Here is a 57,671-nt window from a genome sequence, read left to right on the forward strand (position 1 = left end):
GAGGCGTCGCGTCCCGGGGGCCACCCGCCCGCGCCGCCCGGTGACCTGTTCGCCTGGGCGGCCGTCATGGTGTTCGCCGTCACCGGGCGGCACGTCTTCGAGCGGGACTCCCCCGCCGCCACCCTGAACGCCGTCCTGCACGACGACCCCGACCTCGACGGTGTGCCCGAGGGCCTCGCGGGGGTCGTCGCGGCCTGCCTGGCGAAGGATCCCGGGCAGCGGCCGACCGCGCGGGAGGCGCTCGAACGGCTGGTCGGCGAGACGCGGCTCACCCTCGGCCGGGCCGTCCCCGACGTGGTGGACCGGCCCGAACCGGAGGAGCGGGAGACCGAGCCCGCCGTCCCGGCTCCCCCGGCCCGCCGCGGCTCCCGCCGGGGCGCGCTCATCGCCGCCGCCGTCGCGATCGTGCTGGTCGCGGGCGTGGGCGGCTACGTGCTCGGCGGCAACCGGACGGTCGCCGCGACCACCGCCGCCGACGCCGGCGGCACCCCGTCGACCTCGGTCAGCACGCTGGCCGCGGCCGACGAGCCCGCCCCGCCGCCCCCGGCCGCCGGCGACGTGACCACGCCCGGCCCCGCCATCACGCTGAAGGAGAACCCGGCCGACCCGGCCCGGCTCACCGGCTATCGCACGGGCGCCGGCACCTGGGTCCGCACCGAGGGCGACGCCTTCACCCGGCTGCCGGGCGAGGACGTCGAACCGGCCCGCTCCCCCGGCGGGAAGTGGCTCGCCGCGGTCGGCCCGGAGACCATCACGTTCACCGGCGCCGGGGAGCCGTTCACCGTCACGTCGGGGGTCGCGTACACGCGGCCGACCTGGTCGCGCGACGGCGCGAAGCTGATGCTCACGACGACCTCCGGCGAGGAGGGCCGCCCGTCGGGGTTCGTCGTCGTCGACGTCGCCACCCGGGAGGTCGCCACCGTCGACACCGACGACGAGACGACCGGCGGCGAAGGCCACTTCGCCTGGACGCCCGACGGTTCCGGAGTCGTCGTCGGCTACCGGACCCAGACCGAGCACGGGGTCAGGTTCCGCGACCTGACCGGCGACCGGACCAAGGCCTACCACTGGGTGGGCGAGACCTACGGGCGGCGGATGTTCTCGCCGTCCGGGAAGACGTTCGTGACGTTCTGCCCGAGCGGCGGCACCTACTGCGTCTGGGACACCGCCACCGGGGTGCGGCAGGCGTCGATCGTGCTGTTCTACCCCGACGCCCTGCTGTACGGCTGGTACGACGACGCCCACCTGATCGTCGCCGACCCGCGCGGGGACCCGCACCGGATCGTGGCCATGGACCTGCGCGGACGGCCGCAGCGGGTGCTGGCCGAGATCCGGCCGAAGGACGACACGACCGACCTGCTCCTCTACTACACGGGGAACTGATGCCTCCCGTCGAGCCGCTCACCCCGCACGACCCGGCCTCGCTCGGCCCCTATCCCCTGGTGGGCCGGCTGGGCGGGGACGTCTATCTGGCCACCGCGCCCGGCGGCGAACAGGTGGCCGCGCGCAGGCTGGCCCGGCCGCTCGACGCCCCCGGACGTGCGGCGCTGGCCCGTGTCTGGGAGGCCGCGGCCGTCGGCACGCCGCACATACTGGACACCGGGCGGGACTACATCGTGTCCGAGTACGTGCCGGGGCCGAGCCTGGCCGAGGAGGTCGCCGAGCGGGGCGCCCTGGCCGGGCCCGCGCTGCACCGGCTCGCCGTCGCCACGGCGACCGCCCTGGCCTCCCTTCACCGGGCCGGGCTCACCCACGACGCCGTCGCGCCCGAACGGGTGCTGCTCGGGCCCGACGGCCCCCGGCTGATCGGGGCCGAACGGCCGGTCACGCCCGCCTGGCGGGCCGAGGAGTCGCGGGAGCTCTGGCAGGACCCGGACGAACCCGCGAGCGCCGCCGCCGACGTGTTCGCCTGGGCGGCCGTGATCGCGTTCGCCGCCACCGCGCGCCCGCCGTTCGGGGAGAACCCGACGCGCGTGTCGTACGGGGCGGCGGATCTCGGGCCGCTCTCCGGGGCGCTGCGGGATCTCGTCGCCGACTGCCTGGCCGACGAGCCCGAGGCCCGGCCGGGGGCCGAGGAGACGCTGCTCCGGCTGCTCGGTCACGCGGGGGCGCTCGACACGCTGCTGCCGGCCGCCGCGCCCCCGGTGGTCGTGGCGCCGCAGGCGGGCGTGAGCCGTACCGCCCCCGGGAAGCGGAGGAAGGGCGGCGCGGTCGCCCTCGCGGCGGGCGGGCTGGCGCTGGCGCTGGTGTCCGGCGCGGGAGGGTACCTGCTCGCGCCCGCTCCGGCCCCGCAGGCGCGGAAGGCGGCGCCGAGCCCCACTCCCACCCCGCGCCCGGCGGCGTTCCCCACGCCGGGGCCTTCGCCGCTGCCCCTGGCCGGCGGGGTGCTGAACGAGAAGCCCGGCGATCCGGTGCGGCTGGCCTCCTACCGGGCCAGCGTCTCGGCCGGCGCGACGGCGGCGTTCGCGCGCAGCCGCGACGGCGCGGGCTTCGACCGGACCGGCGGCGACGACCACGTCTCGGTCATCTCGCCCGACGGCCGCTGGACGGCGACGATCGACGAGTCGTCCGTGGCGTCCGAGGAGCGGCTCGACGTCGAGTTCACCGACCGGGGCAGCGGCCGGCGGTTCACCGTGCCGACCATCGCCGCGCCGCTCAGCGCGCACCATCCGGCCTGGTCACCTGACGGGACGCGGCTGCTGCTCTCGTTGTGGACCACCGAGGGCGCGGCGGCCGCGCCCTTCGGGTTCGTGGTGGTCGACCCGGCCACCCGCGCGGCGACCGTCGTGGAGACCGCCAACGACGCCGACCGCGAGTCCTTCCTGGCCGCCGACTCCGGCGAGCGGCTCGGCGCGCTGCCCGCGTTCCGGTGGACGCCCGACGGGCGGGAGGTCGCCACCGCCTACCTGACCCCCGAGGGCCGGTTCGGGGTGCGGTTCCACGACCTCACCGGGCGTGCCCTGCGCGGCTTCCACTGGGTCGGGCTCCCGGCGGGAACGGCCTGGTTCTCCCCCGACGGGCAGTCGTTCGTGACGACCCGGTGCGAGAAACGGCACGTCTTCTGCGTCTGGGACACCGCCACCGGCGCGCGGCGGGGCGGCGTGCCCTCGGCCGAGGGCGACGGCCTGCTCGGCTGGTTCGACGCCACCCACCTGCTCCTGTCGCGGGAGAAGAAGGGCGAATACCGCGCCGACGTGATCGACTTCTCCGGCGAGACGACCCGGACCCTGGTCGAGCTCGACCTGCCCGGCGACGACCCCCTCGTGCAGCTCTTCTTCCTGCGGAGCTGACCTCCGTGGATCGCCGGGTCCCGAGCGATCACCACCGGTGATCGCCCGGGCCTTCGGTCACGCCATCACGCGGTCGACGATCTCCGACGCGCCCATCGAGCGGGCGCAGTGGGCGCCGCAGAACCACCTGCGGTCGGCCTCCACGCCGTGGCCGATGATGCGGCAGCCGCAGTGTTCGCAGATCGGCGCCATCCTGGTGATCGCGCACTCGAAGCTGTCGAAGGTGTGCACGGCGCCCTGGGCGTGCACCTCGAACGTCATGTCGTAGTCGTTTCCGCATACTTCGCAAGCGGCCATGATTCCCCCCGGATAGGTCGTTAGCGCATACCTACCCAGGGGGAACCCGGCTCACAGCGTGGCGAGCAGGCCGGCCGCCATCTCCTTGGCCCCGGCGGCGGCCTCCGGCAGCGGCATGAGCGTCGCCCCGGTGTTGTTGATCTCGGTCCCGGCCGGGCGGTCGGCGCCGCCGAACAGGACCGTCACGACGTACTCGTCCTGCATGACCTTGACCTCGTACGCGCCGCTGTAGGCGGTCTCGGTCTGCTGCCTGATCGCCTGGCCGTAGTTGTCGGTGCCCAGGCCCGGGACCTTCTGGATCTTGCTCCACTGGATCCCGCCGATCTTGGAACCGGCCGTGCCGCGGCTCTTGCCGCGCTCGTCGACCAGGTAGAACCGGGCCATCTCGGCGTTCGGGAACTCCCGGATGCCGATCCGCAGGTTCCGCCAGCGGACCTTGCCGCCCTCGACCGGCATGGCGTCGTTCCACCACTGACACTCGGTCAGCTTCGCCTTGCCCTCCGTGAGCGACTGCGCCAGGCCCTCGGTCTTCGGGACCAGCTTCGCGGCCGTCGGGTTCACCGCCACACAGCTCGGCGGCAGGGCGATCTTGACCGGCGACGGGCTCGGCGTCGGGGCGGGGGTCGGACGGGCCTTGCCGGCGAACGGCAGCGGCTTCTTGGCATACCAGGCCTCGGCCGACTGGGCGAGCTGGGTCAGCAGCGCCTTGACCTCACGGATCGCGTTCTCCTCGGTGATCGACTGCTTGGTGTCGTTCGTGAGGACGTCGGCCTCCTTGTGCTGCTGGCTGGCCTCGTACTTGACGTCGAAGGTGATGTTGCCGACCCGGCCCATGCCGGTGCCGAAGGCGTAGCGGTAGTCGTCCTCGCGCGTCCACTGGTACTGGGCGACCGCCGCGTCGCCGATGCCCGTGAAGACCTCGGGCTTGGAGTAGTAGCGCTCCTCGTCGGAGACCGAGGCGGTGTAGTCGTACTGGCGCTTCTCGCCGTCGAACTGGATCGAGGCGGCCTTGTCGGCGGTGGTGTCGCCGATCGCCTCGTAGCGGGCCACGTTGACGGTGATCTGCCGCTGGCGGTTGTACTCCCCGAACGAGATGTTGCGGTTGGTCCACTCGCAGGTCCACCTGACGTAGCTGACCAGGGTCGAGTCACGCTCGTCGGACATCCGCATGTCGATCTTGGCGGCCGGGACCAGCCGCTCGGTCTGCTCCGGGTCGAGCATCGCGCAGACGTCGAAGTCGGTGCCCTTCGGGTCGTCGCCCGCCGCCGGGGGCGCCGCGCCCGACGCCTCGGGAGACGCCCCCGTCTTCGGCGGAGGCGCGGTCTGCGGGGTGTCCTCTCCCCCGGTCGTCTGGAAGAAGACGAACGTGCCGCCCGCCACGACCAGGACCACCACGGCCGCGATCAGCGGCCAGAGCCACTTGTTCCGGGTCGGCGGGCCGGGGGGCTGCGCCCAGCCGGGCTGGGTGGTGCCCTGCCACGGACCGGAGTTCTGCTGCCAGCCGCTCTGCGCCTGCCAGGGCTCGCCGCCCCCGCTCGGGGCGCCGTTGGCGCTCGGCTGGAACAACACCGCCGTGCCCTCCGGCCCCTCCTGTGCCTGGGGGGCCTGGGGGGCCTGCGGGTTCCAGGGACCCTGCGGGGGCCGGCCGGCCTCCGCCGGGCCGCGCCACCGTTCGCTGCCCCGGGGGACGTGACCGTGCGGGCCGGGCGGTTCCGGCGTGTTCGGGGTGTTCGGCGTGTTCGGCGTGTTCGGGGTGTTCGGCGGCCACGCGGTGCCCTCGGACGGGGTGGACCAGGCCGAACCCGGGGCCGTCAGGCCCGAGGACTCCTGGCGGGCTTCGGACGCGGGCGGCTGACCCTCCGTACCGGGCCACTTTGCCGTGGGAGACGCCTCCGCCCCCGGCCAGGGGGCCTCGCTCTTGGACTCGGCGCCGGGCCACTGCGGGCCGCCGGGAGACTCGGAACCGGACCGCTGGGCACCTTCCGCACCGGGCCACTGGGGACCGGTCGACGACTCAGCACCCGGCCACTGCGGGCCGCTCGGGGGTTCCGCGCCGGGCCGCTGCGGGCCCGACGGCGATTCCACGCCAGGCCACTGCGAACCGCTCGGAGGCTCCGCACCCAGCCGCTGAGGACCCGACGACTCCACGCCAGGCCACTGCGGACCCGACGGCGACTCAGCACCCGGCCACTGCGGGCCGCTCGGGGGCTCCGCACCCGGCCACTGCGGGCCGGTCGACGACTCCGCGCCGGGCCGCTGCGCGCCTGATGACTCCACGCCAGGCCACTGCGGGCCACTCGGAGGCTCCGCACCCAGCCGCTGAGGACCCGACGACTCCACGCCAGGCCACTGCGGACCCGACGGCGACTCAGCACCCGGCCACTGCGGGCCGCTCGGGGGCTCCCCGCCGGGCCGCTGCGGGCCCGACGGCGATTCCACGCCAGGCCACTGCGAGCCGGGGCCGCCGAAGGCGGGTGGCTGGGGGGCCGGGGAAGACGGGCGCGGGTCGGCGGGTGGTTCGGGCATGCCGGGCCATTCCGGACCGGCCGACGGCCACGACGGGCCCGGGTTCGCCGGGGGCTGCGCGGGGCGGTGCGCGCCGAAGGCGTCGAAACCCTGACCGGCGCCCTGGTTGGAGGCCTGGCCGGGGCGGTCGGCGATCGGGGAGACGCCGTTGGCGCCCGGCGCGTGCCGGTCGGAGGGGGCGTGGGGCACGGGGCCGCCGCCGCGTCCGGGGGCGTCCGGGCGGCTGAAGTCGCGGAAATCGGACCGGCCCTCCGGCGGGGCCTCCGGGGCGGGCGCGCCGAACATCGCGGGCGGGCGGAGCCCTGGCGGGCCCTCGGGGGGCTGCGGCTTGCGGGACTGGCTGGCCGGGGTGTCGAACCAGCCCGGCCGGTCGGAGGGCGGAGACGACGGGGTGGCCGACTGCCGGGTGGACGATCTGGGGATCCGGCGCGGCAACTCGGAGGCGGTCTCGGGTGACTTCGTGGTCGCCGGGTCGCCGTCGTTACCGGCGGGCTCGGCGGGTGCCGGGTTGTCCAGGTCGCGGAGCATCGCACCGAACGGGTCGGGTTCGTCCGGGGGCGGGCCGGAGTCGCCGGCAGCCGGGGGTTGCGGGGCCGCGGGCGGGGTGGCCTCCTGGCGCCAGGAGGCGACCCTGGTCGGGTCGCCGATCATGGGGGCGCCCGATTCGGCCGTCCGGCGCACGAACGGCAGGCTCGTGCCGGTCGCCTTGGGGATCTCGCCCGTGGCCGGGTCGTCCTCGTCGTAGGCGTGGGGGCGCGAATCCCGTACAGGAGAACCGAAGGCCTCGCCCGGCGGGTCCGCTGGCGGCGTGTCCTCCGGGGGCGGGGGGACCGCACGCAGGTGGTTCCGGGGCTTCTGGGGGTCTTCGGGCATGGGGGAACTCCTTGGTCAGCCGATTCCGGCCGCGACAAGCTGGGCGGCCTGGCGGGCGCGCTCCCTGGTGTCGTCGCCGGGCGACTTGTAGGTGACCTGGGCGGACAGGTTGCTTCTCCGGAACCAGACGGTGGCGCCGCCGTCGGCGGGCGCCACGTATGCCTCGTCGGCGACGCCGGTGAGGTTCTCGGCGCCGTCGGGGCGGGCGGGGGCGGCTCCGGTGGTCAGGCGGTAACCCACGACGACCTCGGCGCCGCCGGAGCGGTTGATCCAGCGGCAGCCGCCATCGGGAGTGGGTTCGGCGTTGGCCTGGGTGCCGAGCAGGCGGGTGATCTGCGCGGTGGTCAGGGACGTGCAGGCGTCGGGGGCCGCGGTGAAGCGGGCCGGGACGTCGGCCGGGCCGGCCGCGAACCGGGAGGCGGCCCAGCCGGCGCCGACGCCGAGGACGATCGTGAGGGCGGCGCCGATCGCCCAGCGGCCGGTCCGGCGCGAGCGCGGGGGCACCGCGGCGACGGCGTCCCGCAGCAGGTGGCGAGTGGTCGCGGCCGGAGGGCGGTGGGCGGGGTCCTTGGCGAGCAGCGCGCCGACCGCGCGGGCCAGCGCGGGGGTCGCCTGCGTCATCGGGGGCGGGTCGTGCATGACGACGGCCGCCACGACGGCGGCGGGCAGGTTGCGGTGGAAGGGGCCCCGGCCCTCCACGGCCGCGTAGAGGGTCGCGCCGAGCGACCACAGGTCCGACGGCGGGCCGGCGGGCAGGCCGCGGAACCGCTCGGGGGCCATGTACGCCGGCGACCCCGAGCTGTCGGCCGGGTCGGCCCCGAACGGGGCGGCGATGCCGAAGTCGGCCAGCATGGCCCGGCCGTCGTCGCCGACCAGCACGTTGGCCGGTTTCACGTCCCGGTGCAGGATGCCGTGGGCGTGCGCGAGTTCGAGGGCGTCGAGGATCGACAGGCCGATCTCGGCGACCCGGGCGCTCGGCAGCGGCAGCAGCTTGTCGAGGGAGGTGCCCGGCACGAGGTCCATCACGATCCAGGGCGCGCCGTCGTGGGGCACCACGTCGTGGATCTTGACGATCGACGGGTGGTTGAGCCGCCCGGCCGCCCGCGCCTCGCCGATCGCCCGGGAGGTGTATTCGGCCAGCTCACCAGGGGCGAGATCGCTGGGCGTGCGCATCTGCTTGACGGCGACCTCGCGCCGCAGCAACTCGTCGTGGGCACGCCAGACGGTGCCCGCGCCGCCCTTCCCCAGGGGTTCGGCGAGCCGGTAGCGGCCGGCGAGCAGGGTCACGCGTGACCCCACAGCGTGTCGGCCGCGGCGCGGGCGGCGGTCTCCGCGCCCGAGCGCATCTGGTCGGCGGTGCGGTCGCCCAGGTCGGCGTACTCGATCCGGCCGACGAAGTCGCCGACGCGGAAGTAGACGTCGACGGCGATGATCCGGCCTTCGGCGGAGGTGACGTCCCAGGTGAACGCCTCCTCGCCTACGCCGGTGAGCGGGCGGATCGCCGAGATCACGGTGGGGATGCGGCGTTTGGTGCCGATCTCGTACCAGATGAGGGACGAGTCACGCGGCTGGTTGGCGACGTGGCGCTTGATGCCGCCGTACAGGGAGCGGGCCGCTTCGGGGTCGAGGTCCCACCAGTTCGGGGTGTCGGAGTCGGTGGTGGGTTCGAGGCGCAGGCCGGTGCCTTCGACCGTCCACTGGCAACCGCCCTCGATCTCCGTCGGCCGGGCGTTCTGGCCGAGCAGCGCCTTGACCTGGTCGGCGGAGACGACCCTGCATAAGTCGACGTCCTGCGCGAACACCGGCGCGGGCGGGCGCCGCGCCGCCGGGGCGCCCGCGCCGCCGGACTCCCACGGCGCGAGGAGCACCACGGCCGCCGCGACCACGGCGGCGGCCCCGGCCGCCACGGCGACCCACGGGCCGTTCTTCTTCCGCCCGGCCGGCGCGATGTCCGGGTTCCCGCCCCGGACGATCTCCTGGAACAGCCGCCCGGCGGTCGCCGCGTCGGGCCGGTCGGCCGGGTCGCGCGCCATCAGCCAGGTGACCAGGGTGCCCAGCGGCCCGCCGACCCTCGGCGCGGGCACCGGCGCGGTCAGCGTCGCGTGGATGACCTGCACGTGGCTTCCCCGGTAGGGCGGCGCGCCCTCCAGCGCGGTGTACAGGGTCGCGCCCAGCGACCACAGGTCGGCGGCCGGCCCGCCGGGGTGGCCTTCCAGCCGCTCCGGCGCGATGAAGCCCGGGGAGCCGATCAGCATGCCGTCGCCGGTCAGGTTGGTCGTGTCGGCCTGCCGGGCGATGCCGAAGTCGGTGAGCACCACCCGCCCGTCGACGGTGAGGAACACGTTCCCGGGCTTGACGTCGCGGTGCTGCACGCCGTGGGCGTGCGCGGCCGACAACGCGTCGACCATGCGGGCGCCGATCTCGGCCACCGCGCCCGGCTGCAGCCCGCCGTGGGCGGAGATCTCCGCGGACAGCGGGCGCCCGTTGAGACGCTCCATGACGATCCAGGGACGGCCGTCCTCGACCAGGACGTCGTGCACGCTGACGACGGCCGGGTGCCGCAGCCGTGCGGTCACCTCGGCCTCGCGCATCACCCGGGTGACGAGCTCCGCCCGCTCCCGCTCCCCCATCCCGTCGGGAACCCGCAGTTCCTTGACGGCGACCTCGCGGTCGAGCATCTCGTCACGGGCGAGCCAGACGGTGCCCATGCCACCGGAGCCGAGGGGATGCAGCAGGAGGTACCGGGAGGCCAGTCGTTCCCCGATCGATTCGGCCATACCGGGAGAATAGCGAACCCCAACCGACCCGATTTGACCATTCGTCAACCCCGGGCCCTAGCCCACGACGATCTCCGCCGATCCTCCCACGATCTCGGCCGCCACGACCGTCTTCGGCCCGGTCGACCGCACGACCAGCCTGCCTTCCTCGTGGACGGCCGTCACGACCGTCTCCCCGTCGGCGTCGCGCACCACGGTCCGGGATTCGCCGTCGGGCAGGCCGTACACGAGAAGGGAGATCTCCGGCGTCTCGGTGACGGTGTCGCCGGGGGTCGTCGTGGGGACGAGCGCGCCGAGGCGTCCGTAGAGGGGGATCCGGTCGAGCGGCGGGGAGACCCGGATGTACCGGCCGCCCTCGTGGTGCTCGCCGGTCCAGTGGTCGACCCAGGTCCCGGCCGGGAGGTAGACGTCGCGGGTCCCGTCGGCCGAGGTCATCGGGGCGACGAGCAGGTCGGGGCCGAGGAGGTACTGGAGGTCGGCCTGCCAGCCCACCGGGTCGCCGGGCTGGTCGACGCACAGGGCGCGCATGATCGGCAGCCCGGTCTCGACCGCCTCGACGGCGGTCGAGTAGAGGTAGGGCATCAGCCGGTAGCGCAGGCGCAGCGCCTCGACCGCGCCGCGTTCGGCGTGCTCCGGGAACTCCCACGGCTCGCGGCTGGTGGTGCCGTGGAAGCGCACCAGCGGCGACAGCGCCCCGAACTGCGCCCAGCGGACGAAGAGATCGGGTGTGGGCGTCCCGGTGAAGCCTCCGGCGTCGTGGCTCCAGAAGGGGATGCCGGACAGGCCGTGCGAGAGGCCGCCCCGGATGGTGCTGCCCATCGCCGGGTAGGTCGCGTCGACGTCGCCGCTCCACTGCGCCGGATGCCGCTGCCCGCCCAGATACGACGACCGCGCCCAGACCAGGCCGTGCCCGGCGACCTCGCGGGTCACGTCGGCGACCAGGTCGTTGAACAGCAGCGAGTAGACGTTGTGCAGTTCGGCGCCGCTCATCCCGTTGTAGGCCACCGCCCTGGCCGGCACCCCCTCGGCGAAGTCGGTCTTGAACACCTGCACGCCCTGCTCCAGCAGCCCCTTGAGCAGCCCGCGGAACCAGGTGCGGGCGGCGGGGTTGGTGAAGTCGACGATTCCGCAGGCCGGGTAGGAGCCGTGCCAGGCGTCGGCCACGTAGGGCTCGCCGTCACGGGTCAGCAGCAGGTATCCGCTGCTCGCCGCCTCCTCGAAGGCCGGGCTCAGGTGGGAGATGTACGGGTTCATCCACAGACAGACCTTGAAGCCCTGCTCCGCGAGCTCCGCCAGCATGCCCTCGGGGTCGGGGAAGGCCTGCCGGTCCCACCGCAGGTCCGACCAGTGCCCGTCGATCTGCCAGAACGTGTCGAGATGCAGCACGTCACACGGGATGCCCCGGTCCCGGATCTTCCGCGCCCGCGCCAGCACCCGCTCCTGGCTGTCGCGGAAGAACCCCGAGGAGATCCACGCCCCGAACGCCCACTTGGGCGGCAGCACCGCCGGCCCGGTCAGCGCGCGCAGCCGCCGCAGCACGTCGGCCGGCTCGGGGCCGCCCAGGACGTAGTAGTCGATCAGGTCGTCGGGCACCACGATCTGCACGTCGCTGTGGGTCGACTGGCACATGTCGAACTCGACCGGCATCCCGCTGTCGACGACGATCCCGTATCCCCGGCTGGACAGGTAGAAGGGCACGTTCTTGTACGCCCGCTGCGACTCCGCCCCGAACGCGTCGAAGTTCCACATCAGCGGCCGTTGCCCGCGCTTGTCGAGCGGCGTGAACGACTCCCCGAACCCGCCGAACGCCTCGTCGGCCGGGGCCAGGAACGTCTCGTGGTAGGCGACGGTGACGCCGTCGGCCTGCGAGCGGCCGAAGGGGAGCGTGCGCAGCCGCCCGGAGATGTCGGGACGGCCCGGGTCCTGCTCGGTGAGCACGCGCCCGGCGGGGTCGGTGAAGCGCAGGTTCCAGGGGTTCAGGCGGATCTCGGCCCGTACGGCCCCCGCGTCCACGACGACCGTCTCCTCGTCGACGGTCACCCCGGCCGCCCACCGCACCGGCCGGGTCAGCCGCAGGGCCCGCGCCGACCGCGTGCGGGCGTCGGCCTGTTCGCTGAGCTTGACCCGGACGATCCCCTCGCCCGCCGCGCTCACCTGGACGACGAGCGACTCGTCGGTCGAGGTCACCCCCTTCAGGGTGACGCCGCATCCGTCGGAGGCCACCACCTCGGCCCGCGCCAGCGTCGCGATCCCGCCTTCGCCGTGCTGCCGGACGGGCAGCTCGGGCGGGTCGGCGACGAAGTACTCGCGCGCGATCAACGGGGGGCGATACGGCATCGCTGCACTCCAACGGTATGGCGGGTTGTGTGATAATTAGTTTGCCGTCCATCCCAACAAAGGTCAACGAGGACGGCGATGTACTACGGCGGCGACTACAACCCCGAACAGTGGCCCGAACACGTCTGGCACGACGACGTCGCCCTCATGCGGCGGGCCCGCGTCAACCTCGTCACGCTCGGCGTCTTCTCGTGGAGCAGCCTGCAGCCAGGACCGGGCAGGTGGGAGTTCGGCTGGCTCGACCGCGTCTTCGACCTGCTGCACGACAACGGCATCCAGGTCGACCTGGCCACGCCGACCGCCTCGCCGCCTCCCTGGTTCGGCCGGACGCATCCGGACACGCTGACGGTCACCGCCGACGGCGCCCGGCTCGCCCACGGCAGCCGGGACACCTACTGCGTGAGCGCGCCGGCGTACCGGAACGCCTCACGGGAACTGGCGTCGGCGCTGGCCGAGCGCTACGGCGGGCACCCGGCGCTGGCGATGTGGCACGTCCACAACGAATACGGCACCTGGTGCCACTGCGACCACGTGGCCACGGCCTTCCGGACGTGGTTGCGCGCCCGCCACGGCGACCTGGCCACCCTCAACGAGCGCTGGACCACGGCGTTCTGGTCGCAGGGCTACTCCGACTGGGACGAGATCCAGCCGCCCAGGGCGACCCAGTGGCTGCCCAACCCGTCGCACCTGCTCGACTTCCGCCGGTTCCTCTCCGACGAGATGCTCGCCCACTTCACCGAACAGCGCGACCTCCTGCGCCCGACGGGCAAGCCGATCACCACGAACTTCGCCTTCGGCTCGTGGGTGCCGGTCGACCACTGGAAGTGGGCCCGGGAGGTCGACCTGGTGGCGATCGACGACTACCCGACGGGCGACCTGGCCGAGGAGTCGGCCTTCGCGGCCGACCTGGCCCGCTCGTGGGCGGGCGGCAAGCCGTGGATGCTGATGGAACAGGCGGCCGCGGTCGAGTACACCCCGGGACGCACCCTCCCCCGCCCACCGGGCGACCTCGCCCGGACCACCCTGATCCACGTCGAACGCGGATCGATCGGCGCGATGTTCTTCCAGTGGCGCGCCTCCCGGGGCGGTGCCGAACAGTGGTACCACGGCATGGTCCCCCACGCGGGACCCGACACCCGGACCTTCCGCGAGATCGTCACCCTGGGCGAGACCCTCGCGGCCCTGCCCCCTCGCACGGCGTCCGAGCCGAAGGTCGCCGTCGTCTGGGACGACGAGGCGTGGTGGGCGCTCCAGAACCGGGGTCTCCCCTCCCAGGACCTCGACTACCTGGAAGCGGTCAAACAGCCGCACCGGCTCCTCTACCGGGCCGGGCACCACGTCGCCTTCGTCCACCCGGAACATGATCTGTCGCCCTATCGGCTGGTCGTCGTCCCGAGCCTGCTCCCGGTCACCGACACGGCGCTTGCCAATTTGGCCTCCCACCGGGGCGCCATCCTGATGTCCTACTTCTCCGCCGTCACCGACGAGCATCTCCGGGTGCGGCTCGGCGGCCGGCTGCCCGCGTTCGGGATCACGGTCAAGGAACTCCGCCCGCTCGCCGAACCGCTGACCCTCTCCGACGGCACGCAGGCCTCCCTCTGGAGCGAGGAGATCGCCCTCGACGGCGCCGAGGCCGTCGTCACCTACCCGGACGGAAGCCCCGCCGTCACCCGTTTCGGTAACGCGTGGTATTTGTCCACGCGATTGACCGACAAAGCCTATGAATACCTCCTGACCTGCCTTTTACGCCCTTCTTACTAGTCAACCGGTACACATGGTTAGAGGTAAGGGAACCATCACGGCGGGGGAGAACGATGCTCAAGGTGGTGCCATCGCTCGCGAAGGTCAGGGACATCACGTCGGCTCTACGCAGGCGTGCGTCCCACCGTGACAGCAGGGGCGATTCGACGGTCATCGACCTGCGAGCGTATCGCGACGCCAAGATCATCAGATTTCCCCGCACCGGTGGCCCGACCACGGTCGCCTGAACGGCCGTATCCACCCCTGAGGGCCGCGCGGCAATCGGCGCGCCGCGCGACAGCACAACGGTGACGGGGTGCCGGCCGTGCCTGAACACGGTCGCCACCCCGTCACATGCTTTTTACGCCTTGTGGAAGTAGGACGAGGCCGGCACACCGCCCCTGAGGAACTCCTGGAAGGTGATCCGCCCGACGGCGCGCTCGGGCGTGAGCTGGTAGCCGGCCCGGAACGCCTTGCTAACCCGGCCCGGGACGAGCAACTCGACGATCGGCTTCCGCTTGCCCTCCGCCGCCAGGTAGAGCTCGGCCATCTCCCGGAAGCCGAGCACCTGCGGCCCGCCCATGTCGGCGACGCGGCCCGCCGGGTCGCCCATCGCCAACGTGGTGAGCTGCGAGGAGACCTCCGAGATGGCGATCGGCTGGGCCGCCCACCCCAGCGGGACCGGCACGACCGGCGACCTGGTGACCGTCCGGCACAGCGAGGCCATGAAGTCGTGGAACTGGGTGGTCCGCAGGATCGTGTACGGCAGCCCGGAGGCCTCGACGAGCTGCTCCACCGCGTATTTGACCTGGTAGTACGAGTAGGGATGCCGGTCGACCCCCACGATCGAGATGTAGACGACGTGGGTGCCGGGCGCCAGCGCCTTCAGCAGGTTGCGGGCCGCCTGGACGTCGGTCTTGCCGGGCGGCTTGCTGGCCAGGTGGACGACCGTGCCGACGCCCTCGGCCGCCTGGGCGACCCCCTGGCCGGTGACCAGATCGCCTCGGTAGGGTCCGTCGGCGCTACGGGCCAGATTCCGGACCTCCCGGCCCGCCCGCCGAAGGTCCGCGATGACCTGACGGCCCAGGATTCCGGTGCCGCCGGTGACGAGAATCGTACCGTCCATGATGGTTTCCCACCTTTTGAGGCATTTTCCGGATCCATACCCCATCGCGACGCGCTGAACGAACTCACCCCACAGGCTCATGAATCCGGGGCCGAGGTCTGTCAGGATGGGGGGGTGAGCCATTCCCCGGCCGTCGTCCAGCCCGACCAGGAACTGATCATCGAGATCCTCAACGAACTCGACATCGACTTCACCTTCGACGCAGACGGCGACCTCGCGATCTCCACCGAGGCGCTCACGGTCTTCTTCCTGTTCGGATCAGAAGGCGACCTCTTCACGATCCGCACCTTCTACGACCGCCACTACTCCGTCGACGAGAAGCCGCTGCTGCTCACCGCGCTCAACGAGTGGAACGCCGACACGATGTGGCCCAAGGTCTACGCCTTCACACCCGACAACGGCGTGATACGGGTGATCGGCGACGCCCAGCTCTACATCGGCGCCGGGGTCACCTACGAACACCTGATGACGATCGTCGCCCACTGGGTGAGGTCGGCGATCAAGTTCCACCGCTGGCTCAGCGACCGTCTGGCCTTCGAAGAGGACGACGCCGGATAGTCCTGGCCAGCGCGTCCTCAAGGGTCTTCCGCGGGTACGGCGATCGTGCCACGGCCCCTTCGAGGTCGATCTCCCCACGGTGCAGCCGCTCACAGAGTGTGACGATCTCGGTGATCTCCGCTCGCTGCCGCTCGACGAAGTCGGGCGTCACCGGGTCGCCGTGGCCCGGCACGATCACGTCGGGCGCGGCCTCCAGCATCTTCTCCAGCGCCATGGGCCACGCGCCCGGGTAGGAGTCGCCGAACTGCGGCGGCGCCCCCTGCTCCACGAGGTCGCCCGCGAACAGCACCCCCACGTCGGGCACGTGGACGGTCAGGTCGTGGCCGGTGTGGCCGGGCCCGGGGTGGCCGAGCAGGACCTCCCTGCCGCCGAGGTCGACGCTGAACGGCGCGCGCAGCGGCAACACGATCGGGGCGGTCGCGACGCCGGGGAACTGCCCCGACCACTCGGCGACCTGCTTCTGGGCGGTGTCGACGAGGGCCTCCCGGCAGCCCTCGGTGGCGAAGCAGCTCCCGAAGGCCGCCGTGCCGAAGGCGTGGTCGAAGTGGGCGTGGGTCAGCACGACCGTCCAGGGCAGGTCGGTGACCTCCCTGATCGCGTGGGCCCAGGCTTGGCCGAAGGCCTCGTCGATGCCGGTGTCGACGACCAGACAGCCGGTCTGGCCCACGACCAGCCCGAGGGTGAGGTCGAGCTCGGCGTGCCGGCGGATCCAGACCCCGTCCGCAACTTCGATCATGGTCAGTGCTTACCACACCGACGACCGGTCTGACCGAATTTCGGTCCGTTGACACCCCGAAAAATCCGGATCGGACCGCAGAGGTCCGGAGCCGTCCGGCCGCTCAGGCCTTGGCGAGCGCCGCGCGCAGTTCCTCGGCGTTGAAGCGGGAGACGTAGGCGGGCCGGTCGCGGTCGTGCCGCCAGCCTTCGGACAGCGGGCCGACGTCCACGACGTCGAAGCCGAAGGAGTCGGTCAGGTCGGCGACGACCCGCTTCGCCTCGGGGTCGTCGCCCGCGATCGGCAGCGCCCGCCGGTTCGGCGTGCCCGGCGGGGTGCCGTCGGACAGCAGGTGGGCGGCCATGATGTTGTTGAAGCCCTTGACCACCCGCGAGGTCGGCAGGTGCTCCTGGAGCAGCCCCGACGGGGTCTTCGCGCCGGAGTCGATCTCCGGGAACCGCCCGTCGCGCTCGAAGTAGTAGTTGTTCGTGTCGATCACGATCTTCCCGGCGAGCGGCTCGACCGGCACCCGCCGGTACGCGTGGAACGGCACCGTGACCACCACGATGTCGCCCGCCTCGGCCGCCCCCTCCACGGTCGAGGCGGACGCGGCCGGTCCGAGCGACTCGACCAGGCCGACGAGGGTCTGCGGCCCGCGCGAGTTGCTCATCACGACCGAATGCCCCGCGCCGACGGCCAGCCGCGCCAGCGCCGACCCGATGTGCCCGCTGCCTATGAATCCGATGACCATACCTGGGGGAACCGGGCGGCAGGTGGTGTCATTCCCGGCCGCAACATCGTCTCCATCGTTGACGACGTTACCGGCGAGGCTCTACGTTGTCTCTCGAAGAGACCATGTTCGGTCGTGGTATGAAGTGACCCACCAGGAGGCGGACACACGAGTTGAGGCACCATGACCGAGCGATACCTCGGCGTACTCGGCATCGGCGAGGCGCTGGGGGTGAGCCGGCACGCGGTGCACAAATGGCGGGCCCGCTACCCCGCAGGCTCCGCCCACCCCTTCCCCGACCCCGACGTCGAGATCGACGGCGCCCCCGGCTGGCGTCCCGGCCGTCTCGACGAGATCGTGCGCTGGCGCGAGGGCCTGCCCGGCCGCGGCGCCGGCGGCGGACGCCCGTCAGCGGCCCGCCAGGACTACCTGAAGGCGGCCGTCGAGCGCGGCCTCGACCGCGACGAGGCGCTGCGCGCCCTCGCCACGTTCGGCGAGGAGTTCCCCGAGATGACCGAGCCGGAGATCTGCGCCTGGCTCATCGAGAGCTGGCGCCGCTGACCCATTCAGGCTGACCCGACCAGAAGGCGATGACGCATGCCCGGAACCACCGCACCCGGATTCGAACCCGTCCTGGACGCGTTCACCGACAACTTCGAGCACCACGACGAGATCGGCGCGGCCGTCTGCGTCTACGTCGGCAGCGAGAAGGTCGTGGACCTCTGGGGCGGCGTGGCCGACCCCGTGACCGGCCGCCCCTGGACCGAGGACACCCTCCAGGTGGTCTTCTCCACCACGAAGGCGATCACCGCCGCCTGCGCCCTGCACCTCGTCGACCGCGGCCTGCTCGACCTGGACGCGCCCGTCTCCGCCTACTGGCCGGAGTTCGGCAAACCCGAGATCCCCGTACGCTGGCTGCTCACCCACCAGGCGGGCCTGGCCGCCCTCGACAAGCCGGTCACCCCCGCCGAGGCGGTGGCCTGGGAACCGGTGGTCACCGCCCTGGCGGCGCAGCGGCCCTTGTGGGAACCCGGAACCGAGCCGGGCTACCACGCCCACACCTTCGGCTGGCTCGTCGGCGAGGTGGTGCGCCGGGTGTCGGGGCGGACGCTCGGGACGTACCTGCGGGAGGAGATCGCCACTCCGCTGGGGCTGGACTTCTGGATCGGGCTGCCGGAGCCGGAACACCAGCGTGTCGCCCGGATCGTGGCTCCGAAGCTCGACATGTCGGTCGATCCGGCGACCCTGCCCGAGGCGGTGCGCCCCTACTTCGACCCGACGTCGCTGACGATGCGGGCCTCGATGGCCGTGACCCCGTTCCTCGACCACAACGACCCCGCCGAACTGGCGGCCGAGTTTCCCGCGACGAACGGCGCGGGCACCGCCCGGGGGCTCGCGGGCTTCTACGCGGCCCTGCTCGACGGCCGGATCCTCAGCCCCGGGCTGCTGTCCACGGCGACGACCGAGCAGGTCAGCGGGGTCGACAAGGTGCTTCGGGTGCCGGTCAGGATCGGGCTGGGCTTCGGCCTGCCGAGCCCGGACGACTTCTGGCATGACCCGACGGCCTTCGGCTTCCCGGGTTACGGGGGTTCACTGGGGTTCGCGGACCCTTCCCGGGGGTTGGCCTTCGGCTATGTCATGAACCACGGCAAGCACGCCGCCGACGACAGGAGGGCCGCCAACCTCGTCCAGGCGGTGCGGGCCGCCCTCTCGTGACGGCGGGCCGCCGGCGGGCGGTGCCGGGGTGGGCGGGAGCCGTAACGGAAGAAAGGAACTTCCCGGGCCGACCTGTCGATCGGCCCGGGAATCTCAAGGTCAGCTGCAGCCGCTGGTGCTGCCGCAGCCCTCGCACACGTAGCAGCTACCGGCCGGCCGCATCTTCGTGCCGCAGGTCATGCACAGCGGCGCGTCGGCCGTGAAGCCCTGGTGACCCTCCAGGTGACCCTGCTGCGAGGCCCTCACCGGCTCGGCGACCGGGACCGGCTTGCTCACCGGCGGCTCGATCGGGGCCGACTGGGCCAGCGCGGCGGTGTCGAGCTGGGCGGCCGGGTCTTCGCCGCGCTGCTGGGCGGCGCGCTCGGAGGCCGAGAAGATGCCCAGAGCGGCCCGGTCTTCGTAGGCCAGGTGGTCGAGGGCCAGGCGGCGGAAGATGTAGTCCATCACCGACTGCGCCATGCGGACGTCGGGGTCGTCGGTCATGCCGGCCGGCTCGAAGCGCATGTTGACGAACTTCTGCACGTAGGTGTCGAGCGGCACGCCGTACTGGAGACCGATGGAGATCGCCACGGAGAAGGCGTCCATGACGCCCGCGAGGGTCGAGCCCTGCTTGGACATCTTCAGGAAGACCTCGCCGAGACCGTCGTCAGGGTAGGACGAGGCGGTCATGTAGCCCTTCGCGCCGCCGACCGTGAAGCGGGTCGTGATGCTCGGGCGGCTGTTCGGCATGCGGCGGCGGGTCGGGCGGGAGACCTCGATGACCCTGGTCTCGGGCTCGACGACGACCGCGGCCTCTTCGGTCTTCTTGTTGGTGCCGGCCGACAGCGGCTGGCCGACCTTGCAGTTGTCGCGGTAGACGGCCAGGGCCTTCAGGCCCAGACGCCAGCCTTCGAGGTAGACCTGCTCGATGTCGTCGATCGTCGCCGACTCGGGCAGGTTGACCGTCTTGGAGATCGCGCCCGACAGGAACGGCTGGGTCGCGGCCATCATCCGGACGTGGCCCATGGGCGCGATCGCCCGCTCGCCCATCGCGCAGTCGAACACCTCGTAGTGGGCCTCCTTGAGGCCGGGGGCGCCGACCACGTGGGAGTGCTGGGCGATGTACTCGACGATCGCCTCGACCTGCTCCTCCTGGTAGCCGAGCTGGCGCAGGGCACGCGGGATGGTCTGGTTGACGATCTGCATCGAGCCGCCGCCGACGAGCTTCTTGAACTTGACCAGGGCCAGGTCGGGCTCGATGCCGGTGGTGTCGCAGTCCATCATCAGGCCGATGGTGCCGGTCGGGGCGAGCAGCGACGCCTGGGCGTTGCGCCAGCCGTTCTTCTCGCCCAGCTTGAGGCACTCCTGCCACTGCCTGGTCGCCTCGGCGTGGATCGCCTTGTCCATCGCGTCGATGGTGCGGACCGCGTCGTTGGCGGCGGCGTGCTTGCGCATGACCCGCTTGTGCGGTTCGGCGTTGCGCTCGTAGCCGTCGTAGGCCCCCACGACGCCCGCGAGCTCCGCGCTGCGGCGGTAGGACACCCCGGTCATCAGCGACGTGATCGCCGCGGCGATGGCCCGGCCGCCGTCGGAGTCGTAGGCGTGGCCCGTGGCCATCAGCAGCGCGCCCAGGTTGGCGTAGCCGATGCCGAGCTGCCGGTAGGCGCGGGTGGTCTCGCCGATCTTCTCGGTCGGGAAGTCGGCGAAGGTGATCGAGATGTCCATCGCGGTGATGATCAGCTCGGTCAGCTTGACGAACCGGGCGACGTCGAACGTGTCGTCGTCGGTGAGGAACTTCAGCAGGTTGATCGACGCCAGGTTGCATGAGGAGTTGTCGAGGTGGACGTACTCCGAGCAGGGGTTGGACGCGGTGATCCGGCCCGTCTCCGGGCAGGTGTGCCAGTCGTTGATCGTGTCGTCGTACTGGACGCCCGGGTCGGCGCACTCCCACGCCGCCTTGGCCATCTTGCGGAACAGGTCTCGGGCGTCGATCTCCTCGATGACCTCGTGGGTGAGGCGGGCGCGCAGGCCGAACCTGCCGCCGGTCTCGACCTGGCGCATGAACTCGTCGCTGACGCGGACCGAGTTGTTGGCGTTCTGGTATTGCACCGACACGATGTCCTTGCCGCCGAGGTCCATGTCGAACCCGGCGTCGCGGAGGGCGCGGATCTTGTCTTCCTCACGCGCCTTCGTCTCGATGAACTCCTCGATGTCGGGGTGGTCGACGTCGAGCACGACCATCTTGGCCGCCCGGCGGGTGGCGCCGCCCGACTTGATGGTGCCGGCCGACGCGTCGGCGCCCCTCATGAAGGAGACGGGACCGCTGGCCGTGCCGCCCGAGGAGAGCAGTTCCTTCGAGGAGCGGATGCGGGACAGGTTCACCCCCGAACCCGAACCGCCCTTGAAGATCACGCCCTCTTCCTTGTACCAGTCGAGGATCGACTCCATGGTGTCGTCGACGGCCAGGATGAAACAGGCGCTGACCTGCTGCGGCGAGAGGGTGCCGACGTTGAACCACACGGGCGAGTTGAACGCGAAGAGCTGGTGGACCAGGGCGTGCTTCAGCTCGTGGTCGAAGATCTCGGCGTCTTCGTCGGAGGCGAAGTAGCCGTTCTCGACGCCGGTGCGCGTGTAGACGCCGGTCACCCGGTCGACGAGCTGCTTCAGGCTCCACTCGCGCTGCGGCGTGCCGAGCGCGCCGCGGAAGTACTTGGTGGTCACGATGTTGGCCGCGTTGACCGACCACGACGCCGGGAACTCGACCCCGCGCTGCTCGAAGTTGACCGAGCCGTCGCGCCAGTTGGTCATGACGACGTCACGGCGCTCCCACTCGACCGCGTCGTAGGGGTGGACGCCCTCGGTGGTGAAGATCCGCTTCACCTTCAGCCCCTTGGCCCGTCCACGCCGTGCGCGCGTGGATGTGCCGTTGACCGTCTCCGTCATGACTCCCCCTTGGCATGTGCCTTGAGTTGCTGGATCTCTGCCTCGAAGTCGGCGAGGGTCTCGAACCCCCGGTAGACCGAGGCGAAACGTAGATAAGCCACCTCATCGAGGTCGCGCAGCGGCCCGAGGACCGCGACGCCGACCTGGTGGGCCGGGATCTCGGCGACACCGGACGCGCGGATGCTCTCCTCGACCCTCTGCCCGAGCTGCGCGAGCGAGTCTTCGCTGACCGGCCGCCCCTGGCAGGCCCGCCGGACCCCGGCGATGACCTTCTCCCTGGAGAAGGCCTCGGTCACCCCGCTGCGTTTGCTCACCATCAGCAGGACCGTCTCCTGCGTGGTGAACCGTCTCCCGCATTCGGAACAGGTGCGCCGTCGGCGAATCGCCCCGCCGTCTTCCGTCGACCGGCTGTCGACGACCCGGGTGTCGGGATGACGGCAGAACGGGCAATGCACGCCGTCGCCTCCTCACTGACCAGACGCTCGCGCACGCCCCCACATGTGATGAGGTGCGGCAAAGGAAACACAATCTATGGTTCGCTCAGTTGACCACGACCACTAGATGTTGTGGTTCCCCAACCCTAGAAGTGAGTCCCCTAGATCGCAACTCAAACCCCACCGGTCCCGGAGGCCTACTGACCTGGGACGTCGCGGGGGAGATAGAGCGTCGTGCCTGGCCGGATGAGGGCGTCGGATAAACCGTTGAGATCCATGATCTCGCGAACCACGACCCCCGGATCGCCTCCGTCGCCGGCCGACACGGCGATCTCCCAGAGGGTGTCGCCCTCCTGGACCGTCACCCGGGGCGACCCCTCGACCGAACGTGTGGTGGACGCGGTCACGGCAGCCCGTGTGCCCAGCCAGAGCACGGCCAAACTCACGAGGGCGATGAGCACGACGAGCACGATCCGGCCCCTCCGGGTGAGCCGGAGCGGCGGTGCCGGCTTCCCGCCGGCGCGCCCGCCTTCGGGAGCCGCCTGGATCGAGGGGCGCGACGGGCCGACATCACCCCAGCGCCGCGCGGCGGACAGGGAGGAAGGCCGGGGAGCGGGCCGGACCGTGCGTTCCCCGCCAGGGCCGGAGTCTCCACCCGGAAGGGCCGGGACCAGAGTGAGGTGGCGTCGTCTTATGTGCGGGTTCATATGGGGGTGCTCCGCCGGGCGCGGACGCGCGGCCTTCGGCGGCCGGATGTTCGAGTGTGGGGGTGGAGTCGCAGGGGTGTCCTTCCGCGTGGGCTTCATCGTGAACCTCCTCGACTGCCCTGCAAGAAGGGAAGAAAGATCGCGCGAATCGAACACGATGTCGATCGAACTCCCGTACGATGTTGTACACCACGCCACCGACGTTTTCGAGGGCAATCGAACAATTGTTTGATATTGATCTTGAATCGCGGTAGCGTCGCTCTGTGCGACGTGAGGAACACGGATTGGGAGGTGCCCAGGTGAACAACGACGGGCTGGCCGGCCAGCGCGACGAGAGCGTGAGCGATCTGGCGGTTCGCCGCCGCGACTCGCTCGGGCTCACCCCCAGGCAGCGCAAGATCCTGGAGGTGATCCGCGACTCGGTCCAGCAGCGGGGCTACCCACCGTCGATGCGCGAGATCGGTGAGGCGGTGCAGCTCACGAGCACGTCGAGTGTGTCCCACCAGCTCACCGCCCTTCAGCGCAAGGGCTACCTGCGTCGCGACCCCCATCGCCCGCGCGCCCTTGAGGTGCGCCTGCCCGGCGAGCCGGTCCTCTGGGTCGATCCCGACGCCGCCGTGGAAGACTCCGCCTTCAACCGTCCGACGGCGGCCTATGTTCCCCTCGTCGGGCGCATCGCCGCGGGTGGGCCGATCCTGGCCGAGCAGAACCTCGAAGACGTCTTCGCCCTGCCCAAGCAGCTCGTCGGCGAGGGCACCCTGTTCCTCCTCCAGGTCTCCGGCGACTCGATGATCGAGGCCGCCATCGCCGACGGCGACTGGGTGGTCGTCCGCCAGCAGCCGGTCGCCGACAACGGCGACATCGTCGCCGCGATGATCGACGGCGAGGCGACCGTGAAGACCTTCAAGCGCAAGGACGGCCACGTCTGGCTGGTCCCCCACAACCCCAACTACGAGCCGATCCCCGGCGACGAGGCGACCGTCCTCGGCAAGGTCACGGCCGTCCTCCGCAAGCTGTAGGCATTCGAAGGCGTCTGCTCCCACGAGCGGGCGCCTTCCGCTTGTCTGCGCTCTATGGGCGGTCTAGGGGCGGTAAACGCCGATGCGGTCTGCGATGTCCCGTCATACGCTGTTTGCGTGGACTTTGATCAGTTGACGGTGGAGCAGGCCCGCAGGCGCGACGGCACCAAGTGGGCGCAGGCCGCTCCTGACCTGATCCCCGCCTGGGTCGCCGACATGGACTTCCCCGTGGCCGGCCCCATCCGCGACGCGATCATGCACCGGGTCGCCACCGACATGGGCTACCCCGACTGGCCGTGGGAGCAGCCCGGCCTCCCCCTGCCCGAGGTGTTCGCCGAGCGCATGGCCGCCCGCTACGGGTTCCGCCCCGATCCCGTCCACGTGCGGCCCTTCACCGATCTCAACCAGTCGCTGCAGGCCCTGCTCGACGTGCTGACCGAACCGGGCGAGGGGGTGCTCACCCACACGCCCACCTACAACGCCTTCCTGATGACGCTGGAGGCGATGAACCGGCCCCCGGTGCCGATTCCGCTGGTCCCCGACGGGGAGGGCTGGCGGGCCGAGCTTCCGGCCGATCCGCGGGGCGCGCGGGTGCTGCTCCTGGTCAACCCGCACAATCCGACGGGGCGGTGCTTCACCCGTACGGAACTGGAGGAGATCGCCGAATACGCCGACCGGCACGACCTCGTGGTCATCTCCGACGAGATCCACGCCGAGCTCGTGTACACGCCCAACGAGCACCTCCCCTTCGGCCTGCTCCGTCCCGAGCGCACGGTGACGATCACGTCGGCGAGCAAGGCGTTCAACATGGGCGGCCTGCACTGCGCCGTCGCCCACATCGGCTCGTCGCGGGCCCGGGAGGCGCTGGCGACCCGCCCGCCGGCCCTGTACGGCCAGCCGAGCGTCCTCGGCGTGGCGGCCACGGTGGCGGCCTGGCGGGAGTGCGACGCCTGGCTCGACGGGGTCGTCGCCGTCCTCGACCGCAACCGGAAGACCCTCGCTCAGCGGCTTCCGGCGGGGTGGACCTACCGGGTGCCGGAGGCGACCTACCTCGCCTGGATCGACACCGGCATTCCCGACGCCGCGACCGTTCTGGAGCGCGAGGCGCGGGTCAAGGTGGCGCCCGGCACGATCTACGGCGCTCCCGACACGTGGATCAGGCTCAACTTCGGCACGTCGGGGCCCATCCTGGACGAGATTCTCGACAGAATACGAATGTGACCGACGTTTCTCACTATCTCGGGCTGCTCGACGACAAATCCTCGTTGTCCCACTGGGGAACCATCACCTGGGTCTCCGGTCTGGAACCCGAGACGGCCCTCGATATTCTCGGCGGCAACGCCGATTCCGAGCTCTCGCTTTCGTTCGAGGACTGCCATTCCGCGGCCGCCAAGGATTTCCGGCTACGCGGCTACTTCGGCAGCGAGATCCTGCTCGACAAGGCGGGTCCGTGGCTCCTCTGCATCGAACCGTTCGGCGACGGCGGCTCCATGACCGACACGCTCCTGGCACTCTCCAAAAAAGGAACCGCCTTCTCGCTGCTGTCCCATCCTTCGGGCTTTCACACCTTCAGCTACGCCGCCGACGGGGAGGCCTTGGTGGTCATCCGCCGGATCGGCGAGCCCTGGGTCGAAGGGCCGATATCCCTGGAGGAGATCGTCGGGGACCTCCCGTTGCTCGATGGGGATTCGGAGCCCGTCACCTGGGCGGCGAACGCCCTGGCCCTCGCCGAGGGTCGCACCGGGTTCCGCCTCACCGCCGAATGGCTGGACGCCGAGCACCCGTGTTTCGTCGGCACACCGCGCCCCGGAGCTCCCGCCTGATGAGATGAAGCGGCCCGCCGCCCAGAAGACCGGGCGACGGGCCGTTCATGGTCAACTACAGGTGATCGGAGAAGGCACCGCGTTGGTGCCGTTCCAGGTTCCGTTGAAGCCGAACGTCGTCGAACCGTTGGCCGCGATCGAGCCGTTGTAGGGCAAGTTGTTCACCGTGACCTGCGATCCGGACACGGTGTGCTCGCCACTCCACAACTGGGTGATCGTCTGTCCGTTGGCGAAGTTCCACCGCACCGTCCACCGGCTGATCGCCGCCGACGAGGGCCGCACGGTCACCTCGCCCTGGAACCCGCCCGGGTACTGGTTGATGATCCGGTACGTCGCCACACAGCCGCCCGGAGACGGCGAAGGTGAGGGCGACGGGCTGGGGGAAGGCGAAGGGCTGGGTGAGGGTGAGGGTGAAGGCGAGGGCGACGGGCTGGGCGAACCCGAGGGCGAGGGCGAAGGTGACGGCGTCGTGCCCGGGGGCACCGGCGCGATCAGATAGGGGTTCAGGATGTTCTGCTTGGCCGTCTGGACCGTCACCCAGTCGTCCAGCACGATTCCGCCCGTGTCGCCCGAGTTCGGGTTCCACGACCAGTAGGTGAACGACATCCCGTTCACGCCCGTGCCCGTGTACTTCATCAGTTCCGTCAGCCAGATCCGGTCGACGTTCGACGTCATCGTGGTGCCGAACTCGCCCATCATGATGGGCGCGATGTTCTGCTTGTACAGGTAGCCCCAGTACCGGTCCCAGATGGCCGGCATGTTCGCCGGGTAGCTCGGGTCGGAGAACCACGACTGGTTGTAGACGGACGTCGCGTACTCATGCGGCGAGTACACGAGCCGGTTGGCCACGTTGAGCCGAACCGGGAACTGTCCGGCCTTGGAGAGGTTGCCGCCCCACCAACCGCAGTCCTCGTCGTTCGAGGGGTCGTTGTCCCACACGTTGGAGAGGCCGCCCGAGGGGCACGAGACGCCCTCGACGAAGATCAGCCAGTTCGGCTGGACGGCGAGGATGGCGTTTCCGGCACGTTCGGCGGCCAGGCGCCAGTCGCGCGACTCGACGCCGCAGCCCCAGCAGGCGCCGGTGGCGTTCGGGTTGGTGCCGTCGGCGTGGGGTTCGTTGTGCAGGTCGGCCCCGATGACGGTGGTGTTGCCGGCGTACCGCTGGGCGAGCATGCGCCAGTCGGCGATCCAGGTCGCCTCCGAGACCGTGGGGGTGTACCAGAGGGCCGACTGGCCGGCGGAGGTCGGGCGGTGGCGGTCGAGGATGACGCGCATGCCCTTCGAGCCGGCGTACTCGATGACCTTGTCGAGGATCTGCAGGGGAGACAGGCCGACGAGGTCGGGGTTGGTGAAGTCGTTGATGCCGGTCGCGACGGCGCCGGGCTTGAGCGCGTCGTTCGAGAACGGGATGCGCAGGGTGTTGTAGCCGAGCTGGGCCATGTGGTCGAGCTGGGACTTCCACGTCACGCTGGCCCACAGGCCGTGGAAGGTCTTGTTGTCGGTCTCCATGCCGAACCAGTTGATGCCGGTCAGGCGGACCGTCGCGCCGGTGCTGTCGACGATCTTGTTGCCGTTGGTCCGCAGGTAGCCGGTCCCCGTGCCGGCCGCGTTGGCGGGGGCGCCGATCGCCACGAGTAACGCGGTGATCAGCGCGGTCCCCGCCAACCAGGCGGTGAATCTGGACAAGAGTGCCTCCAAGGCGGGGGGCACGCCTGGCCGTCGAGCCGGAACGGGTTCAGGCATGCCCCGCCGAGGCATGCCCTGACCGCACGCCCGACGATGTTCGAGATATCGGCTCGGGCGTCAATGCTGCTCCTAAGGAACGATGTTGACCAGCTTGGGGGCCCGCACGATGACCTTGCGGGGGGCGCCGTCGAGGTGGGCCTTGACCTTCTCGGAGCTCAGGGCCAGCGCCTCCAGATCGGTGTCCGAGATGTCCGGTGAAACTTCCAGCCGGTCGCGCACCTTGCCGGCCACCTGGACGACCGCGGTCACCGAGTCCTGCACCAGCAGCGCCGGGTCGGCGACCGGCCACGTGGCGCGGGCGACCGACGGCTGGTGGCCCAGCCGCTCCCAGCCTTCCTCCGCCGTGTACGGGGCCACGATCGACAACATCACGGCCAGCGCCTCGGCCGCCTCACGCACGGCCGGGTCGGCGGCGCCGGGGCCCGAGTCGATCGCCTTGCGGGCGGCCGAGGTCAGCTCCATCAGGCGGGCGACCGCCACGTTGAAGCGGTGGGTCTCGACCAGCTTGGTGACCTCGTCGATGGTCCGGTGGACGACCTTGCGCAGCTCCAGGTCACCGGCCGCGAAGTCGGTGCCGGCGCCGGACGCGTCGGTCATCACGCGCAGCGCGCGGGCCAGGAACTTCAGCGACGCGGCCGGCGAGACGTCGGCCCAGTCGATGTCGTCTTCCGGCGGACCGGCGAACACCATGGTCAGCCGGACCGCGTCGACGCCGAAGTTGTCGATCTGCACGCCCAGGTCGACGCCGTTGCCCAGGGTCTTGGACATGGCCTTGCCGCCGTTGATGACCTGACCCTGGTTCAGCAGCCGCAGGAACGGCTCGTCCCAGGTGATCATGCCCATGTCGTAGAGGACCTTGGTGAAGAACCGGCTGTACAGCAGGTGCAGCACCGCGTGCTCGACGCCGCCGACGTACTGGTCGATGGGGCCCCACTTCTCGGCCTTGGCGACGTCGAAGGGGCCGTCGTCGTACTTCGGGTCGAGGTAGCGCAGGAAGTACCACGAACTGTCGACGAAGGTGTCCATCGTGTCGGTGTCGCGCTTGGCCGGGCCGCCGCACGACGGGCACGGCACGTTGACCCAGTCGGTGGCCGAGGCCAGCGGCGAGACGCCCTTGGGCGCCAGGGCCTCGCCGCGCAGGTCGGGCAGCACGACCGGCAGGTCCTTGTCGGGGACGGGGACCTCGCCGCACTCGCCGCAGTGGATGATCGGGATCGGGGTGCCCCAGAACCGCTGGCGGGACAGCAGCCAGTCGCGCAGGCGGAAGTTGACCGTGGCCTTGCCGGTGCCGCGCCCGGCCAGGATCTCGACGATCTTCTCGATCGCCTCGGCCTTGCTCAGGCCGTCGAGCGGGCCGGAGTTGACCAGCTTGCCCTCGCCCGGCGTCGCCTTGCCGGTCTCGCCGGGGTCGGCCATGCCGGTGTGCACGACGACCTTCACCGGCAGGTCGAACTTCAGCGCGAAGTCGAGGTCGCGCTGGTCGTGGGCCGGGACGGCCATGATCGCGCCATGGCCGTAGTCGGCCAGGACGTAGTCGGCGGCCCAGACCGGGATGCGCTCGCCGTTGACCGGGTTGATCGCGTGGACGCCCAGGAAGACGCCGGTCTTCTCCTTCTCGGTCGACATGCGCTCGATGTCGGACAGCTTGGCGACCTCGGCGCGGTAGGCCTCCAAGGCCGGGCGCTGTTCTTCGGTGACGATCTCGGCGGCCAGCGGGGCGTCGGCGGCGACGACGAAGAACGTCGCGCCGTAGAGCGTGTCGGGCCGGGTCGTGTAGACGGTGACCGGGTCTTTGCGGCCCTCGATCTCGAACTCGACGTCGGCGCCGGTGCTGCGGCCGATCCAGTTGCGCTGCATGGTCAGCACGCGGTCGGGCCAGCCGCCCTCCAGGCGGGCCATGTCGTCGACCAGGCGGTCGGCGTACTCAGTGATCTTGAAGTACCACTGGGTCAGCTCGCGGCGGATGACGTCGGCGCCGCAGCGCTCGCACTTGCCCGCGACGACCTGCTCGTTGGCCAGCACCGTCTGGTCGTTGGGGCACCAGTTGACCAGGCCGCCCTTGCGGTAGGCCAGGCCGCGCTCGAAGAAGCGCGTGAACAGCCACTGGTTCCACTTGTAGTACTCGGCGTCGCTGGTGTGCAGGCGGCGGGTCCAGTCGAAGGAGATCGCGTAGCGCTGGAAGCTGGCGGCCTGCGTGTCGATGTTGCCGTAGGTCCACTCGGCCGGGTGGGCGTTGCGCTTGATGGCCGCGTTCTCGGCGGGCAGGCCGAAGGAGTCCCACCCGATCGGGTGCAGGACGTTGTAGCCCTTCAGGAACCAGTAGCGGGCCACCACGTCGCCGATGGCGAACACCTCGGCGTGGCCCATGTGCAGGTCACCGGACGGGTAGGGGAACATGTCGAGCATGTAGCGCCGCGGCCGCGGGTCGGCGTCGTCCTCCACGACGGCGAAGGGCTTCAGTTCCTCCCAGCGAGGCTGCCACTTGGCCTGGATCGCCTGGGGGTCGTATACCTGCTCGTCCACGTTTGATCTCCTGAATTATCGACACCTGCCCATAAGAAAACCCCCCGGCTGAAGCACGAGGGGCGGCCGCGTCGAGGCTGCTGTCAGCTCGCTCGACGCGGCCCGGTAAGAAGCAGGTTCGCGGCACGCATAGAGCAAGGGTAGCGCAGAACGCAAGCGGGAATGGGGGCGGCCGAAGGACGACGAACAGCGGCGGATCTTACACCGAGAGTAAAGTGGCGATATCGGATGGTGATAGATCCATTGTGACCTCGGTTGTCCCTTTCGTTTACCCTCATCTCGTGAACCCTGTCGACCCGAGGCGCGGCCCGGACCTCCCGCAGGCGGACCTTCCGATGCAGGATCCGCCCACCGACCCCACGGGCGAGACGTTCAGAGGGGGCTTTTCCAGTTTCGCCGCCCCGGCCCCCAGCCCGCATGAGATCATGCCAAGCACGTCTAATTCGGGCATGATCTCGGGAGGTTCCATGCCCTCGGAGCACAGTGATCCACGGCGCGGCCCGGCCTGGCCGGAAGTCCCGCCAGCCTGGCCCGAGGTGCCGCCGCCCGCCGCCTCGTACCCGCCCAATCCGGTCGCCGCACCCCACGGCCGGCCGGAGCCCGCGCCCTTCGGCGGCCCGCAGGCCCCTTCACCCGGCGGCTCGTTCCCTCCGAGCCCGGTCGCCGCGTGGCACGACGCCCGGCCTGAGAACCGGCCTGAGAACCGGCCCGAGAACCAGACCGGCCCGCAGAGCCCGCCGATCCCCCAGGCCCCGTTCCAGGAGCATCCGCCGTTCCCGGTGCCGCCACCGCCGCCGCCTCCGATGAGCCCGTTCGGGCCGGCCGACGACTATCCGGCCTTCGGCGCGGCGTCCGCCCCGGCCCGCCCCGCGTCCCCCGGCCCGGAGTTCCCGCCCGTCAGGGCCGGCAGCGGACCGGTGTTCCCGCCTCCGATGAACCCGCCGGGTTTCCCGGAGCCGCAGGCCGCGCGGCAGCCCGCCCGGACCAACACGGGCCCCGGCTTCCCCGAACTGCCGCCCGAGGAGGGACCCTGGGCCTCGGCGCCCAACGTGTTCCCCCGCGCCGAGGAGCGGAACCCGTCGTTCCCGCCCCGGCCGGTCGAGCCGGCCCCGCAGCAGTCGTTCTCCTACCAGGAGCCGGCCACCACGTTCGGCACCCCGCGCGGCCCGTTCGACCCGCGTGTGCCCCAGCCGCCGATGGACCAGCAGCCGTTCCCGCCCGTCCAGGCCGCCGCGCCCGCCACCGACCGCACGGTCACGATGGGCCCGCCCGGCCAGCCCGCGCCGCCGCCGGCGGCACCGCAGGCCGCACCGCAGGCCCCGCAGCAACCGGCTCCGCCGATGAACGCGCCGCAGCAGCCGCACGGCTACGGCGGCCCGACCACGGGCGAGCACCTGGTGCAGCAGCTCCCCGGCGACGACCCCTACAAGCCGTTCGTCACCGCGGGCCAGATCAGCGGCCCGAAGACGCCCCCGGCCGCCCGGCAGCAGGAGTTGTGGGAGACCGTGTGGGGCGACGGCCAGCACACGACCGACGATGACGACGACGAGAAGGGCAAGCCGGTCTGGCTGTTCGCGCTCGTCGGCTCGGTGCTGGTCGCGCTGATCGTGGCGCTGCTGTGGGCGTTCCTGGCCGGGCCGCTCAGTTCGGCCGCCGAGACGACCGCCCAGCCCGCCCCCTCGGCCAAGCCGTCGGCCACCAAGCCGGCGGCGCCCGCGGCGTCGGGCGGCATCCCCGAGTACGACGGCGAGAAGTCGGCCGTCAAGGGGACCCTCACCGACGAGACCGCCGGGATCTCGATCTCGCAGCTCGGCGGCCAGTGGAAGACCGACGCCGACACCCAGACGGTCATGTCGACCTACGGCTACTCGACCCGCCAGTACGTCAGCGCCGGGCTCACTTCCAAGGGCAAGCCGTGGTTCGCGACGGTCATGACGGGCCGGCTCCCCGCCGACCTCGCCTCGCAGTACAAGTCGCCGACCGACATGCGGCCGGTGCTGAACGGCGTGGTGTTCAAGGCCCGGCAGACGATCTTCCCGAGGCCCAACAAGGTCGCCAGGGTCGGCTCGCAGAAGCTGCCCGGCGGCCTGGGCCAGGCCGCCGCCTACAAGGTGACCGACGACGGCGGCGGGACCCTGGTCGTGGTGGCCGCGGTCAACACCGGCGCCGAGGTCCCGTCGATCGTCTACATGATGGTGCCGGACCTGCGCGACGACCTGCTGCCCGACGTCAACACGATTCTCAAGTCGATCAAGAAGTCCTAGAACTCGCAGGTCATGTGCTTCGTCCCGTTGATGAAGCTGGAGAACAGCCGCTCGGGTGAGCCGCCTTCGATGGCGGGCACCCGGGTGAGCAGTTCCCGGAACATGACGGTGATCTCGCGCCGGGCCAGGTGGGCCCCGAGGCAGAAGTGGGGCCCGGGGCCGCCGAACCCGACGTGGGGGTTGGGGTTGCGGCCGATGTCGAACCGCAGCGGGTCGTCGAAGACCGCGGCGTCGCGGTTGGCCGACCAGTAGTAGAGGACGACCTTCTCGCCCTTCTTGTACTCGTTGCCGTTCATCACGTGGTCGCGGGTGACCTTGCGGCGCATGTAGTTGACCGGGCTGGCCAGCCGCACGATCTCCTCGACCGCGCCGGGCGCGAGGCCGTCGACGTCGGTGAGCCAGCGCGCCTTCTGGTCGGGGTTGACGGTGAGCAGGCGCAGGCCGTACGAGATGGCGTTCCTCGTGGTCTCGTTGCCGGCCACCACGAGCAGGATGAAGAACGAGCCGAGCTCCTGCAGCGTGAGGCGTTCGCCGTCGATGTTGGCGTTGACCAGCGACGAGATGAGGTCGTTGGTGGGGTTCTTCTCGCGGTGGGCGGCCAGGTCCTGGACGAGCTGCTGCAACTCCAGGCCGGCGGTGAGCAGCGCGGTGGCGATGGCCTCGGGGTCGCTGACGTATTCGGGGTCCTGCGCGCCGAGGATCATGTTCGAGCGGTCGAAGACGAACCGGTAGTCCTTCTCCGGGATGCCCATCATGTCGCAGATGATCTTCAGAGGCAGGCGGGCCGCGACCTCCTCGACGAAGTCGCACCCGGGGCCCTTCTCCAGCAGGTCGTCGACGATCCCGGTGGCGGCGACCGAGACGTCGTCCTCGAACTGCTTGATCATCTTCGGGGTGAACGCCCGGGACACGATCCGGCGCAGGCGGGCGTGCCGGGGGTCGTCCATGCTGATCATCGAGCCGAAGTACTCGACGAACTCCGGCGGCATGTCGACGATGTTGGTCGCCCCGCCGTCACCGGAGCAGAAGACCTCGGGCGTCCGGCTGGCCTCCAGGATGTCCGCGTGCTTCACCAGGGCGTGGTAGCCGAGGCCCTGGGCGGCGAAGGAGACCGTGGGTTCCGCGTAGAAGGCGGGCTTGTCGAGGTCGCGGAGCAACTGGAAGGAGTGTTCCCGGTCGGCCATCGGCCGCTTCCAGAACTCCCAGTCCGACAGGTCGACATCGGCGGCCGAGGTGATCGGCGGCATCGTCATGAGTGGAGCCTCCGGGGGAGGGAAACCAGAACGACATTCGGTATTAATGCTGCCATACCAACTCTGCCGCGCGCTCGGCGATCATCACAACGGGCGCGTGGGTGTGCCCCCGGTTCAGCGTCGGCATGACCGACGCGTCGACCACCCGCAGCCCCTCGACGCCGCGCACCCGCAACTCGGGGTCGACGACCGACTCCTCGTCGGCGCCCATGCGGCAGGTGCCGACCGGGTGGTAGAGCGTCTCGGACCGGTCGCGCACCCACTTCGCCATCTCGTCGTCGGTCTTCGGATCGGTGTACGGCTCGATCGCGCCGTCGACGTAGGGCCGCAACGCCCCGGCCCCGCCGACGCGCAGGCAGGCCTTGAGCCCGTCGACGAGTCTGCGCAGGTCGGCGGGTTCGGTCAGGTAGCCGGGGTCGATGACGGGGTCGCGGCCGTCGAGCGTCACCCGGCCCCGCGACTCGGGCTGGAGCAACACCGCCGCGACGGTCAGGCCGTGCCCGGCGGGCGGGGTGCGGCCGTGGTCGACGAACACGGCGGGGGCGAAGATGAGCTCGACGTCGGGGGCCGGTTCGGCGTCGGAGGTCCGGATGAAGGCGACCGCCTCGGCGACGTTCGAGGTCAGCATGCCCTTGCGGCCGACCAGGTAGCTGAGCAGGTTCGGCACGCTCTCCGCGCCGCTCATCGTGATGGGCTTCGGGCAGCGGAAGTAGGCGCCGGTGGCCAGGTGGTCCATCAGGTTCGCGCCGACGCTGGGCGAGGCGCGCACCACCGGGACGCCGTTCGACGCCAGCACGTCGGGGTCGCCGATGCCCGACAACATCAGCAGGTGCGGCGAGCCGATCGCGCCGGCCGACAGGATGACCTCCTTCCTGGCGACGACACGCGCCCCGTCGCCGTATTCGACCGCGACCGCGCGGCCGTCGTCGACCACGACGCGGTGGACCTGCGCGGCGGTCAGCACGGTCAGGTTGGGGCGCGACATGGCCGGGCGCAGATAGGCGTCGGCGCAGCTCCAGCGGTGGCCCCGGTCCTGGGTGACGGGGGTCGGGCCGTAACCCTCGTTCGACGGGCCGTTGAGCTCGTCGAGCCGCGTCATGCCGAGTTCGGCGCACGCCCGCAGGAACGCGCCGGTCGCCTCGTTGGGCGAGCGCAGCTCCGAGACGTGGACCGGGCCGCTGGTGCCGTAGACGCCGCCGGCGTTGGAGCCGACGCGGTGTTCGGCGCGGCGGAAGTAGGGCTCGACCTCGGCGTACGACCAGCCCGGGAGGTCCCACTGGTCGTAGTCGAGGGGGTGGCCGCGGAGCCACATCATGGCGTTCATCGACGAGCTGCCGCCGAGCATGCGGCCTCTCGGCCAGTAGATCTCCCGGCCCGACAGGCCCGGTTGCGGGGTGGTGGTGAAGTTCCAGTCGTAGCTGGTGCCGAACAGTTTGCTGAAGCCCGCCGGCATGCGGACCTCCAGCTTGCGGTCGCTGCCGCCGGCCTCGATGAGGGCCACGGTCGCCGACGCGTGCTCCGACAACCGGGCGGCCAGCACGCAGCCGGCCGAACCCGCTCCGACGATGACATAGTCGAACTCCATCCCTCGTACTTACTCCTCCCATTCCGGCCCGTCCAGGTTTTAAGGTGACCTACGTACCGGTAGGTATGTCGACCCCCTGGAGGATGCAGGCCATGCTCAACCTGTCGATCGTGCTGGAGGACAGCGCCCGGGAGGCGCCCGACCGCACCGCCGTCGTCTTCGGTGATCTGCGGTTGTCCTACTCGTTCGTGAACACCGTGGCCAACCAGGTGGCCAACCTGCTGGTGTCACGGGGCGTCGGGCGGGGTGACAAGGTCGCCCTGGCGTGCCCGAACTCGCCCTACTTCCCGTTCGTCTACTTCGGCATCCTGAAGGCGGGGGCGACGGTCGTACCGCTGAACGTGCTGCTGCAGGGGCGCGAGATCGCCTACCACCTCGACGACTCCGAGGCCAAGGCGTTCTTCTGCTTCGAGGGCACCCCCGAGCTGCCCCTCGGCGAGCGCGGTAAGGCCGGGTTCGAGGCGTCGGGCGCCGAGGTGTTCATCGTGCTGCCCGCGACGCCGCTGGCCACCGAGTCGGAGTTCGGCGAGACCATCTGGGCCGCCCTCGGCGGGATGAGCGGCGAGTTCGAGCCCGTGCAGACCGACCCGTCCGACACCGCGGTCATCCTCTACACGAGCGGCACCACCGGGCAGCCCAAGGGCGCCGAGCTCAGCCACCAGAACATGCTGCTCAACGCCATGGTGGCCGACACGATGTTCCCGTCGGCGGGCGACGACGTCTATCTGGCGACGCTGCCGCTGTTCCACTCGTTCGGCCAGACCGTCGTCATGAACGGCGGCTTCCGGCGGCGGGCCACGCTGGTGCTGCTGCCCCGGTTCGAGCCGGTCGAGGCGCTGCGGCTGATGAACGCCGAGGGCGTCACCCTGTTCGCGGGGGTGCCCACCATGTACTGGGCGCTGCTGACGACCGTCCACGCCGGCGGCGGGCAGGTGCCCACCACGCTGAAGACCGCCTGCTCGGGCGGCGCGGCGCTGCCGGTCGAGGTGCTGAAGGACTTCGAGACCACCTTCGCGGTGCCGATCCTGGAGGGGTACGGGCTCTCGGAGACCTCGCCCGTCGCCTCGTTCAACCAGCCGGGCAGGGTGGCGAAGGCCGGCTCGATCGGCACCCCGATCTGGGGCGTCGAGATGAAGCTCATCGACGCCGCCTGGAACACCGCCGAGGAGATCGGCGAGATCGCCATCCGCGGCCACAACGTCATGAAGGGCTACTACAACCGGCCCGAGGCGACCGCCGAGGTGATGAACGACGGCTGGTTCCGCACCGGCGACATCGCCACCCGCGACGAAGACGGCTACTACTTCATCGTCGACCGCGCCAAGGACATGATCATCCGCGGTGGCTTCAACGTCTATCCGCGGGAGATCGAGGAGGTGCTGATGACCCACGAGGCCGTCTCGCTGGCCGCCGTCGTCGGCGTCGCCCACGAGTCGCACGGCGAGGAGATCAAGGCCTACGTCATCGTCAAGCCCGATGCGACCGTCACCGAGGAGGCGCTGGTGGAGTGGGGGAAGGAGATGATGGCGCAGTACAAGTACCCGCGCATCGTCGAGTTCCGCGACACGCTCCCGATGACCGCGACGGGCAAGATCCTGAAGCGCGAACTGCGCTGAGACGCAGCCGGGGCCGCGCCGGTTCCGTTCCGGCGCGGCCGTTCAGTGCCCGAAATTAGATGATTCCGCTCTGGCGAAGCGGGTAGGGAGGCGCGCGTGCCGCCGTAGTCGATGTCGGGGAGAGACAACTCCATGCGCGCGCTCACCGGTTCGTTACTGCTGCTCGTGACCGGCGCACTCATCACCGGATCGGTGATGGTGCCCGTGTCCACGGCCAGCACAAGCACCCCAGCCAAACGCACGACACCTTATGTGAAGGGAATCCGGTACGAAGCCGAGACGGCCGCCATATCCCGGGGCGTGGTCCAGAAACGCCTCCGGGGATACACCGGGCGTGGTTACGTCAACGGCGCCGACCGCCGCGGCAACTTCGTCGAGTGGACGGTCACCCCGCCGGCAGCGGGCAACAACCACGTCCACATCCGCTATCTGACCAGCCGGCCCCTCAAGGCCCACCTCCTCGTGAACGACGAGGTCGTCGCCGAGGACGTGCGGTTCCGGCCGTCCCGCTGGTGGCGCACCCTCGCCCTGGCGGTCGACCTGCCCGAGGGCGAGTCGTCGATCCGGATCGTCGCCACCACGAGGCGGGGCAACCCCCACCTCGACAACATCACCCTGTTCCCGGTCACCCCGGCGCCCACCGCCGAGCCCACGCCGGAACCCACGCCGGAACCCGAGCCCACGCCGACGCCGTGCGTCGGCCCGATGCCGCCGGGCGGGGAGACACCGCCGCCCGCGCCGGAGCCGACCCCGCCCGGCGACGGCTGCGTCGTCCCGGAACCCTGCCCGACGTGGAGCCCCGAGCCCACACCCTCGGTCCCGCCGTCGGAGACGCCGACCGCGATCCCCTCTGGGACGCCGTCCGTGACGCCCTCTGAGACCCCCGCCGCGATGCCGGATGTGGCCGCGCGCACGCAGACCGAGGCGACCACGGGCCCGCTGCCGACGCCGAGCGAGAGTGTTCCGCCCGTCCCGGAGCCGACGCCGACCGTGACCTGCTCACCGCCGCCGCCGTGTGACCTGGAGGTCGTCCGGCCCACCGACACGGCGCCCGGGTTCCCCGAGTACACGACGCCGACGCCTGCGGCGACCCCGCCGGGCCTCCCGGAGGACACGACCCCGGCGCCGACCCCCGAGCCGACCCCGTCGGGTCTCCCTGAGACGCCGGTCCCCACGCCGACGACCGAGATCCCGACACCGACCCCGTCGAGCGGGCCGTCGGAACCGGCGCCGTCCCTGACGGTCACGCCGACGCCGACCTGCGCTCCGCCGCCCCCGTGCCCGACGGTTCCCGCACAGATCCCGGCGACCGAGACGACGACGTTCACGACTCCGGAGCCGAGCCCGCCGCCCACTCCCTCCGAGACCCCCACCGGCATCCCGACCGTCTCCGAGACGCCGACCGTCACACCGACGCCGACGCCGACCTGCACCACTCCCCCGGTCGAGACGCCCCCGGCGACTCCGACGCCCGAGCCCACGCCCCCGGTGGAGACCCCGCCGGTGAACCCGACGCCCGAACCCACACCTCCGGTCGAAACCCCGCCGGTGGATCCCACCCCGAGCGTCGAACCGACCCCGACCCCGACCCCGACCCCGACGCCCACCGCTCCCGGTGGCGGCGAGGGCGCGCCCGGGACGCCCGAGGTGGTCTCGCAGCAGTGGACCGTCCCCTGGGACGTCGCCTGGTCGCCCGCGGGTGACTTCGCGCTGGTCACCGAGCGGGACAGCTTCAAGGTCTTCCGCGTGACCAGGGACGGCGCCCGGACCGAGGCCGGGACGGTGCCCGAGTCGGTGGGGACCGGCGGTGAGGGCGGCCTGATGGGCGTGGCCTTCTCGCCGGGGTGGAACGGCGATAGCGACAAGGACGTGTTCTTCATGCACTCCTCGTCCGACGGCAACCGCGTCGCGAAGATGGAGTACGACGGCACGTCGCTGTCGGCGTACACGCCGATCCTGACCGGGATCAGGAAGAGCACCTACCACAACGGCGGCCGGTTGAAGTTCGGCCCCGACGGGTTCCTCTACGTCTCCACCGGCGACGCGCAGGAGACCAGCCTGGCGCAGGACCCGAACTCGCTGAACGGCAAGATCCTGCGCATCACGAAGACCGGCGAGGCGGCCGAGGGCAACCCGGACGGGTCCCGCGTCTACTCGCTCGGCCACCGCAACGCGCAGGGTCTCGCCTGGGACTCCGAGGGCCGCCTGTGGTCGGCGGAACTGGGCGCGAGCTCGACCGACGAGCTCAACCTGATCGAGCCGGGCAAGAACTACGGCTGGCCCGCGTGTGAGGGCGAGTGCGCCGAGCCCGGCATGACCAACCCGAAGAAGACCTGGTCGACGGCCGAGGCGTCGCCGAGCGGCATCGCGATCGTCGACGACGTCGTCTACATGGCGGCGCTGCGCGGCAAGCGGCTCTACGCGATCCCGCTCACCGGCGCCGAGGCGGGCGACCCGGTCTCCTACTACGCCGACGCCTACGGCCGCCTGCGCGCGGTCGAGCGGGTGCCCGACGAGCAGGCGATCTGGATCACGACCAGCAACGCCGACGACAACGGCGGCCAGCCCGACGGCTCCGACCGCGTCATCAAGGTGAACCTGAACTCCTAGGAAGGAAGAAGACCCCCGGGCGTCGCGGCCCGGGGGTCTTCTCTTCGTACGGTCAGGGCCAGTCCAGCGCCGGCCGGAGCGGCACGTGGGACCTGCGGTCGTCGTCGAGCTTGACGCCGAGCACCTGGTGGAGCTGGACCTTGTTGCGCTCGAAGCCGACGATGCAGCCCGCCATGTAGAGGCGCCACACGCGGGCGGTGCCCTGGCCGACTTCGGCCACGGCCTCGTCCCAGTGGTCGTCGAGGTTCCGGCACCAGTCGCGGAGGGTCAGCGCGTAGTGCTCGCGCAGGTTCTCCTCGTGGCGGATCTCGTAGCCGAGGTCCTCCATCTCGCGGACCAGCGTGCCGACCGATTCGAGTTCCCCGTCGGGGAAGACGTAGCGGTTGATGAAGCCGGTGCGGTTGATGGAGCGTTCTTTTCCGGACGGGCGGGTGATGCAGTGGTTGAGCAGCCTGCCGCCCGGCTTGAGTTTGCCGTACAGGAATGAGAAGTAGCTCTTCAGCTGGTTGGCGCCGATGTGCTCCGTGAGACCGATGGAGCTGACCACATCGAAGTCGCCTTCCGGTACGTCGCGGTAGTCGGAGAATCGCACCTCAGCGAGGTCTCCGAGGCCTTCCTCCGCGATGGCCTTCTGCGCCCACTCGGCCTGCTGCTTGGACAGCGTCACGCCGAGCGCCTTCACTCCGTACTCCTTGGCCGCGTGGCGGACCATGCTGCCCCAGCCGCAGCCCACGTCGAGCAGCCGCATGCCGGGCTTCAGGTCGAGCTTCTTGGCGACCAGGTCGAACTTGGCGAACTGGGCCTCCTCCAGCGTGCTGTCCTGCCGCGGGTAGACCGCGCAGGTGTACGCCATCGAGGGCCCGAGCACCCACTCGTAGAACCTGTTGGACACGTCGTAGTGATGGTGGATGGCCTCGGCGTCGCGCTGTTTGGCGTGCCGGCTGCCGAGTTTGGCCATCGCCGACTTCCGCACCTCCTGCGGGGGCAGCGGCACCCGCATGAGCAGCGGCTTGGGCCCGAGGGCCCGGATGGCGGCGACCTTCTCCGAAAGCGGCAGATCGTTGATCGTGAGCGACCACATCCGGTCGAGCAGCGTATACATGTCGCCGTGCACGTCGAGGTGCCCGGACACGTATGCCCTGGCCAGTCCCATTTCGCCGGGGGCCTGCGCGAGGTAGGCCACCGCGACCGGCGACTTCACCTCGATTCTGATGTCGGCCATCGACGGGCCCGCTTTGCTCCCGTCGTAGGCGTGGAACTCGATGCCGGCTCCCGTGCCGACGACCTTCTCGAAGATCTCGGCGAGTGTCATGCGTGCATCACCTTCCCCGTACGCACTTCTCATACAGGTCAAGCAGCCGACCTCCGGGGTCGTACGCCCGCTTGACCGGCCAGTAGGCCTCCCCGTTGTAGAACTCCCAGAACTCCTCGCGTTCGTAGTAGGACGACGAGTAGAGGGATTTGTGTCCTTCGAGCTGGTGGACGGCCTGCTCGATCGCGCGGTTGTAGTAGCCGTCCTGCTGGCCCCGGGGCAGGGCCACCATGCCCCAGAATCCGAAGTTCACGTAGAGGCGACCGGTCTCCAGTGGATAGAGCGACCAGTCGCGTGTCGCCCTGAGGGGGCACATCCACACGGGGGTCATCCCGACGTGGTTGACATAGAAGTCCAGGAACTCGGCGCCGCGATCGATCGGCACCTCGATGTCCTGGATCACCGACTCCTGCGGGGGGTTGCCCCGCCAGCGGTCGATTCGGGCGGTGATGCCGTGCCGCTGGTCGAGCCCGACCAGCTTGCGGTACACGTCGGACCGCATCCAGCGCTTGGGCATCAGGGAACGTACCAGCGGCTGCTGGACGCCGAACGCGCGGGAGCACCAGAACCAGTCGGTGTCCCAGCGCCAGAGGTAGTCGCGGACGGTCAGCCAGTCGCGGCTGCGGCTGCGCATCGACTGCCAGTAGATGCGCATCCCGGTGTAGTCGGAGGCGTACGGCGCCCGGTCGGCGAAGGTGCCGATGGTGATGTACATCTCGTCGGGCGAGTGGTAGGTGCCGTCGACGAAGTCGACCTTCTCGCCCTCGCGCTCCCGCCGGTCGCAGATCTCCTGCATGGCCAGCATGCACTTGGCCGCGTCGGCGAAGCGCAGGTGGGTGAGTTTCACGTACGGCTTGACCGGCGCGAGCTTGATCTTGATGCGCAGGGCGTAGCCGAGCGTTCCGTAGGAGTTCGGGAAGGCGTTGAAGAGGTCCGCGTACTCGTTGTCCGCACGCGCGACGAGGATGCGCCCGTCACCCGTGAGGATCTCCAGCTCCTCCACGGATTCGTGGGGCAGGCCGTCCTTGAAGCTCGTGGACTCGATGCCGAGGCCGGTGACCGCGCCGCCCAGCGTGATCGTCTTGAGCTGCGGCACCACGTAGGGCATCAGGCCGTGGGGCAGCGTGGCGTCGACGAGGTGCTCGTACGTCGTCATGCCCTGGACCTCGGCGGTCATCGTTTCGGGATCGACGCTGATGACCTGGTCGAGGTCACGCGCCGAGAGCTTGGCGCCGTTGGCCGGCTCACGGAAACGGAAGAGGTTCGTGGTGGCTTTGGCCAGTCGTGGGGCCGAGCCGTCGGGAATCGCCGCGTAGGAGTCGCGAATCTGCTCGACCGCTCTCCTATGGGTGGTCATACTGGTCATGCGCTCGGGCATGACGCCACCCCCATATGTAGTCGTGATAGAGATCTTCCCAAGCGCACCATATCCCCCTAAACCCCCGCATACCAGACTCGACACGTTAAGCACCGGAAAACTGTCCACAGCTGGTCAACGGCGTTTTACGACGGGATTCACCCCGTTCACCACGTTGATGACGGGCGCCCCTCCGACGGCCGCCGCGAGGTTCCCGACCACACACTGGACGAGCCTCGTGGTCGACTGCGGGGTCACCCCGGCGGCGTGCGGCGACAGCAGGATCCGGTCGTCCGACCGCAGCGGGTCGTCGAGCGGCAGCGGCTCCGTGGTGAACACGTCGAGCGCCACCCCGGCCAGGTTGCCCGCCTCGATCAGCGCCTTCTCGTCGACGATCCCGCCCCGGGCCGCGTTGACCAGGAACGAACCGGGCTTCATCATCGCCAGCCGGTCGGCGTCGAACAGGCCCCGCGTCTCCTCGGCCAGCGCGACGACGATCACCACGATGTCGCTGGTGGCGACGAGCCGGTCGAGGTCCTGGCGGGCGGCGCCGTAGGTCTCCTTCTTGGGAGATCGCGACCAGTAGGCCACCTCGCAGCCCATCGCCCCGAACATCCGGGCGCAGGCCGCGCCTATCGGCCCGAACCCGACCAGGCCGACCTTGCACGACGAGAGCTCCCTCGGCTGGAGGGTGAGCTGCGGCCAGTCGCCCGCACGCACCGCGGCGTCGCCCTGGACGAGCCGCCGGACCAGCGCGAACGCCGCCGCGACGCACCATTCGGCGACCGCGATGGCGTTCACCCCGGCCGTGTTGGCCAGCGGCACCCCGGCGTCGGCGAGCGCGGCGAGGTCGTGCCCGTCGACCCCGACGGCGGGCTGCTGGACGAACGCCAGCCTCGGCGCGCGCGCCACCGCCTCGGCGTCGAGCACGAGCTGGGAACTCCAGTCGCCGACGACGATCTCGGCCTCGGGCAGCAGGTCGAGCACGGCGGCCCGGTCTCTGGTCTCGGGGGTGACGACGTCGATCCGGTCCCCCAGACCGGACAGGAGCCCGCGAACCGCGTCGGCGGGCAGCGGCGGCAGCGCCAGCAACCGCCAGGGACGCCCTAAGTCGGTCATGCGCTCAGCCTGCCATGCCGCGCCCGACACGCCACGACCGGGTTGCGAGTCGTTGCCGAATGTTGTTCTACTGAGCCTCGTGACCATGGAAACGGGCGGCCCGCTGGCCGGGATCAGGGTGCTGGAACTGGCCGGGCTCGCCCCGGGCCCGTTCGCCGGGATGATGCTGGCCGACCACGGCGCCTCCGTGTTGCGGATCGACCGGGTGCCGGCCGTGACCGACAGGCCCCGGCGTGAAGTGATGGACCGGGGGAAACGCACGATCGGGCTCGACCTGAAGTCGCCCGAGGGCGTGACGGCCTTCCTCGACCTGGCCCGGCACGCCGACGCGGTGATCGAGGTCTTCCGCCCCGGCGTGGCCGAACGCCTCGGCATCGGCCCCGCCGACCTGCACGCCGTCAACGAGCGCCTGGTCTACGGACGGCTGACCGGGTGGGGGCAGGACGGCCCGCTGGCCCCCCGCGCCGGGCACGACATCGACTACGTCGCGATCTCCGGGGTGCTCTCCCAGCTCGGCCGGGCCGGGGAGAGGCCCACGCCGCCGATCAACATCCTGGGCGACTTCGCGGGCGGGGGGCTGATGCTGGCGTACGGCATCCTGCTCGCCCTGATCGAACGCGAGCGCACCGGCCGGGGCCGGGTGGTCGACGCCGCCATGGTCGACGGGGCGGCCGTCCTGTTCTCCATGTTCTACTCCCTCACCCAGTCGGGCTTCTGGGGACCGAGGGGCACGAACCTGCTCGACGGCGGGGCGCCGATGTACGACACGTACGAGACCGAGGACGGCGGATACATGGCCGTCGGCGCCCTGGAACCCCAGTTCTGGGGCGAGCTGGTGGCCCGTCTCGGCGTGCCCGACATGCCCGACCAGGACGAGCGGAACTGGCCGGCGATCAGGGAGCGGCTCACCGAGGCGTTCAAGACGCGCACCCGCGCCGAGTGGGAGGCCGTCTTCGCCGACTCCGACGCGTGCGTCTTTCCCGTCCTGGACCTGGCCGAGGCGCCCGACCATCCCCACAACGTCGCGCGCGGCACCTTCGTCGAGGTCGGCGGCCTGGCCCAGGCGGCCCCCGCGCCCCGCCTGCTGGGCGCCGCGACCGGCGACCTGGCCCCCGCCACCCGCCTCGACGACCTGACCGCGTGGGGCCTGCCCGACGAGACGGCGACCCGCCTGCGAGCACAAGGAGTACTGGCCTGATGGACCTGCTGGAGGCCCTCTACACGACCCGCGCGATGCGCCGGGTCACAACCGACCCCATCCCCCTCGACGTCCAGAAGCAGATCATGGACGCCGCCGTCCGCGCCCCCAGCGGGGGCAACGCGCAGGGCTGGCGCTTCCTGCTGGTCGACGACCAGCAGGTCAAAGACCGGCTCGCGCCCCTCTACCAGGACGCGCTGGCCCGTCTCTACGCCGGCCACTACAAGCGCCAGCGCGAGATCGCCGAGGCCGACGGCGACCAGCGCACGCTCAACGTCATGAAGTCGTCCCAGCACCTGGCCGACCACTTCGCCGACTATCCGCTGCTGCTGTTCGCCTTCACCCGCAACGACCCCAGCGGCGGCTCGATCTTCCCGTCGGTCTGGAGCGCCCAGCTCGCGGCCCGGGGCCACGGCGTCGGCACCGCCCTCACCACGGTGCTGGGCCTGTTCCACGGCGCGGAGGCGATGAAGATCCTCGCCGTGCCGGAGGGGAAGGGCTGGGAACTCGCCTGTACGGTCACCTTCGGCTACCCGACGGGCAGGTGGGGCGTGGCCCCCCGGCGTCCGGTCCACGAGGTGAGCTACCGCAACCAGTGGGGCGAGCCGGTCGGCTTCGAGGCCGACGAACCCCTGTGGGGCTATCCGGCCTCGGAGTAGGTGGGCCGGGCCGCGATGTAGAGGTCGACGCCGGCCTGGTGGTGGACCTCCAGGTCGGTGGTGAACGAGCGCCGGTCGGGGTGCTGCCAGAGGAACTGCCAGGCCTCGATCAGCGTCTGGGGCAGCGGGCCGCGTACCTCCAGGTGGAGGCAGGGCACGCCGGGCACCCGGACGGCGACCATGCCCTCGGGCAAGCGCGCGGCGGTATGCACGGCTATGCCGATAACCTGGGTGTATGCCCCGGTGTGGTCGCTCTCGTAGTCGGTCAGCACGGCGTAGATGTTCTCGTCGACCCGTCCCGGCACATGGGCGAAGGCGCCCGGCGCACCGGCACGCTGCCACAACCCCGGAAGCTGGGCCCGCTCCGGGTCGGCCTCGGCCTCGTTGGTGGTGCGGATGGCGTAACCCACGACGAGCAGCTCAGGCCTGTCGGCAATGATCAAGATCGTTCCCCTCGACGAATGGTGATCAGCCGCAATCCTACGGAACCCAAGTAGTCTGGACAGACGTGCGATTCCTCAACGACATGACCCCGCCGTACGACCTCACCTACAGCGACGTCTTCATGGTCCCATCGAGGTCGGACATCGGGTCGCGACTCGCCGTCGACCTGTCCTCACCTGACGGCACCGGCACCACCATCCCGATCGTCGTCGCCAACATGACCGCCGTCGCGGGCCGCCGCATGGCCGAGACGGTCGCCCGGCGCGGCGGCATCACCGTCATCCCGCAGGACATCCCCATCGACGTCGTCTCCGACGTGATCTCCTGGGTGAAGAGCCGGGACCTCGTCCACGACACCCCCATCACCCTCACCGCCCACGACACCGTCGGCGAGGCGCTGACCCTGCTGCCCAAGCGGGCCCACGGCGCGGTCATCGTGGTCGACCTCGACAACCGGCCCGTCGGGGTCACGACCGAGGCCGACTGCCAGGGCGTCGACATGTTCACCCAGCTCGGCGAGGTGATGACGCCCTCACCGCAGGTCCTGCCCGAGGGCATCGACCCGCAGACGGCCTTCGACCTGCTGCACGACCGGCGGCACAAGCTCGCCCCGGTCGTCGACGAGCAGGGCCGCCTCGTCGGCGTCCTCACCCGTACGAACGCGCTGCGCGCCACCCTCTACCAGCCCGCCGTCGACGGCTCGGGCCGGTTGCGGATCGCGGCGGCGGTCGGCATCAACGGCGACGTCGCCGCCAAGGCCAAGGAACTGGTCGAGGCGGGGGCCGACGTGCTCGTCGTCGACACCGCCCACGGCCACCAGGAGAAGATGCTCGCCGCGTTGAAGGCTGTGCGCGACCTCGATCCCGGGGTGCCGGTGGCCGCCGGGAACGTCGTCACGGCCGAGGGCGTCAGGGATTTGGTCGAGGCCGGGGCCGACATCGTCAAGGTCGGCGTCGGGCCGGGCGCGATGTGCACCACGCGCATGATGACCGGCGTCGGCCGCCCGCAGTTCTCGGCCGTGCTCGAATGTTCCCGCGAGGCCCGCCGCCTGGGCCGCCACGTGTGGGCCGACGGCGGCGTGCGGCACCCGCGCGACGTCGCGCTCGCGCTGGCCGCCGGGGCGTCGAACGTGATGATCGGCTCCTGGTTCGCCGGGACCTTCGAGTCGCCCGGCGACACCCGCACCGCCGCCGACGGCCGCCGCTACAAGGAGAACTTCGGCATGGCCTCGGCCCGCGCCGTCAAGCTGCGCACCGCCGAGGACACCCCGTTCGACCGGGCCCGCAAGGCGCTGTTCGAAGAAGGCATCTCCACCTCGCGCATGTACCTCGACCCGGCCCGCCCGGGAGTGGAGGACCAGATCGACGCGATCGTGGCCGGCCTGCGCTCTTCTTGTACGTACGCCGGCGCGACCACCCTCCAGGAGTTCCACGAGAGGGCGGTCGTCGGCGTGCAGAGCGCGTCGGGATACAGCGAGGGCATGCCGCTCCACCAGAGCTGGTGACCCCGTTCGTGTGATTGGCCGGGCCGTGCGGGTAGAGGGCGGGTCTTCCACCACGAACTCTGAGGAGAAGGCCCTGATGTACGAAACGCCCACGCACGGCCCGGCCATGCCTCTGGCGGACCGGCGCCTGCTCGTCAGCTACGACCGCTACACCGCCGCGCAGAAGACCGTCGACACGCTCTCGGACGCCGGCTTCCCGGTCCAGGAACTCGCCATCGTCGGCACCGACCTCCGCATGGAGGAGAAGGTCACCGGCCGTCTCACCAACGGCCGCGCGGCCTTAACCGGGGCCGTCAGCGGCGGGGTCTTCGGCCTCGTCGTCGGCCTCTTCCTGGGCCTGTTCACCACCACGTCCACCTCGTTCGTCGCGCTGGTCCTGTGGTCGATCCTGTGGGGCGCGATCGCCGGGGCGGCGTTCGGCTTCACCAGTCACATGTTCCAGGGCGGCGTCCGCGACTTCACCTCCCGCAACTCGATCGTGGCCGGACGCTACGACGTCCTGGTGACCTCCGGCGTCTGGGAGCGGGCGCAGACCATCCTCCAGGGCGGTCTCGCGCCGGCCGACACGGTCGTCGTCGAGCGCCCGCCGAGCGCCGGCCCGGTGCCGCCCGCGACCACCGACGGCACGACGGCCGAGCACGAGATCCCGGCCCAGCGCCGCGCCGAGGACGCCGGTGCGGAGAGGGGCGCGGACCGGGAGGCGGACGCGGGCGCCAAACGCCGGTGACCCGGACGGGCGACACGCCCGGCGGGGTGCTCGGAGGTGCCGGTAGAGTCGTGCGGTCCGGCCCGCAGAGCGGTCGGCGGCCGGTCGGGGGCGGCGCGTCACTCCGGCCGGCGTGTCCGGGCGAACCGAACGGCGCGCCATGAACCAAGGAGACCCACGTGGCACTCGAGAAGCCCGAGATCGACTTTCCGGAGGGCCAGGCGCCCGCCGACCTGGAGATCGTCGACCTGGTGGTCGGCGACGGTCCTGAGGCCAAGCCGGGGCACACCGTGAGCGTGCACTACGTCGGCGTCGCGTTCTCCACCGGCGAGGAGTTCGACGCCTCGTGGAACCGCGGCGACACCTTCCAGTTCCCCCTCGGCGGCGGCCGGGTCATCGCCGGCTGGGACCAGGGCGTGGCCGGCATGAAGGTCGGCGGACGCCGCCGCCTCACCATCCCGCCGCACCTGGGCTACGGCAACCGGGGCGCCGGACGGGCCATCAAGCCCGGAGAGACCCTGATCTTCGTCGTCGACCTGCTCGGCGTGAGCTGACGTTCGCCCGTTCGTCACGGCCCGGTCCCCGAGAGGGCGCCGGGCCGTGGCATTGGAAGGGCCGGTACGGCAGGATTACGGTGTGTTGCTGATCGATCTTGCCAGGACCTCCGCCGCCGTCGCGGCCGACTCGGCCCGGCTGGCGAAGATCCGCCACCTGGCCGAACTGCTCGCCCGGGTGGGCCCGGAGGAGGCCGAGATCGCCATCGCCTACCTGTCGGGCGAGCTCCCCCAGCGGCAGATCGGCGTCGGCTGGCGCTCCCTCCAGGACCTCCCGGAACCGCGCCTGGCCGCGACCGCCACCCTCACCCAGATCGACGCCTTCCTCGAACGCATCAAGGCCCAGTCGGGCGCCGGTTCGCAGGCCGCCCGCCGCGCCCTGGTCGCCGAGTTGTTCGGCGCCGCGACCCGCCAGGAGCAGACCTTCCTGAGCCGCCTGCTGACGGGCGAGCTCCGCCAGGGCGCGCTCGACGGGGTCATGATCGAGGCCATCGCCAAGGCCGCCGACGTCCCGTCGGCCGAGGTGCGCCGCGCGCTGATGCTCCGCGGCTGGTTGCCCGCCGTGGGGGCGGCCGCGCTGGCCGGCGGGGTGACGGCGCTGCGCGACTTCCACCTGGAGGTCGGCCGCCCGGTCGCCCCGATGCTGGCCCAGAGCGCGCCCACCGTGACCGCGGCCCTGGAGAAGATCGGCGGCCCGGCGGCGATCGAGTGGAAGCTCGACGGCATCCGCGTCCAGGCCCACCGGTCGGGCGACGAGGTGCGCGTGTTCACCCGCACCCTCGACGACATCACCGAGCAGGTCCCCGAACTGGTCGAGGCGGTCCGCGGCCTCACGGCGACCGACATCGTGCTCGACGGCGAGGTCCTCGCCCTGCGCGACGACGCCACCCCGCTGCCCTTCCAGGTGACCTCCAGCCGGGTGGCGACCAAGGTCGGGCCGCGCGAGGTGCCCCTGAGCGTCTTCTTCTTCGACGCCCTGCGCGTCGACGGCGCCGACCTGCTCGACCTGCCCGACACCGACCGCCACGCGGCCCTCACCGCCGCCGTCCCGCCGTCGCTCATCACGCCCCGGCTGGTCACCGCCGACGCCGAGGAGGGCGAGGAGTTCTTCGCCGAGGCGGTCCGCAGAGGCCACGAGGGCGTGGTGGTCAAGTCCCCCGCGACGGTGTACGCGGCCGGGCGGCGCGGCGCCGGTTGGATCAAGGTCAAGCCCCGGCACACCCTCGACCTGGTCGTGCTGGCGGCCGAATGGGGTCACGGGCGGCGCGAGGGGAGGTTGTCGAACCTGCACCTGGGCGCCTACGACCCCGACACGGGCGGGTTCGTGATGCTCGGCAAGACCTTCAAGGGCCTGACCGACGAACTGCTCGCGTGGCAGACCGAACGTTTCCTCGAACTCGCCGACGGGCCCACCACGGAGTGGACGGTTCCCCTGAAGCCGGAACAGGTCGTCGAGATCGCCTTCGACGGAGTGCAGCGGTCGACGCGTTACGAGGGCGGCATGGCGCTGCGGTTCGCCCGGGTGCTGCGCTACCGGCCCGACAAGCGCGCCGAGGACGCCGACACGGTGTCAGCGGTCCGCGCGCTGCTGCCCCCGGCCTGACGCGCCGAGGGTCCCGCGAGCGCGGCCCTGCGGCTCGTGACCCGTCGCCGGGAGGCCGTGCGCGTTCTGGCGGGACTTGCCCGTCGCGGCGCGACGCGGGCGCGGCCGGTCGGCGTCTCGGGCGGCGCGGGGCGGAGGCGGCGAGGGGTGCCGGGTGGGCGAGAGCCGTAACGGAACGGAGACTCTTACTTGATGAGCCGGACCGTCAGCGGGTAGCGGAACTCGCCGTCGGCCAGGGCCGAGACGCCGCCGACGATCGACAACACGAGGCCGAGCACCCAGAAGATCGGCACCAGGACGACGCCGACGATCGTGAACGGCAGCAGGATCGTGGCGCCGAAGACCGTCAGGTGGAAGTTGAGCGCCTCCATGGCGTGCCGCCTGACGTAGGGCGAGGTGCGGCCGGCGGTCAGCAGCATGATGAGCGGGCCGACGACGAAAAGGCCGGTCAGGGTGATGAGATGGGCGGCGGCGCCCACCACCCGGTCGGCCGCGTCGGCGGCGTGGGCCGGTTCGTCGTGGGGCTTCGGGTAGGCCGTGAGGGTGGGCGCGCGGTTGTAGAGGTCGGCCATGACGGGCACCAGGTCGGCGTGGGTCTGCGCGGTCATGGCGTGGTCGAGCCGCAGGTCCATCTCGTCCTTGTCGAGGCGCCCCTCGGCGAAGGCCAGCTTGACGTGTTCGACCACCTGCTCACGGTCGGCGTCGCTGACGCGGAGGTGGGCGGGTGGCACAGGTCCGCGCCCCGTCGCCGCGGGTGAGAACGACGTCGCCATGAAACCCTGCCTTTCTCCGATGAAACGTGTCTTTTCGAGTCTGCCTCTTCCCATCGTGGCCGAGACCGTCACGCCGAAGTATCGGGGATGACCCCGACGCGCCCCGGAGATCCGCCAGAGGGGCGCGCGCCGCCCGATCGGACGGTATACAAGGGGTATGAGATGGCGTGACCGCTACGGACTACGGCGTAACCGAGGTCCGAAAGTGCAGCGTTTCGACCGGGAGGCCACCGATCAGGACATCGAGTCGCTGATCGAGTTCGCCAAGTCCCGCATCGGCGTGGAGTTCTACGTCGAACCGGAAACCTTCGCCACCGACACCACCGCCGTCGCGGTCGCCCACGACGGCGAATGGACACGCCGCCGCGTGGGCTCCCCCGCCGTCATCCGGAAGGTCGCCCGCGATCTGCGGCTGCCCGTCTACGACGTGCAGCTCACCGGCTATCCGGCCCGGATGAGGGCGTACAACGAACGCCGCCGCCAGGCCGACGGGGTCTGAGCCGCGCCGCCACCGTTCACGCGGGCGGCTCGGCGATCCTGCGCAGGAGCGGAGTGAACCAGCTCATCAGCGGCGGTCCCATCTCACGGTCGAGTTGTTCGGGTGTCGGCATGCGTTCGCCGACGTCGTCGGGGGTCAGCAGGCGGGCGATGGCCTCGGTGAGGATGAGCGCCATCGTGTAGCGCGGCTCCGCCGCCAGCGCCCGGTCGAGCGCCATCGAGGCCAGGGCGCAGTCGCCCGTCCGCCAGGCCGCGGCCGCCAGCAGCGCCGCCGAAGGGGTGACCAGGCCGGGTGACAACCGGCGGGTCAGGTCACGCCACAACGTCAGGTGGGCGGGCCGGTCGTCGATGAGAGTCCAGGCCTCGTCGCGGACCCGGACCAGCCACAACGCCAGGCCGAGCCGCGCGGCGTCGTCGTCGGACAACCGGCCGCCGCGTTCGTAACACTCGACGGCCGACCGCACCCGGGCGATGCCGTCGGCCAGGTAGGCGGCCGGATCGGCCTTCTCCACCCAGCCCCACACCTCGTGTTCGGCCTGCTCGGTCGCGCGGTCCATCGCCGTGCGGGCGGCGCCGGTCACGGGCGCGACCGTGCGCTCCAGCGCGGCCCGGTCGGGCAGGGCGACCATGCCGCGCACCACCGCCTCGGCCGCGACGGGATGGGCCGCGGCGTCGTAGTGGACGCCCTCGGGCGGGCACGGGCGCAGATGGGACCAGTAGCGGCCCTCATGGGTGCGTAACGCGTCGTGGACGGCGACGCCGGCCGCCGCCAGGAAGCGCACGGCGTCGTCGAGTGCGGGCGCGGTCAGGGCCGCCTCGCCGTAGGCGGCGAGCACGGTCGCGTCGGCCTTCTCCCGGGCGAGCAACGGCCGCAGGTCGTCGAGCGCGCCGGGGAGCAGCGGCAGGTCCCAGCGGGTCGCGACGCGGACGGCGGTGTGTTCGAGGCCGATGACGACGAGACTGTCGGCGGGGTGAAAGCCGAGCAGGTAGGGGATGGCCGCCAGGATGTCGGCCGGGGACGACAGGCGGAGCCGGTGGGCGATGGGCATGGGGCCGATCGTGCCGGTGTGCCGGAGACGGGAAACGGACATGGTTCCGGCTGTGGAAAACCGTGTTCGCTGTGGGCATAGCTCTGGAAACCGCAAAACGAACCGCGCGGCATGGGACGGTTGTGCGTCGAGGGGAGCAGCGTTGACGGGCATGCGAGATGTTCCGGTCACCGACGGATGGTCCGGCCACGAGCGGGCCCGGCTGGAGAGCCTGCTGGCCGGGGAGACGGTCATCGTCAGCATGAACCGCCGGCGCGGGCATCCGAACCTGATCGCGTGGGCGAGAACCGCCGGCCTGTACGTCCGCATCGACACCCGCAGCGAGTGGGCCAACCCCCACGAGAAGGACGACGTGCTGCGCGGCGAGCAGTTGCGGCGCTTCGAGTCCTACCTGACCGAGCGGCCCGAACTGCTGGCCCGCGTCCCCGAGCTGCGCGGCAAGGCCCTCGGGTGCTGGTGCGTCCCCGGGCCGTGCCACGGGCAGGTGCTCAAACGGCTCGCCGGGGGCGTGGTGGCCAGGCCGTCGCTCTCCCCGGCCGAACGGGCCGCCCTGGCCGAGGCCGAGGCCGAGATCGAGGCGGCCGGGGTCGGCGGGCTCGGACGGGTCGGCCAGGCCCTCACCCGCATCCGCGACCTGAAGCTTTACCGGGCCGGCCACGCGGGCTTCGAGGACTACTGCCGGCAGCGCTGGGGCTTCACCCGCCACCACGCCAACCGCCAGATCGCCACCGCCGGTCTGATGGCCAACCTGGGCCGCGCGCCGGAGCCCCGTCTGACGGCCGTCCGCGACCTGATGGGCCAGCTCGACGGCGAGCCCACTCCCGAGGCGATCCGCAGGTGGATCGGCCTGATCGACGAGGGGATCGCGGAACTACAGGCGGCGCGGCGGCGGCTGGAAGGCCGGCTGCCCCGGCCCCTGAACTAGCATCCGGTCGCGCACCATCATCGCCGCCCCCGCGACCGCGCACGGCATCGCGGCGATGGCGAGGAACGGGACGAGGAACGTGACGAAGACGCCGGTCCCGAACCCGAGTGACATGCCCCGGTTCGCCTTCAGCACGGCGAACCGGTGTTTGCGGCGCACCCCGCGGCGCTCCATGGCGAGCGCGGTGAGCTCGACGGTCAGGAAATATCCGGACACGAGCGCGCCGATCACCGGCACGACGGTCTGCCCGACGACCGGCACGAACCCCAGCACGAACAGCGGGATCGTGAACATCAGGACGTAGCACAGGGTGACCAGGCTGTCTTTGATCGACCGCAGGATCCCGAGCACGAGCGGGGTGTCGTCGTGGTGGACGGGCCCGCCGAGGCTCTCCTCCACCTGCTCGGAGATCTTCTCGTAGAACGGCTCGCCGATCGCCAGCGAGGCGGCCGTGAACAACACGATCGACAACACGGCCCCGACGATGACCAGCAGGACCCCGACGAGGGTGCGGAAGAGGTCCCGCCATCCCCAGTCGTCGGCGAACGGCGTCATCCAGGCGGCAACGTCGCCGGCGTTGACGGCCAGCAGCACGAGCAGCCCCGCGAAGACCGCGAACGCGATCAACGCCGGGATCAACCCGAACAACCACCAGCGGGGATGCCGGGCCATCCACCCGATCCCCCGCAGATAGAAACCGACCCCATCGAAGAACCCACCGGCCTGCCTGCGCACCGGCCCACCACCGACCATGATGGCGAGGCTAGCGAATCCGCGCTCCGACCGCGATCTACCGACTTGTACGGTTGCGCCGACACCGATTCGCAATCGATCCACTACGTTGAGTAAAGTCGCGGTCCGTGTACGGGTTCGAGATCGAAGCCGAAGTCCGGGCCTGGCTCACGGCGCTCACGGCCGCGCCGTCGAGATCTTCGAGAGGCAGGTGTGATGACCGGCTTCCACACCCGCTGGGTCCGTCCCAAGGAGCAGCCCGAGGACCCTGAGCGGATCGCCATCAGAGAGGCCCTGGCCTTCGGCAAGGCCCTCTACGACCGCCGCACCGAACTCGGCCTGTCAGTGCCGGAACTGGCCGAACGGGCCGGCATCGCGGCCGACGAGATCGAATGCATCGAAGAGGGCGGTACCACCCCGACGGTGGCGCTGCTACGGCTTCTCGCGGCGGCGCTCGACGCGGACGTGCGTCTCACGGCCGGGCACGACCTGGGTTCGGTCTGGTTCGAGGCCCATGCCGCCTGACGGCCGCGCTACCCGCGCGTCCACAACGAGGTGACCTCGACGCCCAGTTCGGCCAGCAGGCGGCGCACGAGAGGAAGCGAGATGCCCAGCACGTTGCCGTGGTCTCCCTCGATCCCCTCGACGAACCAGCCTCCGAGCCCGTCGAGGGTGAAGGCGCCCGCGACCCGCAGCGGCTCGCCGCTCGCCACGTAGGCCGTGATCTCGGCCTCCGACGGGGTGCCGAAGCGCACGGTCGTCGCGCACGTCTCGGCGGCCTCGCGGCCCGAGGGCAGGTCGATCACGCTGTGGCCGGTCAGCAGGCGTCCGGTTCGTCCTCGCATGGAGAGCCACCGTTCCGTAGCCTCGCCGGTCGACGCGGGTTTCCCGTAGGCCACCCCGTCGAGCTCCAGCACGGAGTCGCAGCCGATCACCAGCGCCGGGCCCGAAATCGTCTCGGCGACCGCTCTGGCCTTGGCTTTCGCCAGTACCAAGGCGAGGTCGGACGGGGTCGGAGCGGTGATCGCCGACTCGTCGACGCCGCTGACGACGACTTTGGGCTCCAGCCCGGCGGCGCGCAGAACGCCGAGGCGGGCCGGGGAGGCGGAGGCGAGAATGAGCTCGGTCACGTCAGCCCACCTTAGTCCCGAAGTCCTTTTCATCGTTTGTCAACCGATATGCGGGCTGATGGTCATGAGGAGTACCTTGTCCGGGTTGATCGGCGGCGGGGAGGCCACGTGGCGAAGGCGAGTGTGCGCGAGAGGGCGCGGTACTGGTTCGACAACACCATGTCGCGGGGGACCGGGGCGCTGATCGGCTGGCTGGCCGCGTTCTGCGCCGCCCTGGTCGTCGGGGCGGCGATGCTGGCCGTCTGGCTGACGCCGGGCGAGATCGAGAACGGGGTGCCGGGCGCGCTCTGGGCCTCGCTGATGCGCACGCTCAGCCCCGGGAAGATCGCCTCCGACCAGGGCACCGCGCCCTATCTGGCCATCATGCTCACCGCCTCGCTCGGCGGCCTGTTCTTCGTCTCGCTGTTCGTCGGCCTGCTCTCGGCCGGCCTCAAGACCAAGGTCGAAGACCTGCGCAAGGGCCGGTCGCGGATCATCGAGTCGCAGCACACCGTCGTCCTGGGCTGGTCCGACCAGGTCTTCACGATCGTCGCCGAGCTCGTGAAGGCCCGGGAGCAGAAGTCGGTGATCGCGATCCTCGCCGACAAGGACAAGGTCTCGATGGAGGACGACCTCCGCGCCCGCATCCCCGACACCGGACGGGTCCGCGTCGTCTGCCGGACCGGCCGTCCGACCGAGTCGGCCGACCTCGACCTGATGAACCTCGGCGCGGCCCGGTCGATCGTCGTGTTGTCGCCTTCGGGGGACGATCCCGACGCCCACGTCATCAAGACCCTGCTCGCGCTGGCCAAGCGCCGGGGCGACCATCCGCCGGTCGTGGCCGCCATCGCCGACTCGGGCAACATGGCGGCGGCGCGGCTGGCGGGCGGGCCGGGCGTGCACCTGGTCGACTCCGACGACACGGCCGCGCGGCTCATCGTGCAGTCGTCGCGTCAGTCGGGCATGTCGGTCGTCTGCATGGACCTGCTCAACTTCGACGACGGCGAGATCTATCTGCGCAGGGTGCCCTCGCTCACGGGAAGGACCTACGGCCAGGCGCTCGGCGCGTTCGAGAACGCGACGCTCATCGGCCTGAAGAGGGCGACGGGCGTCGAGCTCAACCCGTCCACCGAGACGGTCATCGCCGAAGGCGACGACGTCATCGTCATCGCCCAGGACGACTCCACGATCGACCTCGCGGCGCGACCGGCCGCCGTCGACGAGACGGCGATCGTGCAGGCGGGCCGTACCAGGCTGGAACCCGAGCGCACACTGGTGCTCGGGTGGAACGGCCGCGCGAGCACGATCGTGCGTTACCTCGACGGCTATGTCGCACCGGGGTCGGTGCTCGACGTGGCGGCGGGACATCCCGACGCGGGCTCCGGCCTGGGCGGGCTGCGCAACCTCACGCTGAACGTGAAGGAGTGCGAGACCACCGACCGCTACGCCCTCGAATCGCTCAGCGTCGGCCTCTACCAGCACGTCATCGTCCTGTCGGACGACCGCTTCGAGCCCCACCACGCCGACACGCGCACGCTGATGTCGCTGCTGCAACTGCGCGACATGCAGACCGTCATGCACGAGCGATACTCGATCGTCAGCGAGATGCACGACGAGAACAACCGCGAACTCGCCGAGGTCACCGAGGCCGACGACATCGTCATCAGCGACACCGTCATCGGCCTGCTGCTCGCGCAACTGGCCGAGAACCGGCACCTGTCGGAGGTGTTCGGCTACCTCTTCGACTCGCGCGGCTCGGAGATCTACCCGAGACCCGCGAGCGACTACGTCACCGAGGGCCGTCCCGTCACGTTCGCGACGGTGATCGAGTCGGCCCGCCGCAGAGGCGAGACGGCCATCGGCTACCGGAGGGCGGCCCGCGTCAGCGAGGCGCCCCACTTCGGCGTCGTGCTCAACCCTGCCAAGTCGGCCGAGCTCGTGTTCGAGGCCGGTGACAAGGTGATAGTGCTGGCGGAGCGTTAGACGCGCTGGCCCCGCTGCGGCTTGTTCTTCGGCTTGGCACCACCCTGCGCCTGAGCGCCACCGAAGATCTTGCCGAGGACACCGCTGAGCATGTCGCCGAAGCTGCTCGTGCTCATCGCCGACTCCTGGCGGCGGAGCTCACGGGCCATCGCCGTGGCGTCCATGTGGTTGGCGTCGATCCGCTGGGCCATCATGGCCATCGCCATCGGCGCGACCATGGCCATCATCTTCATGATGGCGCCCGAGTTCATGCCCATGAACTGGGCGATGCCCTCGGCGGCCTGACGGCTGCCGGGGACCCCGAGGACGTGGGCCAGGATGCGCTGGCCGTCCTGGTCGTTCGCCAGGGCGGCGATGTCCCGGAAGGGCTCGGCGGCCGAGTGGTCGTCCATGGCGGCACGCAGCGACTGGGCCCCCTTGGGCTCGCCGCAGTTGCGGGCCATGCCGCAGATGACGGTGGCCAGACAGGCCTGGATGGCCGGCTTGGCGGACTCGGCGTCGGTCCCCAGCAGGGACGCCATCTGCTGGATCCCCTGCGGGCCCAGCTTGGAGATGATCTCTTCGTGCATCGACTGACTCGACTGACTCACGGTCGGTTCTCCCCCGTTTCAGAAGTGTTCCGCGAGTGATCTGCCCCGCCCGATTTAGGGGTAATGCCTGCTTTGCACCAAATCAACGCTTTCGCCGCCGAGCGAGGGGACGCCCCCATGAACTGGCCTGAGCACGCACGCCGTCTCGCCGACCAGGTGACCCATCCCGGCTCCCGGTGGCGGGAGGCGGTCGCCGGACGCCGCGCCACCTGCTGGTGCCCGCCTGGTGGCGGCCGGACGCCGAAGGGTGGGCCGCCGTGCGAGGGTCGTCCGACGAGGACGCCTGGCTCCGGCACGCCTACGCCGACCAGACCCTGGTCACCCGGATCGGGGAACTGCACGCCGACGACGCCGCCGAGGGGCGGACGG

At 71.0% G+C, this 57,671-nt stretch carries 47 protein-coding genes (2 of these 47 cut by a window edge); 23 read left to right on the forward strand and 24 right to left on the reverse strand.

Annotated elements, in window-relative coordinates:
• Both AW273_RS15710 and AW273_RS15715 read left to right on the forward strand, forming a co-directional pair.
• Window positions 1-1,383: the 3' portion of a serine/threonine-protein kinase gene (locus AW273_RS15710; RefSeq protein WP_157555831.1), read on the forward strand. The gene continues 636 nt to the left of window position 1, outside the view; only the last 1,383 of its 2,019 coding nucleotides appear in the window; its start codon lies off the left edge, out of view; the stop codon is at window positions 1,381-1,383.
• Window positions 1,383-3,290, forward strand: a complete 1,908-nt coding sequence (locus AW273_RS15715) for a hypothetical protein (protein ID WP_062349061.1) — start codon at window positions 1,383-1,385, stop codon at window positions 3,288-3,290. Before AW273_RS15710 ends, AW273_RS15715 begins: the two co-directional genes overlap by 1 nt.
• 57 nt (window positions 3,291-3,347) lie before the next feature.
• Here AW273_RS15715 and AW273_RS15720 read toward each other — a convergent pair whose 3' ends face one another.
• The 5 genes from AW273_RS15720 to AW273_RS15745 are packed head-to-tail and all read right to left on the reverse strand — an operon-like array spanning window position 3,348 to window position 12,100.
• Window positions 3,348-3,587, reverse strand: coding sequence for a metallothionein (locus tag AW273_RS15720; protein WP_030454659.1), 240 nt, complete (start codon window positions 3,585-3,587; stop codon window positions 3,348-3,350).
• Between the two features lie 51 nt (window positions 3,588-3,638).
• Window positions 3,639-6,986 carry a hypothetical protein gene (locus AW273_RS37220; RefSeq protein WP_157555832.1) on the reverse strand — a complete coding sequence of 1,116 codons (3,348 nt, stop codon included), beginning with the start codon at window positions 6,984-6,986 and terminating at the stop codon, window positions 3,639-3,641.
• Window positions 6,987-7,001: 15 nt separating this feature from the next.
• Window positions 7,002-8,273, reverse strand: coding sequence for a serine/threonine-protein kinase (locus AW273_RS15735; RefSeq protein WP_198168164.1), 1,272 nt, complete (start codon window positions 8,271-8,273; stop codon window positions 7,002-7,004).
• Complete coding sequence (locus AW273_RS15740) at window positions 8,270-9,763, reverse strand: serine/threonine-protein kinase (RefSeq protein ID WP_062349065.1); 1,494 nt, start codon at window positions 9,761-9,763, stop codon at window positions 8,270-8,272. Before AW273_RS15740 ends, AW273_RS15735 begins: the two co-directional genes overlap by 4 nt.
• A gap of 57 nt (window positions 9,764-9,820) precedes the next feature.
• Window positions 9,821-12,100 carry a TIM-barrel domain-containing protein gene (locus AW273_RS15745; protein ID WP_062349066.1) on the reverse strand — a complete coding sequence of 760 codons (2,280 nt, stop codon included), beginning with the start codon at window positions 12,098-12,100 and terminating at the stop codon, window positions 9,821-9,823.
• Window positions 12,101-12,178: 78 nt separating this feature from the next.
• Here AW273_RS15745 and AW273_RS15750 point away from each other — a divergent pair, with 78 nt between their 5' ends.
• Window positions 12,179-13,861 (forward strand): beta-galactosidase, encoded by a 1,683-nt coding sequence (locus tag AW273_RS15750; protein ID WP_062349067.1) that lies wholly within the window; start codon window positions 12,179-12,181, stop codon window positions 13,859-13,861.
• 340 nt (window positions 13,862-14,201) lie between these two features.
• Here AW273_RS15750 and AW273_RS15755 read toward each other — a convergent pair whose 3' ends face one another.
• Window positions 14,202-14,966 (reverse strand): SDR family oxidoreductase, encoded by a 765-nt coding sequence (locus AW273_RS15755; protein WP_062349068.1) that lies wholly within the window; start codon window positions 14,964-14,966, stop codon window positions 14,202-14,204.
• 114 nt (window positions 14,967-15,080) lie between these two features.
• On the opposite strand from AW273_RS15755, the gene AW273_RS37890 reads away from it, so the two are divergent.
• A complete protein-coding gene (locus tag AW273_RS37890; RefSeq protein WP_062349069.1) occupies window positions 15,081-15,524 on the forward strand; it encodes a YbjN domain-containing protein in 444 nt (147 codons plus the stop codon).
• Here AW273_RS37890 and AW273_RS15765 read toward each other — a convergent pair.
• Both AW273_RS15765 and AW273_RS15770 read right to left on the reverse strand, forming a co-directional pair.
• Window positions 15,484-16,260 (reverse strand): MBL fold metallo-hydrolase, encoded by a 777-nt coding sequence (locus tag AW273_RS15765; protein WP_062349070.1) that lies wholly within the window; start codon window positions 16,258-16,260, stop codon window positions 15,484-15,486. The genes AW273_RS37890 and AW273_RS15765 overlap by 41 nt on opposite strands.
• 103 nt (window positions 16,261-16,363) lie before the next feature.
• Complete coding sequence (locus AW273_RS15770; RefSeq protein WP_062349071.1) at window positions 16,364-16,990, reverse strand: NADPH-dependent F420 reductase; 627 nt, start codon at window positions 16,988-16,990, stop codon at window positions 16,364-16,366.
• A gap of 162 nt (window positions 16,991-17,152) precedes the next feature.
• Here AW273_RS15770 and AW273_RS15775 point away from each other — a divergent pair, with 162 nt between their 5' ends.
• Both AW273_RS15775 and AW273_RS15780 read left to right on the forward strand, forming a co-directional pair.
• Window positions 17,153-17,530: a hypothetical protein gene (locus AW273_RS15775; RefSeq protein WP_062349072.1), complete on the forward strand. Its 378-nt coding sequence runs from the start codon at window positions 17,153-17,155 to the stop codon at window positions 17,528-17,530.
• Window positions 17,531-17,566: 36 nt separating this feature from the next.
• Window positions 17,567-18,685, forward strand: coding sequence for a serine hydrolase domain-containing protein (locus tag AW273_RS15780; RefSeq protein WP_062349073.1), 1,119 nt, complete (start codon window positions 17,567-17,569; stop codon window positions 18,683-18,685).
• Between the two features lie 99 nt (window positions 18,686-18,784).
• Here AW273_RS15780 and AW273_RS15785 read toward each other — a convergent pair whose 3' ends face one another.
• From AW273_RS15785 to AW273_RS37895, 3 genes are all read right to left on the reverse strand, one after another.
• Entirely contained in the window at window positions 18,785-21,607 is a 2,823-nt protein-coding gene (locus tag AW273_RS15785) for a vitamin B12-dependent ribonucleotide reductase (protein WP_062349074.1), read from the reverse strand.
• Window positions 21,604-22,062 (reverse strand): transcriptional regulator NrdR, encoded by a 459-nt coding sequence (gene nrdR / locus AW273_RS15790; protein WP_062334935.1) that lies wholly within the window; start codon window positions 22,060-22,062, stop codon window positions 21,604-21,606. The genes AW273_RS15785 and nrdR overlap by 4 nt, the downstream gene beginning before the upstream one ends.
• A gap of 176 nt (window positions 22,063-22,238) precedes the next feature.
• Window positions 22,239-22,511 (reverse strand): LysM peptidoglycan-binding domain-containing protein, encoded by a 273-nt coding sequence (locus AW273_RS37895; protein WP_062349075.1) that lies wholly within the window; start codon window positions 22,509-22,511, stop codon window positions 22,239-22,241.
• Window positions 22,512-23,062: 551 nt separating this feature from the next.
• Between AW273_RS37895 and lexA the strand changes: the two genes are divergently transcribed.
• The 3 genes from lexA to AW273_RS15810 all read left to right on the forward strand — a co-directional run bounded on the left by lexA (window position 23,063) and on the right by AW273_RS15810 (window position 25,590).
• Window positions 23,063-23,767 carry a transcriptional repressor LexA gene (gene lexA / locus AW273_RS15800; RefSeq protein WP_235966260.1) on the forward strand — a complete coding sequence of 235 codons (705 nt, stop codon included), beginning with the start codon at window positions 23,063-23,065 and terminating at the stop codon, window positions 23,765-23,767.
• A 117-nt stretch (window positions 23,768-23,884) separates the two neighbouring features.
• The gene (locus tag AW273_RS15805; RefSeq protein WP_062349076.1) at window positions 23,885-24,988 is read left to right on the forward strand and encodes a MalY/PatB family protein; all 1,104 of its coding nucleotides are present in this window, start codon (window positions 23,885-23,887) and stop codon (window positions 24,986-24,988) included.
• A complete protein-coding gene (locus AW273_RS15810; protein WP_062349077.1) occupies window positions 24,985-25,590 on the forward strand; it encodes a DUF6461 domain-containing protein in 606 nt (201 codons plus the stop codon). The genes AW273_RS15805 and AW273_RS15810 overlap by 4 nt, the downstream gene beginning before the upstream one ends.
• A gap of 51 nt (window positions 25,591-25,641) precedes the next feature.
• Here AW273_RS15810 and AW273_RS15815 read toward each other — a convergent pair whose 3' ends face one another.
• The gene (locus AW273_RS15815; protein WP_198168165.1) at window positions 25,642-27,276 is read right to left on the reverse strand and encodes a cellulase family glycosylhydrolase; all 1,635 of its coding nucleotides are present in this window, start codon (window positions 27,274-27,276) and stop codon (window positions 25,642-25,644) included.
• Window positions 27,277-27,405: 129 nt separating this feature from the next.
• Window positions 27,406-29,859, reverse strand: a complete 2,454-nt coding sequence (gene leuS / locus AW273_RS15820) for a leucine--tRNA ligase (RefSeq protein ID WP_062349079.1) — start codon at window positions 29,857-29,859, stop codon at window positions 27,406-27,408.
• Between the two features lie 467 nt (window positions 29,860-30,326).
• Here leuS and AW273_RS15825 point away from each other — a divergent pair, with 467 nt between their 5' ends.
• The gene (locus AW273_RS15825) at window positions 30,327-32,123 is read left to right on the forward strand and encodes a flagellar basal body-associated FliL family protein (RefSeq protein ID WP_157555836.1); all 1,797 of its coding nucleotides are present in this window, start codon (window positions 30,327-30,329) and stop codon (window positions 32,121-32,123) included.
• Here the strand turns inward: AW273_RS15825 and AW273_RS15830 are convergent.
• Both AW273_RS15830 and AW273_RS15835 read right to left on the reverse strand, forming a co-directional pair.
• Window positions 32,120-33,376: a cytochrome P450 gene (locus tag AW273_RS15830; protein ID WP_439648635.1), complete on the reverse strand. Its 1,257-nt coding sequence runs from the start codon at window positions 33,374-33,376 to the stop codon at window positions 32,120-32,122. The two genes, AW273_RS15825 and AW273_RS15830, sit on opposite strands and share 4 nt — an antisense overlap.
• Window positions 33,377-33,419: 43 nt before the next feature.
• Window positions 33,420-34,961 carry a GMC family oxidoreductase gene (locus AW273_RS15835; RefSeq protein WP_062349081.1) on the reverse strand — a complete coding sequence of 514 codons (1,542 nt, stop codon included), beginning with the start codon at window positions 34,959-34,961 and terminating at the stop codon, window positions 33,420-33,422.
• A 92-nt stretch (window positions 34,962-35,053) separates the two neighbouring features.
• Between AW273_RS15835 and AW273_RS15840 the strand changes: the two genes are divergently transcribed.
• A complete protein-coding gene (locus AW273_RS15840) occupies window positions 35,054-36,577 on the forward strand; it encodes a long-chain-fatty-acid--CoA ligase (RefSeq protein WP_062349082.1) in 1,524 nt (507 codons plus the stop codon).
• A gap of 252 nt (window positions 36,578-36,829) precedes the next feature.
• Window positions 36,830-39,187 carry a PQQ-dependent sugar dehydrogenase gene (locus tag AW273_RS37225; protein ID WP_198168166.1) on the forward strand — a complete coding sequence of 786 codons (2,358 nt, stop codon included), beginning with the start codon at window positions 36,830-36,832 and terminating at the stop codon, window positions 39,185-39,187.
• Between the two features lie 52 nt (window positions 39,188-39,239).
• Here the strand turns inward: AW273_RS37225 and AW273_RS15855 are convergent, their stop codons facing one another.
• From AW273_RS15855 to AW273_RS15865, 3 genes are all read right to left on the reverse strand, one after another.
• Entirely contained in the window at window positions 39,240-40,499 is a 1,260-nt protein-coding gene (locus tag AW273_RS15855; RefSeq protein WP_062349085.1) for a class I SAM-dependent methyltransferase, read from the reverse strand.
• Between the two features lie 7 nt (window positions 40,500-40,506).
• Window positions 40,507-41,865, reverse strand: a complete 1,359-nt coding sequence (locus tag AW273_RS15860) for an FAD-binding oxidoreductase (RefSeq protein ID WP_062349178.1) — start codon at window positions 41,863-41,865, stop codon at window positions 40,507-40,509.
• A gap of 126 nt (window positions 41,866-41,991) precedes the next feature.
• A complete protein-coding gene (locus tag AW273_RS15865; protein ID WP_062349086.1) occupies window positions 41,992-42,975 on the reverse strand; it encodes a 2-hydroxyacid dehydrogenase in 984 nt (327 codons plus the stop codon).
• An 85-nt stretch (window positions 42,976-43,060) separates the two neighbouring features.
• On the opposite strand from AW273_RS15865, the gene AW273_RS15870 reads away from it, so the two are divergent.
• Both AW273_RS15870 and AW273_RS15875 read left to right on the forward strand, forming a co-directional pair.
• Window positions 43,061-44,173: a CaiB/BaiF CoA transferase family protein gene (locus AW273_RS15870; protein WP_062349179.1), complete on the forward strand. Its 1,113-nt coding sequence runs from the start codon at window positions 43,061-43,063 to the stop codon at window positions 44,171-44,173.
• A complete protein-coding gene (locus AW273_RS15875; protein WP_062349087.1) occupies window positions 44,173-44,832 on the forward strand; it encodes a nitroreductase family protein in 660 nt (219 codons plus the stop codon). Before AW273_RS15870 ends, AW273_RS15875 begins: the two co-directional genes overlap by 1 nt.
• Here the strand turns inward: AW273_RS15875 and AW273_RS15880 are convergent.
• Window positions 44,814-45,275: a GyrI-like domain-containing protein gene (locus AW273_RS15880; RefSeq protein WP_062349088.1), complete on the reverse strand. Its 462-nt coding sequence runs from the start codon at window positions 45,273-45,275 to the stop codon at window positions 44,814-44,816. The two genes, AW273_RS15875 and AW273_RS15880, sit on opposite strands and share 19 nt — an antisense overlap.
• A 65-nt stretch (window positions 45,276-45,340) precedes the next feature.
• Here AW273_RS15880 and AW273_RS15885 point away from each other — a divergent pair, with 65 nt between their 5' ends.
• From AW273_RS15885 to AW273_RS15900, 4 genes are all read left to right on the forward strand, one after another.
• The gene (locus AW273_RS15885) at window positions 45,341-46,780 is read left to right on the forward strand and encodes a GuaB1 family IMP dehydrogenase-related protein (RefSeq protein ID WP_062349089.1); all 1,440 of its coding nucleotides are present in this window, start codon (window positions 45,341-45,343) and stop codon (window positions 46,778-46,780) included.
• Between the two features lie 76 nt (window positions 46,781-46,856).
• Window positions 46,857-47,507: a YflT domain-containing protein gene (locus AW273_RS15890; RefSeq protein ID WP_063909975.1), complete on the forward strand. Its 651-nt coding sequence runs from the start codon at window positions 46,857-46,859 to the stop codon at window positions 47,505-47,507.
• Between the two features lie 158 nt (window positions 47,508-47,665).
• The gene (locus AW273_RS15895) at window positions 47,666-48,040 is read left to right on the forward strand and encodes an FKBP-type peptidyl-prolyl cis-trans isomerase (RefSeq protein WP_030454703.1); all 375 of its coding nucleotides are present in this window, start codon (window positions 47,666-47,668) and stop codon (window positions 48,038-48,040) included.
• An 82-nt stretch (window positions 48,041-48,122) separates the two neighbouring features.
• Window positions 48,123-49,643, forward strand: a complete 1,521-nt coding sequence (locus tag AW273_RS15900; RefSeq protein ID WP_062349090.1) for an ATP-dependent DNA ligase — start codon at window positions 48,123-48,125, stop codon at window positions 49,641-49,643.
• 185 nt (window positions 49,644-49,828) lie between these two features.
• Here AW273_RS15900 and AW273_RS15905 read toward each other — a convergent pair whose 3' ends face one another.
• Window positions 49,829-50,416: a DUF1707 and DUF4870 domain-containing protein gene (locus AW273_RS15905; RefSeq protein WP_062349091.1), complete on the reverse strand. Its 588-nt coding sequence runs from the start codon at window positions 50,414-50,416 to the stop codon at window positions 49,829-49,831.
• Between the two features lie 157 nt (window positions 50,417-50,573).
• On the opposite strand from AW273_RS15905, the gene AW273_RS15910 reads away from it, so the two are divergent.
• Window positions 50,574-50,915, forward strand: coding sequence for a hypothetical protein (locus AW273_RS15910; RefSeq protein ID WP_030454706.1), 342 nt, complete (start codon window positions 50,574-50,576; stop codon window positions 50,913-50,915).
• A gap of 16 nt (window positions 50,916-50,931) precedes the next feature.
• On the opposite strand, the gene AW273_RS15915 is transcribed toward AW273_RS15910, so the two are convergent.
• Window positions 50,932-52,005 (reverse strand): DUF4192 domain-containing protein, encoded by a 1,074-nt coding sequence (locus tag AW273_RS15915; RefSeq protein WP_232327444.1) that lies wholly within the window; start codon window positions 52,003-52,005, stop codon window positions 50,932-50,934.
• Between the two features lie 109 nt (window positions 52,006-52,114).
• On the opposite strand from AW273_RS15915, the gene AW273_RS15920 reads away from it, so the two are divergent.
• Window positions 52,115-52,888, forward strand: a complete 774-nt coding sequence (locus AW273_RS15920) for a DUF4326 domain-containing protein (protein WP_062349092.1) — start codon at window positions 52,115-52,117, stop codon at window positions 52,886-52,888.
• On the opposite strand, the gene AW273_RS15925 is transcribed toward AW273_RS15920, so the two are convergent.
• Window positions 52,835-53,641: an EI24 domain-containing protein gene (locus AW273_RS15925; RefSeq protein ID WP_062349093.1), complete on the reverse strand. Its 807-nt coding sequence runs from the start codon at window positions 53,639-53,641 to the stop codon at window positions 52,835-52,837. The two genes, AW273_RS15920 and AW273_RS15925, sit on opposite strands and share 54 nt — an antisense overlap.
• A gap of 195 nt (window positions 53,642-53,836) precedes the next feature.
• Here AW273_RS15925 and AW273_RS15930 point away from each other — a divergent pair, with 195 nt between their 5' ends.
• On the forward strand, window positions 53,837-54,145 hold the full coding sequence (locus tag AW273_RS15930) for a helix-turn-helix domain-containing protein (RefSeq protein ID WP_062349094.1): 309 nt from the start codon (window positions 53,837-53,839) through the stop codon (window positions 54,143-54,145).
• An 8-nt stretch (window positions 54,146-54,153) separates the two neighbouring features.
• Here the strand turns inward: AW273_RS15930 and AW273_RS15935 are convergent, their stop codons facing one another.
• Window positions 54,154-54,750 carry a Maf family protein gene (locus AW273_RS15935; RefSeq protein WP_232327446.1) on the reverse strand — a complete coding sequence of 199 codons (597 nt, stop codon included), beginning with the start codon at window positions 54,748-54,750 and terminating at the stop codon, window positions 54,154-54,156.
• Between the two features lie 108 nt (window positions 54,751-54,858).
• Here AW273_RS15935 and AW273_RS15940 point away from each other — a divergent pair, with 108 nt between their 5' ends.
• Window positions 54,859-56,712: a CASTOR/POLLUX-related putative ion channel gene (locus AW273_RS15940; RefSeq protein ID WP_062349096.1), complete on the forward strand. Its 1,854-nt coding sequence runs from the start codon at window positions 54,859-54,861 to the stop codon at window positions 56,710-56,712.
• Here AW273_RS15940 and AW273_RS15945 read toward each other — a convergent pair.
• Window positions 56,709-57,302, reverse strand: coding sequence for a DUF937 domain-containing protein (locus AW273_RS15945; protein WP_157555838.1), 594 nt, complete (start codon window positions 57,300-57,302; stop codon window positions 56,709-56,711). The genes AW273_RS15940 and AW273_RS15945 overlap by 4 nt on opposite strands.
• A gap of 176 nt (window positions 57,303-57,478) precedes the next feature.
• Here AW273_RS15945 and AW273_RS15950 point away from each other — a divergent pair, with 176 nt between their 5' ends.
• On the forward strand, window positions 57,479-57,671 hold the 5' portion of the coding sequence (locus tag AW273_RS15950; RefSeq protein WP_198168167.1) for a methyltransferase domain-containing protein. 878 nt of this gene lie beyond the right edge of the window; only the first 193 of its 1,071 coding nucleotides appear in the window; the start codon lies at window positions 57,479-57,481; the stop codon falls past the right edge of the window.

It is taken from the genome of Herbidospora yilanensis (assembly GCF_001570565.1).
GTDB classification, from domain to species: domain Bacteria; phylum Actinomycetota; class Actinomycetes; order Streptosporangiales; family Streptosporangiaceae; genus Herbidospora; species Herbidospora yilanensis.

What these genes read in the sequence shown, in the direction of transcription:
- AW273_RS15915 (WP_232327444.1), bottom strand. Translation starts at nt 52,005, where the DNA reads ATGTCCGTTTCCCGTCTCCGGCACACCGGCACGATCGGCCCCATGCCC.
- AW273_RS15875 (WP_062349087.1), top strand. Translation starts at nt 44,173, where the DNA reads ATGGACCTGCTGGAGGCCCTCTACACGACCCGCGCGATGCGCCGGGTC.
- AW273_RS15910 (WP_030454706.1), top strand. Translation starts at nt 50,574, where the DNA reads ATGAGATGGCGTGACCGCTACGGACTACGGCGTAACCGAGGTCCGAAA.
- AW273_RS15870 (WP_062349179.1), top strand. Translation starts at nt 43,061, where the DNA reads ATGGAAACGGGCGGCCCGCTGGCCGGGATCAGGGTGCTGGAACTGGCC.
- AW273_RS15715 (WP_062349061.1), top strand. Translation starts at nt 1,383, where the DNA reads ATGCCTCCCGTCGAGCCGCTCACCCCGCACGACCCGGCCTCGCTCGGC.
- AW273_RS15765 (WP_062349070.1), bottom strand. Translation starts at nt 16,260, where the DNA reads ATGATCGAAGTTGCGGACGGGGTCTGGATCCGCCGGCACGCCGAGCTC.
- AW273_RS15720 (WP_030454659.1), bottom strand. Translation starts at nt 3,587, where the DNA reads ATGGCCGCTTGCGAAGTATGCGGAAACGACTACGACATGACGTTCGAG.
- AW273_RS15740 (WP_062349065.1), bottom strand. Translation starts at nt 9,763, where the DNA reads ATGGCCGAATCGATCGGGGAACGACTGGCCTCCCGGTACCTCCTGCTG.
- AW273_RS15835 (WP_062349081.1), bottom strand. Translation starts at nt 34,961, where the DNA reads ATGGAGTTCGACTATGTCATCGTCGGAGCGGGTTCGGCCGGCTGCGTG.
- AW273_RS15770 (WP_062349071.1), bottom strand. Translation starts at nt 16,990, where the DNA reads ATGGTCATCGGATTCATAGGCAGCGGGCACATCGGGTCGGCGCTGGCG.
- AW273_RS15855 (WP_062349085.1), bottom strand. Translation starts at nt 40,499, where the DNA reads ATGACACTCGCCGAGATCTTCGAGAAGGTCGTCGGCACGGGAGCCGGC.
- AW273_RS15930 (WP_062349094.1), top strand. Translation starts at nt 53,837, where the DNA reads ATGACCGGCTTCCACACCCGCTGGGTCCGTCCCAAGGAGCAGCCCGAG.
- AW273_RS37220 (WP_157555832.1), bottom strand. Translation starts at nt 6,986, where the DNA reads ATGCCCGAAGACCCCCAGAAGCCCCGGAACCACCTGCGTGCGGTCCCC.
- AW273_RS15830 (WP_439648635.1), bottom strand. Translation starts at nt 33,376, where the DNA reads ATGACGATGCCGCCGATCACCTCGGCCGCCGATGTCGACCTGTCGGAC.
- AW273_RS15780 (WP_062349073.1), top strand. Translation starts at nt 17,567, where the DNA reads ATGCCCGGAACCACCGCACCCGGATTCGAACCCGTCCTGGACGCGTTC.
- AW273_RS15825 (WP_157555836.1), top strand. Translation starts at nt 30,327, where the DNA reads ATGCCCTCGGAGCACAGTGATCCACGGCGCGGCCCGGCCTGGCCGGAA.
- AW273_RS15860 (WP_062349178.1), bottom strand. Translation starts at nt 41,865, where the DNA reads ATGACCAGTATGACCACCCATAGGAGAGCGGTCGAGCAGATTCGCGAC.
- AW273_RS15840 (WP_062349082.1), top strand. Translation starts at nt 35,054, where the DNA reads ATGCTCAACCTGTCGATCGTGCTGGAGGACAGCGCCCGGGAGGCGCCC.
- AW273_RS15745 (WP_062349066.1), bottom strand. Translation starts at nt 12,100, where the DNA reads ATGCCGTATCGCCCCCCGTTGATCGCGCGCGAGTACTTCGTCGCCGAC.
- AW273_RS15865 (WP_062349086.1), bottom strand. Translation starts at nt 42,975, where the DNA reads ATGACCGACTTAGGGCGTCCCTGGCGGTTGCTGGCGCTGCCGCCGCTG.
- AW273_RS15925 (WP_062349093.1), bottom strand. Translation starts at nt 53,641, where the DNA reads ATGGTCGGTGGTGGGCCGGTGCGCAGGCAGGCCGGTGGGTTCTTCGAT.
- AW273_RS15775 (WP_062349072.1), top strand. Translation starts at nt 17,153, where the DNA reads ATGACCGAGCGATACCTCGGCGTACTCGGCATCGGCGAGGCGCTGGGG.
- AW273_RS15920 (WP_062349092.1), top strand. Translation starts at nt 52,115, where the DNA reads ATGCGAGATGTTCCGGTCACCGACGGATGGTCCGGCCACGAGCGGGCC.
- AW273_RS15905 (WP_062349091.1), bottom strand. Translation starts at nt 50,416, where the DNA reads ATGGCGACGTCGTTCTCACCCGCGGCGACGGGGCGCGGACCTGTGCCA.
- AW273_RS15785 (WP_062349074.1), bottom strand. Translation starts at nt 21,607, where the DNA reads ATGACGGAGACGGTCAACGGCACATCCACGCGCGCACGGCGTGGACGG.
- AW273_RS15890 (WP_063909975.1), top strand. Translation starts at nt 46,857, where the DNA reads ATGTACGAAACGCCCACGCACGGCCCGGCCATGCCTCTGGCGGACCGG.
- AW273_RS15750 (WP_062349067.1), top strand. Translation starts at nt 12,179, where the DNA reads ATGTACTACGGCGGCGACTACAACCCCGAACAGTGGCCCGAACACGTC.
- AW273_RS15755 (WP_062349068.1), bottom strand. Translation starts at nt 14,966, where the DNA reads ATGGACGGTACGATTCTCGTCACCGGCGGCACCGGAATCCTGGGCCGT.